The 57,671-nt window shown below is 70.8% G+C and carries 40 protein-coding genes, 1 pseudogene and 1 riboswitch (1 of these 42 running past the window's edge); of the genes and pseudogenes, 21 read left to right on the plus strand and 20 right to left on the minus strand.

Features of this window, described 5'->3' with window-relative positions; genetic code table 11:
• Positions 1-395 precede the first annotated feature (395 nt).
• A complete protein-coding gene (locus tag AB0927_RS26965; RefSeq protein WP_366670305.1) occupies positions 396-851 on the plus strand; it encodes a hypothetical protein in 456 nt (151 codons plus the stop codon).
• A gap of 356 nt (positions 852-1,207) precedes the next feature.
• Here the strand turns inward: AB0927_RS26965 and AB0927_RS26970 are convergent, their stop codons facing one another.
• Complete coding sequence (locus AB0927_RS26970) at positions 1,208-1,561, minus strand: DUF5959 family protein (RefSeq protein ID WP_366670306.1); 354 nt, start codon at positions 1,559-1,561, stop codon at positions 1,208-1,210.
• 98 nt (positions 1,562-1,659) lie between these two features.
• Here AB0927_RS26970 and AB0927_RS26975 point away from each other — a divergent pair, with 98 nt between their 5' ends.
• On the plus strand, positions 1,660-2,205 hold the full coding sequence (locus AB0927_RS26975) for a S1 RNA-binding domain-containing protein (protein ID WP_366670307.1): 546 nt from the start codon (positions 1,660-1,662) through the stop codon (positions 2,203-2,205).
• Between the two features lie 395 nt (positions 2,206-2,600).
• The gene (locus AB0927_RS26980; RefSeq protein WP_366670308.1) at positions 2,601-3,299 is read left to right on the plus strand and encodes an SDR family oxidoreductase; all 699 of its coding nucleotides are present in this window, start codon (positions 2,601-2,603) and stop codon (positions 3,297-3,299) included.
• A gap of 738 nt (positions 3,300-4,037) precedes the next feature.
• Here AB0927_RS26980 and AB0927_RS26985 read toward each other — a convergent pair.
• On the minus strand, positions 4,038-5,216 hold the full coding sequence (locus tag AB0927_RS26985; RefSeq protein WP_366670309.1) for an aminotransferase class I/II-fold pyridoxal phosphate-dependent enzyme: 1,179 nt from the start codon (positions 5,214-5,216) through the stop codon (positions 4,038-4,040).
• A 172-nt stretch (positions 5,217-5,388) separates the two neighbouring features.
• Between AB0927_RS26985 and AB0927_RS26990 the strand changes: the two genes are divergently transcribed.
• A complete protein-coding gene (locus AB0927_RS26990) occupies positions 5,389-6,219 on the plus strand; it encodes an SAM-dependent methyltransferase (RefSeq protein WP_366670310.1) in 831 nt (276 codons plus the stop codon).
• Between the two features lie 55 nt (positions 6,220-6,274).
• Here AB0927_RS26990 and AB0927_RS26995 read toward each other — a convergent pair whose 3' ends face one another.
• The 6 genes from AB0927_RS26995 to AB0927_RS27020 all read right to left on the minus strand — a co-directional run bounded on the left by AB0927_RS26995 (position 6,275) and on the right by AB0927_RS27020 (position 10,560).
• A complete protein-coding gene (locus AB0927_RS26995) occupies positions 6,275-6,460 on the minus strand; it encodes a hypothetical protein (protein WP_037652576.1) in 186 nt (61 codons plus the stop codon).
• A 205-nt stretch (positions 6,461-6,665) separates the two neighbouring features.
• Positions 6,666-7,364, minus strand: coding sequence for a L,D-transpeptidase (locus AB0927_RS27000; protein ID WP_366670311.1), 699 nt, complete (start codon positions 7,362-7,364; stop codon positions 6,666-6,668).
• A gap of 185 nt (positions 7,365-7,549) precedes the next feature.
• Entirely contained in the window at positions 7,550-8,344 is a 795-nt protein-coding gene (locus AB0927_RS27005; RefSeq protein WP_366670312.1) for an SDR family NAD(P)-dependent oxidoreductase, read from the minus strand.
• A 101-nt stretch (positions 8,345-8,445) separates the two neighbouring features.
• Positions 8,446-8,814 carry a DUF4180 domain-containing protein gene (locus tag AB0927_RS27010; protein ID WP_366670313.1) on the minus strand — a complete coding sequence of 123 codons (369 nt, stop codon included), beginning with the start codon at positions 8,812-8,814 and terminating at the stop codon, positions 8,446-8,448.
• A 28-nt stretch (positions 8,815-8,842) separates the two neighbouring features.
• Entirely contained in the window at positions 8,843-9,472 is a 630-nt protein-coding gene (locus tag AB0927_RS27015; RefSeq protein ID WP_366670314.1) for an MBL fold metallo-hydrolase, read from the minus strand.
• Entirely contained in the window at positions 9,472-10,560 is a 1,089-nt protein-coding gene (locus AB0927_RS27020) for an S-(hydroxymethyl)mycothiol dehydrogenase (protein ID WP_366670315.1), read from the minus strand. The genes AB0927_RS27015 and AB0927_RS27020 overlap by 1 nt, the downstream gene beginning before the upstream one ends.
• A 328-nt stretch (positions 10,561-10,888) precedes the next feature.
• Between AB0927_RS27020 and AB0927_RS27025 the strand changes: the two genes are divergently transcribed.
• Together AB0927_RS27025 and AB0927_RS27030 are read left to right on the plus strand one after the other, a co-directional pair.
• On the plus strand, positions 10,889-11,254 hold the full coding sequence (locus tag AB0927_RS27025; protein ID WP_366670316.1) for a nuclear transport factor 2 family protein: 366 nt from the start codon (positions 10,889-10,891) through the stop codon (positions 11,252-11,254).
• Positions 11,255-11,632: 378 nt separating this feature from the next.
• A riboswitch (ZMP/ZTP riboswitch) is annotated at positions 11,633-11,713 on the plus strand.
• A 25-nt stretch (positions 11,714-11,738) separates the two neighbouring features.
• On the plus strand, positions 11,739-12,599 hold the full coding sequence (locus AB0927_RS27030) for a bifunctional 5,10-methylenetetrahydrofolate dehydrogenase/5,10-methenyltetrahydrofolate cyclohydrolase (RefSeq protein WP_366670317.1): 861 nt from the start codon (positions 11,739-11,741) through the stop codon (positions 12,597-12,599).
• A gap of 95 nt (positions 12,600-12,694) precedes the next feature.
• On the opposite strand, the gene AB0927_RS27035 is transcribed toward AB0927_RS27030, so the two are convergent.
• Positions 12,695-13,720, minus strand: a complete 1,026-nt coding sequence (locus AB0927_RS27035; RefSeq protein ID WP_366670318.1) for an alcohol dehydrogenase catalytic domain-containing protein — start codon at positions 13,718-13,720, stop codon at positions 12,695-12,697.
• Positions 13,721-14,025: 305 nt separating this feature from the next.
• Here AB0927_RS27035 and AB0927_RS27040 point away from each other — a divergent pair, with 305 nt between their 5' ends.
• From AB0927_RS27040 to AB0927_RS27065, 6 genes are read left to right on the plus strand one after another with little or no spacing between them, the layout of a single operon-like run.
• Complete coding sequence (locus AB0927_RS27040; protein ID WP_366670319.1) at positions 14,026-14,508, plus strand: (2Fe-2S)-binding protein; 483 nt, start codon at positions 14,026-14,028, stop codon at positions 14,506-14,508.
• Positions 14,505-16,880 carry a xanthine dehydrogenase family protein molybdopterin-binding subunit gene (locus AB0927_RS27045; RefSeq protein WP_366670320.1) on the plus strand — a complete coding sequence of 792 codons (2,376 nt, stop codon included), beginning with the start codon at positions 14,505-14,507 and terminating at the stop codon, positions 16,878-16,880. Before AB0927_RS27040 ends, AB0927_RS27045 begins: the two co-directional genes overlap by 4 nt.
• The gene (locus AB0927_RS27050; RefSeq protein WP_366670321.1) at positions 16,877-17,731 is read left to right on the plus strand and encodes a xanthine dehydrogenase family protein subunit M; all 855 of its coding nucleotides are present in this window, start codon (positions 16,877-16,879) and stop codon (positions 17,729-17,731) included. The genes AB0927_RS27045 and AB0927_RS27050 overlap by 4 nt, the downstream gene beginning before the upstream one ends.
• A 15-nt stretch (positions 17,732-17,746) precedes the next feature.
• The gene (locus AB0927_RS27055; protein ID WP_366670322.1) at positions 17,747-18,622 is read left to right on the plus strand and encodes a MoxR family ATPase; all 876 of its coding nucleotides are present in this window, start codon (positions 17,747-17,749) and stop codon (positions 18,620-18,622) included.
• Positions 18,623-18,627: 5 nt separating this feature from the next.
• A complete protein-coding gene (locus AB0927_RS27060) occupies positions 18,628-19,830 on the plus strand; it encodes a VWA domain-containing protein (RefSeq protein ID WP_366670323.1) in 1,203 nt (400 codons plus the stop codon).
• Positions 19,831-19,854: 24 nt separating this feature from the next.
• Positions 19,855-20,517, plus strand: a complete 663-nt coding sequence (locus AB0927_RS27065; RefSeq protein ID WP_366670324.1) for an SRPBCC family protein — start codon at positions 19,855-19,857, stop codon at positions 20,515-20,517.
• A gap of 239 nt (positions 20,518-20,756) precedes the next feature.
• Here AB0927_RS27065 and AB0927_RS27070 read toward each other — a convergent pair whose 3' ends face one another.
• From AB0927_RS27070 to coaD, 7 genes are all read right to left on the minus strand, one after another.
• Complete coding sequence (locus tag AB0927_RS27070) at positions 20,757-21,257, minus strand: metallophosphoesterase (protein WP_366670325.1); 501 nt, start codon at positions 21,255-21,257, stop codon at positions 20,757-20,759.
• Between the two features lie 82 nt (positions 21,258-21,339).
• Positions 21,340-23,637, minus strand: a complete 2,298-nt coding sequence (locus AB0927_RS27075; protein ID WP_366670326.1) for a pyridoxal-phosphate dependent enzyme — start codon at positions 23,635-23,637, stop codon at positions 21,340-21,342.
• Between the two features lie 2 nt (positions 23,638-23,639).
• Positions 23,640-24,599, minus strand: a complete 960-nt coding sequence (locus tag AB0927_RS27080; protein ID WP_366670327.1) for a kinase — start codon at positions 24,597-24,599, stop codon at positions 23,640-23,642.
• Positions 24,571-26,034 carry a lyase family protein gene (locus AB0927_RS27085; protein WP_366670328.1) on the minus strand — a complete coding sequence of 488 codons (1,464 nt, stop codon included), beginning with the start codon at positions 26,032-26,034 and terminating at the stop codon, positions 24,571-24,573. The genes AB0927_RS27080 and AB0927_RS27085 overlap by 29 nt, the downstream gene beginning before the upstream one ends.
• Before the next feature lie 31 nt (positions 26,035-26,065).
• Positions 26,066-26,188, minus strand: a complete 123-nt coding sequence (locus tag AB0927_RS27090; protein WP_366670329.1) for a hypothetical protein — start codon at positions 26,186-26,188, stop codon at positions 26,066-26,068.
• Positions 26,189-26,282: 94 nt separating this feature from the next.
• Positions 26,283-27,209: an ornithine carbamoyltransferase gene (locus AB0927_RS27095; protein WP_366670330.1), complete on the minus strand. Its 927-nt coding sequence runs from the start codon at positions 27,207-27,209 to the stop codon at positions 26,283-26,285.
• Positions 27,210-27,260: 51 nt separating this feature from the next.
• Positions 27,261-27,731 carry a pantetheine-phosphate adenylyltransferase gene (gene coaD, locus AB0927_RS27100; RefSeq protein ID WP_366670331.1) on the minus strand — a complete coding sequence of 157 codons (471 nt, stop codon included), beginning with the start codon at positions 27,729-27,731 and terminating at the stop codon, positions 27,261-27,263.
• Between the two features lie 501 nt (positions 27,732-28,232).
• Between coaD and AB0927_RS27105 the strand changes: the two genes are divergently transcribed.
• From AB0927_RS27105 to AB0927_RS27135, 7 genes are all read left to right on the plus strand, one after another.
• Positions 28,233-38,405 carry an amino acid adenylation domain-containing protein gene (locus AB0927_RS27105; RefSeq protein WP_366670332.1) on the plus strand — a complete coding sequence of 3,391 codons (10,173 nt, stop codon included), beginning with the start codon at positions 28,233-28,235 and terminating at the stop codon, positions 38,403-38,405.
• Positions 38,389-38,607: an MbtH family NRPS accessory protein gene (locus tag AB0927_RS27110; protein WP_366670333.1), complete on the plus strand. Its 219-nt coding sequence runs from the start codon at positions 38,389-38,391 to the stop codon at positions 38,605-38,607. The genes AB0927_RS27105 and AB0927_RS27110 overlap by 17 nt, the downstream gene beginning before the upstream one ends.
• A gap of 47 nt (positions 38,608-38,654) precedes the next feature.
• On the plus strand, positions 38,655-39,875 hold the full coding sequence (gene txtE / locus AB0927_RS27115) for a 4-nitrotryptophan synthase (protein ID WP_366670334.1): 1,221 nt from the start codon (positions 38,655-38,657) through the stop codon (positions 39,873-39,875).
• Positions 39,876-39,893: 18 nt separating this feature from the next.
• Entirely contained in the window at positions 39,894-41,072 is a 1,179-nt protein-coding gene (locus tag AB0927_RS27120; protein ID WP_366670335.1) for a nitric oxide synthase oxygenase, read from the plus strand.
• 26 nt (positions 41,073-41,098) lie between these two features.
• A complete protein-coding gene (locus AB0927_RS27125) occupies positions 41,099-42,106 on the plus strand; it encodes a class I SAM-dependent methyltransferase (RefSeq protein ID WP_366670336.1) in 1,008 nt (335 codons plus the stop codon).
• Between the two features lie 127 nt (positions 42,107-42,233).
• Entirely contained in the window at positions 42,234-48,464 is a 6,231-nt protein-coding gene (locus AB0927_RS27130; protein ID WP_366670337.1) for an amino acid adenylation domain-containing protein, read from the plus strand.
• Positions 48,465-48,597: 133 nt separating this feature from the next.
• Complete coding sequence (locus AB0927_RS27135) at positions 48,598-49,827, plus strand: MFS transporter (RefSeq protein ID WP_366670338.1); 1,230 nt, start codon at positions 48,598-48,600, stop codon at positions 49,825-49,827.
• On the opposite strand, the gene AB0927_RS27140 is transcribed toward AB0927_RS27135, so the two are convergent.
• Complete coding sequence (locus AB0927_RS27140; RefSeq protein ID WP_366670339.1) at positions 49,824-50,345, minus strand: SgcJ/EcaC family oxidoreductase; 522 nt, start codon at positions 50,343-50,345, stop codon at positions 49,824-49,826. The genes AB0927_RS27135 and AB0927_RS27140 overlap by 4 nt on opposite strands.
• 191 nt (positions 50,346-50,536) lie before the next feature.
• Between AB0927_RS27140 and AB0927_RS27145 the strand changes: the two genes are divergently transcribed.
• Together AB0927_RS27145 and AB0927_RS27150 are read left to right on the plus strand one after the other, a co-directional pair.
• Positions 50,537-52,147: an MFS transporter gene (locus tag AB0927_RS27145; RefSeq protein WP_366670340.1), complete on the plus strand. Its 1,611-nt coding sequence runs from the start codon at positions 50,537-50,539 to the stop codon at positions 52,145-52,147.
• Complete coding sequence (locus tag AB0927_RS27150) at positions 52,144-52,740, plus strand: TetR family transcriptional regulator (protein ID WP_366670341.1); 597 nt, start codon at positions 52,144-52,146, stop codon at positions 52,738-52,740. Before AB0927_RS27145 ends, AB0927_RS27150 begins: the two co-directional genes overlap by 4 nt.
• A 22-nt stretch (positions 52,741-52,762) precedes the next feature.
• On the opposite strand, the gene AB0927_RS27155 is transcribed toward AB0927_RS27150, so the two are convergent.
• The 3 genes and pseudogenes from AB0927_RS27155 to AB0927_RS27165 all read right to left on the minus strand — a co-directional run.
• A complete protein-coding gene (locus AB0927_RS27155) occupies positions 52,763-53,791 on the minus strand; it encodes an SDR family oxidoreductase (RefSeq protein ID WP_366670342.1) in 1,029 nt (342 codons plus the stop codon).
• A gap of 28 nt (positions 53,792-53,819) precedes the next feature.
• A pseudogene (locus tag AB0927_RS27160) lies at positions 53,820-54,919 on the minus strand (enolase C-terminal domain-like protein).
• 10 nt (positions 54,920-54,929) lie between these two features.
• Positions 54,930-57,671 carry the 3' portion of an FAD-linked oxidase C-terminal domain-containing protein gene (locus tag AB0927_RS27165; RefSeq protein WP_366670391.1) on the minus strand. 285 nt of this gene lie beyond the right edge of the window, so 2,742 of the gene's 3,027 nt are visible here — the last part of the coding sequence; its start codon lies beyond the right edge, outside the window; the stop codon is at positions 54,930-54,932.

Below are 57,671 nucleotides of genomic sequence, written 5' to 3' on the forward strand. Positions count from 1 at the left end.
GGCTGCACACCTACAATCACCACCGCGGACACACCGCGCTGAAAGGCCAACCACCCGCCAGCCGCGTCCCCAACCTCACGGGTCAATACAACTAGCACTGTGGCGCGGACGTCGTCGCTGGGCCGGTACGGCGGCGGGATGTCACGGCAGGTCTCCGTTCTGCCCGCCTTGGGGAAACGCGGCCAGCACTTCGGCCGCCATGCCACGCGCCTACCGCGTGCGGTGTACCTGCCGGGCGGCTACCGCCGGGGTTGCAGGCGGAGTTCCAACCACCATCGGATGCGGCGCGGTCGGCGTCCCAGCACTCTTGACGGATCACCGCGCGCGGCTCGGCACGGGCGACTCGACGGGAGGAGCCCGAACGCGCCGGGGGGGGAAGAAAAAGGGGGAAGACCGTGAAGAGGACGCTACCGGTCCTGGCGGCGGGCGCGGCCCTGTTCCTGGGTCTCGCCACGCCTCTCCAGGCGCAGGCCGCCCAACCGCGAGCGGCGGCCGGCGCGATCATCAACTACAGCTGCGGGCCGGCCTACAAGGTGAAGACCGGACGCATGTGGTCCTCCGAGTCCACCAAGAAGATCGGCTCGGCGAAGGTGGGCCTGGAGTACCAGGAGCGCGGCTCGGACAACATCTGGTTCGCCGAGATCTGGAAGGCCAAAGCGGGGGACAAGGTCTGGCTGGACTGGGCGGACCACTCGAAGGCGCGGTACCACCTGTGCGGCCCCTACAAGGTCGCCTCGGGCAAGACCATGCGGTGGACGCGCGCCGTCAACCTCGTCGACAACCGGTACGTCCGAGCGTGCGGCCGGCACGGCGGCACGACGAAGTGCACCGGCTGGTTCCCGACGTACTGACCGTACGGACCACGGCCTCGGTACTGGCGAACTCGCCGGTACCGGGGCTCCCGACGGCGTCGACCCAGGCAAGGCAGCGCTGCAGATGAATGTCCGGGGCGAACGCGACGAACGTGCCGCCGGCGGCGGCGCACCCGATCTCGGCGGCGCAGCGCAGGCGCTTGGCGGGACTCCGGCGGCGCGACACACAGGATCACCGGCTCCGCACGTCCGGTCAAGGTGACGCGATAGACGCTGTCGTACATCCCCATGCCCAGCTCGACATCGGACACCGGCGCGGCGGTGCCGCCAAAGGCCCGTCGACGGACCTTGTCGATCTCCTCCGTGGTCAGTGACTGCTGGTCAAGACCTGTGGATCAAGCCCGTGGCGAGCCCGCGACCCAACGAGGTTGCATACGGTCATGTCCAGGTCCCCAGACCAAGTCCAGGCGCTGGTACGCGTCGTCGAACCAGGCGTCGGCCAACGGAACGGTGACCGTCACTGTCGTCAGGGACATGAAATGGTCCTTGATCGTGACCTGGCACCGGTCGCCTTCTTCGTCGAGTTCGATGAACAGCCACGGAGCGCGTTTTCCCTCGCGCCAAGCGATGTGTCGGCCCGTGTCGAGCGAGTCCAGAGCCTGCTGCCACTGCCGCAGATCCTCGGGGAAGATCCAGGTCTTGAGGGCGCCACGCACGAAGGGCAGAGCAACGAGGCGGGGCGCATTCACGGCCCGCCACCGCTGCTCGGCCGGGCCCCAACGTCTGCAGGCCATGACCGACGAACGGACCCACCCCGTATCAGGGCCGAACCTGCCATGATCCAGCTATGCCCGAATACCCTTGGCCCGGTTGGGAGAGCGACAAGGACTATGGAACCCTCGTCGTAGCCGCCTGGCCCGACACCGTTCGCGACCTCCCCCTCGGCACCGCGGTCACCGGCGAGGTCGTCGACCGCGCGCCATTCGGCGTCTTCCTCGCCATCGATCACCACCCCGAAGCCATCGGCTTGGCCGAGATCACCGCCATGCCCCGTTGCATGGAACTTCCGCACGTTGGAGAGCACGTTGCCGGACTCGTCCTGTGGCATGCCGATCACAACCACCAGGTCAAGATCAAGCTCACCGAGTGGGACGAACACGCAGATCTGCTGAGTTCATTCGCTGACACGATCGGCCAGACCGTCAGTGGCCAGGTCACCAAGCTCACGCCGATCGGCGCCTTCGTCCAAGTCGCCGACTGCGTCGAAGGGCTCATGCGACCAGAAGAATTCCCTGAGACGGCTGTCGCGGAAGGGCAGGAGCTGATGGTCACGATCCTCGACGTCGACCCCGAGCGACGTCGGATCCTCCTGGCCGCACCAAACGGACGTTGAGGCGAGGCGCCACATGGAGCCGAATCCCGACGTGAATTCCTGAAGTATCGAGAGCCTGGAGACCCGCATGGCCGGGCTTCAGCGTGGGAACTCCGCGAAGAACACGCGAGCCGTGATCAGCCGCCGCTGACATCTACAGCGTCAGCGCAGCCTGGGACCTGCGCGCCGAGCAGGTCCCAACAAGGCGGCCAGCAGCGCGGGTTCGGCCCCAGTCGTGCGCATCATGGCCGGTCAGCTATGGCGTACCGGCTTGGCGGGAAGAACGGCGGGTATAGTGCAGGCGTTTCGGGGGACCGGCGGCCTGGAGTCGGTCGACCTCACGCGCCACCTCGTGTTCATCGACATCCGGGGCCCTGGCGAAGCCCCGATGACCACATCGCCGAGGAGGCCGTCCCATGGAACCCGTCACGCTGATCACCGGCGGCTCGACCGGAATAGGCGCCGCCACCGCCCGCGCCCTGCTCAAGCAGGGCCACCACGTGGCCGTCACCGGACGTGACGCGGACAAGCTGGCCGCCTTCGCTGCTTCGGCCGCAGCGGGCGAGCGGCTGCTGACGATCACCGGCGACACCAGCGACGCGCACGACGTCGCCTCCGCCGTGCGCCGCGTGGTGGAGGCGTGGGGCCGACTGGACAACGTCATCGCCAATGCCGGTTTCTCACTGCCCGGCAACCTGGAGAGCCACGCCCCCGAGGACATGCGCGCCATGGTCCTCACCAACGTCCTGGGCCCGGCCCTGCTGGTGCGGGAGACCCTGCCACACCTGCGGGAGTCCAAGGGCCGGATCGTGATCATCGGTTCGGTCGCCGTGGTGCGCAACACGCCTGGCAACCTGTACTCGGTCACCAAGTGGGCCGCGCACGCACTGGCCGAGAACACCCGGCTGCTGGTCGGCAAGGACGGGGTCGGTGTGACGGTCGTCGCCCCCGGGGTGGTGGACACCCCGTTCTGGGACGAGCGCGGCGGCACCCCCGAGGCTGCGCCGGTGATGACCGCCGAGCAGGTCGCGGACACGATCGTCTTCGCCGCCAATCAGCCCGCGGGCGTGGACATCAACCACATCACCATGCGGCCGACCGGACAGGTCGGCTGACGCCGCGCTCCCAACGACCGTACGACAAGGCGCCTTCGGCCCCGCCGCGCACCACGCGGTGCAGGCCGAAGGCGGGCGAGCACGCCCTCAAGTGCCAGGGGCAGGGAGGACACTTCGCGCAGCCAGGAGAGATCCTCCCGGGTGATCGAGGCGGCGAACTGCTCCTTGGATTGCCGGGCGATGGCGGCTCCCCGTCCCGGCTGCCGTGCGTGGCGGCCATCACGTCGTGCGCCACGGTGCTCGGGCGCGTTCTCGCAGTTCTCTGGCCGCAGGGGCTGTCTCGTGGGCGAGGCGGCTGGTCAGGTCTCGGAGCGGGCCGGTGCTGCGGTGAGAGCTGATCCTTTCGGTAAGGTCCAGGGCTCGGTGGGCAGACGCGCACGCGCGCTCCACGTCGCCCAGGTCGAGTAGGGCATCGGCCTGTCGTGCGGTGTAGAGGGCGGTGGTGCGGGCGTGCCTGGAGTCGATGAGCGCGTGCGGTTGGGCGAACACGTTCGCGGCGGGCTCGGGTTGGGCCAGGTCGCGGTGGCTGGAGGCCCGGGCGCCCAGGACTTCCGCCTCGTCGGACCAGTAGGCCCAAGCACAACACTGTCGAGCGGTGCATCAACCGCTTGAAGCAGTGGCGCGGTATAGCCTCCCGCTACGAGAAGACCGCGACCATCCACCCGGCCGGACCGCACACCGCAGGCCTCTTCCTCTGCTCCGCCCGGTGATCCAAACGAAACCGCCCAGGAGCCCCGCTCACTTCAGGGCGGCGGCCATCCGGCGTACTCCCTCGGTGAGGATCTCCGGCGAGGTCGCGAGGTTGAGGCGTACGTGGCCGGCGCCGCCGGTGCCGAAGGGGAGACCGGCGGACAGCGCGACCCGGCCGCGGTCCAGGAAGACCTGGGCGGGGTCGTCGCCCAGGCCGAGGGCGCGGCAGTCGAGCCAGGCGAGGTAGGTGCCCTCGGCGGGGTGCACGCGGACCTCGGGCAGGTGCTCGGCGAGCAGGGCGTCGAGCAGGCGCCGGTTGGCCTGGATCCCGGCGAGCAGGGCGTCGAGCCAGCCGGTGGCCTCGCGCAGGGCGGCGGTGTGCGCGATGACCGCGAGGTGGCTGGCGCCGTCGCCCGCCACCTCGGGCAGCCGGGCCAGGTCGGCGGCGGCCTCGGGGCCCGCCAGGGCGAGGGCGGCCTTCAGACCCGCGAGGTTCCAGCCCTTGGAAGCCGACGTCAGCGACAGGCCCCGGGCGGCGGCGGGCACGCTGAGGTACGGCACGAAGGGGACGTCGGGGGCGGTGAGCGGCGCGTGTATCTCGTCCACGACGACCCGCACCCCATGGTGTTCGGCCAGCTCGGCGACGGCCGTCAGTTCGGCGGCGGTGTGCACGGTGCCGGTGGGGTTGTGCGGGCTGCACAGCAGGTAGGCGGCGCGGCCACCGCCCGCCGTGGCCCGCCGGAAGGCCTCCTCCAGTGCCGCCGGGTCGAGCCGCAGATCCGCGCCGAGCGGAGCCTCCACCACGCGGCGGTCCATATGGGTGACGAAGGCGAAGTACGGCGGGTACACCGGCGGGTTGACGATCACCGGATCGCCCGGTCCGGTGACCAGTCCGAGCATCTCGACCACTCCGCGCATCACGTCCGGAACGATCGCCGTACGCTCCACGGCGATCCCCTCCCAGTGCCAGCGCCGGGCGGCGAAGCCGGCGAGGGACTCGGCATAGGCGGTGCCGACCGGGTAGCCGGTGTCGCCCAGGGCGAGCGCGTCGGTGAGGGCGCTTACGACGGGCGGGGCGAGCGGGACGTCCATCTCGGCCACCCACAGCGGGAGGACGTCCTCGGGGTAGGTGCGCCACTTCATGCTCGTACGACGGCGCAGCCGCTCGATGCCGAGGGCGCGCAGCGGGTCCGGTTCGCCTGTGGTGTCACGCGGGAAGCTGGTCATGGGGCACAAGATAAGGGGCCGCGCGGTGAGCCGGAACGGGACGGAGGAGACGGGCGGGGCGAGGGGGATCCGGTCGCGGAATCGGGCGGACCGGCGGCGCGGGGCAACTCGGGGGATTAGATTGCGCCTTGAAGGTTGAAGTACTTCTCCAGGCACCCAGGAGCTGACGCACGTGACCGACAACCCCGCAGCCACCAACGACGTGGCGGTGTCGCTGCGCGCCCGTATCAACACCAGCCAGCCGCACACGGCGCGGATCTGGAACTACTGGCTCGGCGGCAAGGACAACTACGAGGTCGACCGGGCGGCCGGCGACCAGATCCGCCAACTGCACCCGGGCATCGGGGAGTACGCGCGCGCGGACCGGCTGTTCCTGGGCCGGGCCGTGCGGCATCTGGTCAAGGAAGCGGGCATCCGCCAGTTCCTGGACGTCGGCACCGGGCTGCCCACCGCCGACAACACGCACGAGGTCGCCCAGCGCATCGCGCCGGAGTCGCGGATCGTGTACGTCGACAACGACCCGCTGGTCCTGGCACACGCGCGCGCCCTGCTGACGAGCACGCCCGAGGGCCGTACCGACTACCTGGACGAGGATCTGCGCAACGTGGACGCGATCCTCGAACACGCCGCGAAGACGCTGGACTTCAGTGAGCCGGTCGCGCTGATACTGCTCGGCGTGGTCATCTTCATCGGCGAGGACGAGGAAGCGTACGGGCTCGTACGGCAGTTGATGGAGCGGCTTCCGGCGGGCAGCCACCTCGTGCTGTCGCACACGGTCACGCATCCCGAGATGCCGGACGTGGACGAGGCGGTGAAGTTCTGGAACGAGCACGGCACGCCGAAGCTGACCCAGCGCACCCCGGCGGACGTCGCCCGCTTCTTCGAGGGCCTGGAGCTGCTGGAGCCGGGTGTGGTCTCCTGCTCGCGCTGGCGCCCGGAGCACGACAACGGGGCCGAGCCGGAGGAGGTCGCCATGTTCGGCGGGGTGGCCCGCAAGGGCTGAGGACGGTCCGGGGACCCGCGACGCCCGATCGGGGTCGCGGGTTCGCGTCGCGAGGTCAGACCGCCCGGTACGGCCGTGGGGCCGCGGCGGCCCACTCCATCACGAGGCGCTGGTACTGCTTGCGCTGCTCGCTGGTCAGCGTCCCGCCCGATCGGCGCCACAGGGCCCGGATCTCCTCGTTGACCTCCGCGGCCGATCGCTCGGAGGCGGCTTCAAGAGTGGTGGACATGCTGTGAAGCATATGCCGATCGGGGTGAAGGCGCTGTGAGCAAGCACTCCCGATAGGGACATTTCGGACCGTGTCGCTCATCACGTCGATGTGTCAAGGCACGTGCGGGAGTTCACACCCGGCCCTCACCCGGCGGCCGCACAGGGACGCCGGACGAGGGTGAGCAAACACACAGCACCCGCTCGAAGCGGGCGCGGGCGAGCGGACGGCTGGACGCTCAGGTGCCCGGCTTGCGCCCGTACACGAAGACGTCATCGCCCGTCCGCAGCAGCGACCAGTACTTCTTGGCGTCCTTGGGGGTCATGTTGACGCAGCCGTGCGAGCCCGGCGGGTTCCACATGCTCAGGCCCACCGAGTGGAAGGCCTCGCCGCCGTTGAAGAACTGGCTGTAGGGCATCGACACGTCGTAGAGGCTCGACACGTGGTCGATGTCACGCCAGTAGACCGTCGTCAGGCCGGTACGGGTGACGTACCCCTTGCGGCCGGTGCGCACCGGCACCGGGCCGTAGACGAGCTTCTTGCCGTCCTGGATCCAGCTGAGCTGGTGCGTCAGGTCCACACAGGCGATCCGGCCCTTGTTGACCGGGCACTTCCCGCTCTTGTTCGGGTTGTTCCCCACGGCCTTCTGCTGATTCATCAGGTCCATCACGCCCCAGGTGACGGGCCCGGCGTAGCCGATGGTCGGGGTGATTCCGTGCTTGCTCTGGAACGCCTGGGTGGCCTTGCAGTCGGCGGCGGACTGCCGGCCGTCGACCGGCCGGCCGAGGAACTTCTCCACCTGCTTCTGGTACGGCCCCGTCGATGTGGTGCAGTTGCCCGCGGCCTGGGCCGGTGCCGCGGTGAGGGCGAGTGTGAGCGGCGCCACCAGGCCCGTGACGCCGAGTACGACGACACCTCGTCTGCGTATGTCCCCCATGAGGGCTTCTTCTCCTTCTTGCCGGTTCGCCCGGGGACTCCCCCGGGTGCTTTCCCGCGCGATTCCTACGATCTCGGACAAGTAGACCCGAGCGGGCCTGTCTGCGTTGTGGTTCTGCTCACGCTGTGACGAAACGGTGAACTTCCACACCGCGCCGCCGGCCGTACCGGAACATGCCGGGAAGGTCAGTCGCGCGGATGCCCCATGGCCGTGTGGAAGCCGGTGTGCACCGCGGTGAGGCCGCCGTCGACCACGAGGGTGGTACCGGTGATCCAGGCGGCGTCGCGGGAGGCGAGGAAGGCGACCGCGGCGGCGATGTCCTCGGGTTCGCCGATCCTGCCCAGCGGGTAGAGGGCGCGGACGGCTTCGAGGTCGTCGTCGCGCCCCTCCCACGCCGAGGTGCGCACCGTGCCCGGCGCCACGAGGTTCACCCGGACGCCCCGGGCCGCCGCGTGCCCGGCGAGGGTGCGGGTCAGGGAGCCGAGACCGGCCTTCGCGGCGCTGTAGGCGTGGTTGCCGAAGTCCTGGAGGCCGTTGACGGAACCGATGCTCACGATCGCCCCGCGTCCGGAGGCGGCCAGGTGCGGCAGGGCGGCGCGGCAGCAGCGGTGCACGCCGGTCAGGGTGATGTCGAGGTCGCGCGCCCACGTCTCGTCCGAGCCGTCCTCGAAGCGCGGCCCGTCCGGGGTGCAGTGGGCCGCGCAGTTGACCAGGACGTCCAGGGAGCCGAAGGCGTCGACGGCGCGGGCCACGGCCGCCTCCACGGCGTCGCGGTCGGCCACGTCGCACGCGAACGCCTCGGCGGCCAGGCCCTGTCGGCGCAGCCCGGCGGCGGTCCCCTCGGCCTCGGGCAGGTCCCGGTCGGTCACCAGGATCCGGCCGCCCTCCTCGGCGAGCCGCCGGGCGACGACGGCACCGATGCCGCGGGCCGCTCCGGTGACGAGAACTCCGTGTCCCGCGAAACGAGTGTGTTCGCTCATGGGGCGACGGTACGACCGTACGCGCGGTCTTTCACCGCCTTGCGCGGCATCGCCCCAACTTCCGTTCGCCCCGAGCCGGTTGTGGGCGCCCCCGCACGCCCCTACCGGGCCAGCCGCCCGGCGAGGGCGTCGGTGTCCGCCAGGAACCACAACTGGTCGCCCTGGTTGGACTCGTGCACGAAGTCGCGCAGGGCGTCGCTCGCGTCGAGGTGGGCCGAGATGTCGCCGACGACGGCGAGCCGTACCCGGTAGTTCACGAACTTCTGGACGACGGCGCCCGCGACGCCCGACCGCAGCCGGAAGAACTCCTCGGCGATCCGGGCCACGGGCACCTCGACCAGTTGGGCGTCCCCTCCGAAGGCGTCGCCGATCAGGTCCAGCGCCGCGCGCTCGCCGTCCAGGGGCGGGCCGTCGGGAGCGCAGCGCAGGACGCGGACGTCGTGCAGGGTCACGAGCGTGTTCGTGGTCATGGTCGTGACCCTATGCGCGGGGTGCGGCTCAGTGCCCGCGTTTGATCCACTCCTCCAGGTGGGGGGCCTCGTCGCCGATGGTGGTGGAGTCGCCGTGGCCGGTGAGGACCTTGGTCTCGGGCGGGAGGGTGAGCAGCTTGCCTCGGATGGAGTCGATGATCGTCGGGAAGTGGGAGAAGGAGCGGCCGGTGGCGCCGGGGCCGCCCTGGAAGAGGGTGTCGCCGGTGAAGACGACGCCCAGTCCGGGGTCGTGGAGGCAGACCGCGCCGGGGGCGTGCCCCGGAGTGTGCAGCACCGTGAGGTCCGCGCCGGCCGCCTCGATGACCTGGTCGTCCACGAGGAGCCGGTCGGGTTCGCGGTCGGGGTGGGTCATCCGCCACAGCGGCAGGTCGTCGGGGTGCAGCCAGATGACCGCGCCGGTGCGGTCGGCCAGTTCGGGCGCCGCGTCGATGTGGTCGTTGTGCGCGTGGGTGCACACGATGGCGGTGAGCCGGCGGTCGCCGACGGCGCGGGCGATGGCTTGGGCGTCATGGGCGGCGTCGATGACGATCGCCTCGTCGTCGTCGCCGATGATCCAGACGTTGTTCTCGACGTCCCAGCTACCGCCGTCGAGGGCGAACTTCCCTGCGGTGACGAGGCGTTCGATGCGGGCGGTCATCACAGCACCACCACCGAGCGCAGCACGTCGCCCTGGTGCATTCGCTCGAACGCCTTCTCCACCTCGTCCAGCTGGATGGTCTCGGTGACGAACGCGTCGAGCGGCAGCCGGCCTTGCAGGTGCAGGTCGATGAGCATCGGGAAGTCGCGGGAGGGCAGGCAGTCGCCGTACCAGCTGGACTTGAGGGCGCCGCCGCGGCCGAAGACGTCCAGCAGGGGCAGTTCGAGCTTCATCTCCGGGGTGGGCACGCCGACGAGGACGACGGTGCCGGCGAGGTCGCGGGCGTAGAAGGCCTGCTTGTACGTCTCCGGGCGGCCGACCGCCTCGATGACGACGTCGGCGCCGAAGCCGCCGGTCAGCTCGCGGATGGCCTCGACCGGGTCGGTCTGCTTGGAGTTGACGGTGTGGGTGGCGCCCAGGGCGCGGGCCTTCTCCAGCTTGCGGTCGTCGATGTCCACGGCGATGACCTTCGCCGCGCCGGCCAGGTTGGCCCCCGCGACGGCCGCGTCGCCGACGCCGCCGCAGCCGATGACGGCGACCGAGTCGCCCCGGCCGACATTGCCGGTGTTGATGGCGGCGCCGATGCCGGCCATCACACCGCAGCCGAGGAGGCCCGCGACCGCCGGGGAGACGGACGGGTCGACCTTGGTGCACTGGCCGGCCGCGACGAGGGTCTTCTCGGCGAACGCGCCGATGCCGAGGGCCGGGGACAGTTCCTGGCCGGTGGAGGCGAGGGTCATCTTCTGCTTCGCGTTGTGGGTGTTGAAGCAGTACCAGGGGCGGCCACGCAGACAGGCCCGGCAATTGCCGCACACCGCACGCCAGTTGAGGATGACGAAGTCGCCGGGCGCCACCTCGGTGACACCCTCGCCGACCGACTCCACGACACCGGCGGCCTCATGGCCGAGGAGGAAGGGGAAGTCGTCGGAGATGCCGCCCTGCTTGTAATGCAGATCGGTGTGGCAGACACCGCAGGCCTGGACGCGTACGACGGCCTCGCCCGGCCCCGGATCCGGCACCACGATCGTCTCGACTCGTACGGGCTCGTTCTTGCCCGGTGCGATCACGCCGCGTACTTCCTGCGCCATGGTCTGGTTCCTTCCATCGAGTGCTTACGATGCTGACCCTACGCGCGTCCCCACATGCGGCGGGACGGGCCACGGCGGTGATCGTGGATCTTTCCCTCCGACGGCCAGCCGCGACCCGCGTCCGTCCGGGGCCGCGCGTCGGGACCCCACGTCGGGACCGCACGTCGGGGCCCCACGTCGGGCCCCGCGTCGGTGACCTGGTGGAGTCCGCCGAGCCGGTCGCAGCGCGCCCCGCGCGCTTGCCGAGGCCGCCGGGCCGGAGGACGCTCGAAGACGGGGCCGTACGGTCCGCCGCACCGGGCCGCGAGCGCCTGAAGGAGGTCACCACATGGGCACCGCGACAGGCTCCGCCTTCGACACCGAGACACTGCGCCGGGGCATCGAGGGGAACACCGGGAACACGCTGCTGGCCCTGTACGCGGACGACGCGGAGATCCGCATCATCGACCGCAACACCCAGCCCAGCCATCCCAAGGTCCTGCACGGCCGCGGGCAGATCGCCGAGATGCTCGACGACGTCTACCGCCGCGACATGACCCACAAGCTGGACCGGTGCGTGGTGCAGGGCGACCACGCCGCGTTCACCGAGTCCTGCCAGTACGGGGACGGCACCCGTGTCCTCGCCGAATCCATGATCACGCTGCGGGACGGGAAGATCGCCGAACAGATTCTGATCCAGGCATGGGACGAGTAGGCAGGAGGTTCGCGAGGATCCAGGTCAGCTCCCGGCTGACCTGGACTTTCTCGGCTCGCGCGGTGGCGGGCCGGGCGCGGCCCCGGCGACGCGGGCCGGTGACCGCGGCGGGCGCCCCGGTGACCGCGGCCGTGCTGCGGTCGGTGCTGAAGGCGGTGCGGGTGCGCCCGCGTCCCGCGGTGCCGCGTGCACCGCGTGCACCGCGTGCACCGCGGCTCCGGCACGGCCGGTCTCGGTGAGGTCCCCGACTCCCCTGACGCTGCCAGGACTTGGGGCGGATCTCGGGGCCGCGACGGCCGGGGCATGAGCGTCGCGACGGTGGCGGCGCGAGCCTCCCGACGCCCTGCCCCCGGCCCCGTACGCGCCTCGGTTACGCTGTACGCGGGCCGTGACTGGCGCTGAGGTGGAGTACCACCGGGGAGCGGCCCGTGGTGGTTGCCGCGCGCCTGGGCGAGAGAATCGATCCAGCTCAGGAGTGTGCCGCATGACCCAGGCCCGTCTCATGGACGGAACCGCCCTCGCCCGTCGCATCGTCGAGGACACCGCGCGCAGGGCCACCGAACTCACCGCGCGCACCGGTGTCGCGCCCTGTCTCGCGACCGTGCTGGTCGGCGAGGACCCGGCGTCCGTGACCTACGTCCGGATGAAGCAGAACCGCTGCCGCAAGGCCGGTATCACCTCCCGGCACGTGGCCCTGCCCGCCGACACGAGCACCGCCGAACTGGTGGGCACGCTGCGGGAGTTGTCGGCCGATCCGGCGGTGCACGGGATCCTGCTCCAGCATCCGGTGGGCGACCACATCGACGAGCGGGCCGCGTTCGAGGCGATCGCCCCGCAGAAGGACGTCGACGGGGTCACCTTCGCCTCATTCGCCACCATGAGCTTCGGTCTGCCGGGCTTCGTCTCCTGCACACCCGGCGGCATCCTGCGGCTGCTGGACGAGTACGGCGTCGACCCGGCCGGGAAGCGGGCCGTGGTGGTGGGCCGCAGCGCCATCCTCGGCAAGCCGGTGGGCATGCTGCTCCTGGCCAGGGACGCGACGGTGACGTACTGCCACTCGCGCACCCGGGATCTGTCGGCGGCCGTCCGCGAGGCCGACATCGTGGTGGCCGCGGTCGGCCGGCCGCGGCTGATCCGGGGCCAGGACATCAAGCCCGGCGCGGTCGTGATCGACGCCGGCTACAACCCGGGGAACGTCGGCGACGTCGACTTCGACTCGGCCGTCGAACGGGCCTCGCTGATCACCCCGGTGCCGGGCGGTGTCGGCCCGATGACGATCGCCACGCTGCTGGAACAGACGGTGACGGCGGCGGAGGCCGCCGCCGGGGGGCTCGCGGCGGCCTGAGCGGGGGGGGGCGGGGCCGCGGCCGCAGTCCGAATCGGACGCGGTGGCCGGGCCCGGCCGCCCTTCGGGTACTCACCCGGTGGTCAGTCGGGCACTCACCCGGTGGTCAGCACCATCCGGAACCGCGCACGCCCCGCCATCATCTTCTGGAACGCCGCGTCCGCCTCCGCCAGCGGCACCTTCTCCGTCATCGGCCGGATGCCGTGCAGGACGCTGAACGCCATCGTGTCCTCCACGTCCCGCGAGGTCCCGGACGGGTGGCCCCTGAGCACGCGGCCGGCCATGAGGAGCTGGGCCGGGCTGACGTCGAGGGGCGTGGTGTCGGCGCCGATGGCCACCAGCTCGCCGCGGTGGGCCAGGCCGTCCACCGTGGCGGAGATGGCCTCGGAGTTGCCTGCGGTGGCCAGGACGACCTTGGCGCCGCCGAGGGACTGGAGCCCCTCGGCGACCGGGGTCGCGGCGGTGCTGTCGATGTAGTGGTGGGCGCCGAGCTGCTTGGCGAAGTCGGCCTTCTGGGGGCCCCGGGCGATCGCGACCGTCTCGAAGCCCATCGCGGTCGCGTACTGCACCCCGAGGTGCCCCAGTCCGCCGAGGCCGAGCACCGCGACCAGGTCACCGGGGCGCCCCGCGCTGCGCCGCAGCCCGTTGAACGTGGTCACACCCGCGCAGGCCAGCGGTCCCGCGTCGCTCGCGGCCAGCGCGTCCGGGATCCGGGCCAGGGCGTCGGCGGGCGCGATCACCTGCTCGCCGAAGCCGCCGTCGTAGGTCCAGCCCGGCACCTCCAGGTTCTGGCACACGATGAAGTCACCCTCACGGCAGGCCCGGCAGTGGCCGCAGCTGCCGCCGAACCAGCCCACGGCCACCCGGTCGCCGACCTGCCAGCCGCCCTCGCCCACCCCCTCGCCCAGCTCCTCGATCCGCCCGGCGATCTCGTGTCCGGGCACCTCGGGGAACGTCACGCCCGGCAGCGCGCCGGCGACGAACATCGCGTCGCTGTGGCAGACGCCGCACGCCTCGACGGCGATCCGCACCCGGCCCGGCCCCGGCCGCGGAACCTCGCGCTCGACCAGCTCGAACGTGCCGTTCGCCGCGGTCACTTGGGCGACTCGGTAGCTACTCATGCATCTCTCCGCAGATGGGTTCGCGAGCGACGAGGGGCGGGCGGTCCCGGTCAGCGGGTGCGACGGCCGCCACTCCCCCGGACGGTACGACGGCCCGTCCCTCCCCCAGCAGACCAGTTCCGGCGCGATCGCGCGCGCCGAGTGTGTCCGCCTCGCCGGTCGATCTCGTCGACGAAGATCAGCCTGGCGATGCGCGGCCGGCGCGGGGGCGCAGCGCTCGCCGGGCACACACCCCGGTCATAGAGTGACCTACATCACGCCGGACCGGCTGATAACGACTCCTGCCCGCACGGTCTGGAGGGCACATGACGCACATCAAGGTCAACGTCGACGGCACGACCTACGAGGACGACGTGGAGCCCCGGCTGCTCCTCGCCCACTACCTGCGTGACCGCCTCGGCCTGACCGGTACCCCGATCGGGTGCGACACCTCCAGCTGCGGGGCCTGCACGGTCGACCTGGACGGCGCGACCGCCAAGAGCTGCTCGGTGCTGGCCGTCCAGGCGGACGGCTGTGCGGTGACGACCGTGCAGGGCCTGGCGAAGGACGGGCAGTGGACGGCGCTCCAGCGCGCGTTCCACGAGCAGCACGGTCTCCAGTGCGGCTACTGCACCCCGGGCATGATCATGGCCGCGCGCGATCTGCTCCGGGAGAACCCGCGCCCCGCCTCCGAGGAGGTGCGCCACGCCCTGGAGGGCAACCTCTGCCGTTGCACCGGCTACCAGAACATCGTCCGCGCGGTGCTCGCCGCCTCCGGACAGCAGGTCAGCGAGGAGGTCACGGCATGACCGATCAGGCCGTAGCGGGCGAGACCGGTCGGGAGGTCGGCCGCTCCCGGCTGCGCAAGGAGGACGCCCGGCTGCTCACCGGCCAGACCAACTGGACCGACAACATCCAGGTCGCCGGCATGCTGCACCTGGCCATCCTGCGCAGCCCGATGGCGCACGCCCGCGTCACCCGCGTCGACGTCGCCCCGGCGCTCGAACGCCCCGGCGTCGTCGCGGCGTTCAGCGGCGCGGACCTCGCCGAGGGCCTCGGCTCGCTGCCCTGCGCGTGGCCGGTGACCGAGGACATCGTGCTGCCCGACCACCCGCCGATCGCGGTGCGGGAGGTCCGGTACGCGGGCGACCCGGTGGCGGTCGTGGTGGCGCGCGACCGGTACGCGGCGGCCGACGCGCTGGAGGCGATCGAGGTCGACTACGATCCGTTGCCCCCGGTCCTCGACCTGGAGGCGGCGCTGGCCGAGGGCGCCCCGCTGGTCCACTCCGACAAGGGCACCAACCGCTGCTACACCTGGCCGCTGGCCACCGGCGAGAGTTTCGGGGCCGTGCGCGAGCGCGCCGAGGTGACGGTGAGGCGGCGCTACCACCAGCAGCGGCTCATCCCCAACGCCATGGAGCCGCGCGCGGTCGTCGTCACCCCGCTCGCCGCCTCCGGCGAGTACACCGTGTACTCGGCCACCCAGATCCCGCACATCCTGCGGATCATGCTCGCGACGGTCACCGGCATCCCGGAGCACAAGCTGCGGGTGATCGCCCCGGACGTGGGCGGCGGCTTCGGCTCCAAGCTCCAGGTGTACGGCGAGGAGGCCGTGGCCCTCGCGGTCGCCCGCAGGCTGGGGCGGCCGGTGAAGTGGACCGAGTCCCGCTCCGAGGGCTATCTCGCCACCCACCACGGGCGCGGCATGATCCAGGACATCGAGGTCGCGGCCACCCGTGAGGGCCGGCTGCTCGGCCTGAAGGTGGACCTGATCGCGGACATGGGCGCCTACCTGATGCTGGTCACGCCGGGCGTCCCGATCCTGGGCGCGTTCATGTACCCGGCGATCTACAAGATGGACGCCTACGAGTTCACCTGCACCGGCGTCTTCACCACCCGTACCCCCACCGACGCCTACCGGGGCGCCGGCCGGCCCGAGGCCACGTTCGCCATCGAGCGGATCATGGACGAGCTGGCCGCCGAACTGGGCCTGGACCCGGTGGAGTTGCGGCGCCGCAACTGGATCCGGCACGAGGAGTTCCCGTACACCACGATCGCCGGACTGACCTACGACAGCGGCGACTACGAGGCGGCCACCGCGAAGGCGCTCGCCCTGTTCGGCTACGACGAGCTCCGCGCCGAGCAGCGCGGCCGCGCCGAGGCCGGCGACCCGGTGCGCCTCGGCATCGGCGTGTCGACGTTCACGGAGATGTGCGGCCTGGCGCCGAGCCGGGTGCTGCGCGACCTCCGGTACGGCGCGGGCGGCTGGGAGGCGGCGAGCGTGCGGATGCTGCCCACCGGGAAGGTCGAGGTGGTCACCGGCACCAGCCCGCACGGGCAGGGCCACGAGACCTGCTGGAGCCAGATCGCGGCGGACGTGCTCGGGGTGCCCTTCGAGGACGTCGAGGTGCTGCACGGCGACACCAGGTCGTCCCCGCAGGGCATGGACACCTACGGCTCGCGGTCGCTGGCCGTCGGCGGCGAGGCCGTGCACCGGGCGGCGAGCACGGTGGTCGACAAGGCCCGCAAGGTCGCCGCGCACCTGCTGGAGGCGAGCGAGCAGGACCTGGAGTTCCGGGACGGCGTCTTCTCCGTGAAGGGCTCCCCGGAGGCACGCAGGTCCATCCAGGAGATCGCCTTCGAGGCGTTCACCAACCACGACCTGCCCGACGGCGTGGAACCGTCCATCAACGCCGAACACGTGGTCGACCCGGAGAACTTCTCCTTCCCGCACGGCACCCATCTGTGCGCGGTCGAGGTCGACACGGAGACCGGATGGACGCGGATCAGGTCGTACGTCTGCGTGGACGACGTCGGCCATGTGGTCAACCCGATGATCGTGGAGGGGCAGGTGCACGGCGGGCTCGCGCAGGGCATCGGGCAGGCGCTGTACGAGGAGGCCGTCTACGACGACGAGGGCAACCTCGTCTCCGGCAGCATGGCCGACTACCTCGTGCCCTCGGCCGCCGACCTGCCGGAGTTCGTGACCGCCCGGACCGAGACCCCCGCGTCCTCCAACGCGCTCGGCGTCAAGGGGGTCGGCGAGGCCGGGACGATCGCCTCGACGCCCGCCGTGGTCAACGCCGTCGTGGACGCGCTGCGGCCGCTCGGCGTGCACGACGTACGGATGCCCTGCACCCCCGAACGGGTGTGGCGCGCGGTGAGGGAGGCGACGGCATGATTCCCCCGGCGTTCGAGTACGCCCGCCCCGGAACCGTCGAGGAGGCCGTAGGGCTGCTCGGTGAGGCGGGCGACGAGGCGAAGGTGCTGGCCGGCGGCCAGAGCCTGCTGCCGTTGCTGCGGCTGCGGCTGGCCTTCCCCGAACTCGTCGTGGACGTGGGCCGGATCCCCGGTCTGCGCGGGGTACGCGAGGACGGCGAGACGCTGGTCATCGGCGCGCTCACCCCCCACCACGACGTGATCCGCGACCCGCTGGTGCGCCGCCACGCCGGGCTGCTGGCCGCCGCCACGGCCACCGTCGCCGATCCGGCGGTACGGCATCGCGGCACGCTCGGCGGCTCGTTGGCGCACGCCGACCCGGCCGGCGACCTGCCCGCGGTCGTCCTGGCGCTCGACGGCGAACTGGTCGCCGTGGGCCCGAACGGCCGACGCACCGTCCCCGCCCGGGAGTTCTTCGTCGACTACCTCCAATCCGCCCTGGAGCCTGACGAGTTGCTGGTCGAAGTACGGCTGCCGAAGCGGGACGGGTGGGGCTTCCACTACGAGAAGTTCCACCGGGTGGCGCAGTCCTGGGCGATCGTCGGGGTCGCGGCGATGGTGCGGCGTCAGGACGGGCGCATCGCCGAGGCGCGGGTCGGCCTGACCAACATGGGCGCGACCCCGCTGCGGGCGGCCGCGACGGAGGCGGCGCTGGCCGGTGCCGACGGACCGGACGCGGTGGCGCTGGCCGCGCGGTCGGCGGCCGAGGGCGCGCGGCCGGGGCAGGACGCGTCGGCCTCGCCCGACTACCGGGCGCATCTGGCCCAGGTGCTGACCAAGCGGGCGGTGCTGACCGCCGCCGGGATGGGGTGAGCGCCGATCACCCGGATGGACGGCCCGGAAGAGGTGCGGGCCCGGCTGGAGGAGACGGGGTATCTCGTCGACGAAGGGCTGGCCGTCACCTGCTACCTGGCGCTGAGGCTGCACCGGCCGCTGTTCTGCGAGGGCGACGCGGGCGTCGGCAAGACCGCGCTTGCCTCCGCCCTCGCCGAGGCGCTGGACGCGCCGCTGATCCGGTTGCAGTGCCACGAGGGCATCGACGCCTCGCAGGCCCTGTACGACTGGGACTTCCCGCGGCAGCTGCTGCATCTGCGGGCGGCGGAGGCGGCCGGCGTCAAGGACGCGGACCGGCTGGAAGGCGAGCTGTACGACCGGCGGTTCCTCGTCGCCCGGCCGCTGCTCCAGGCGCTGGTGACCCAGCCGTCGGTGCTGCTGGTGGACGAGATCGACCGGGCCGACGACGAGTTCGAGGCGTTCCTGCTCGAACTCCTTTCCGAGTACGCGGTGACGATCCCGGAGCTGGGCACGCTGCGGGCCGAGGTGCCGCCGGTGGTCGTCCTCACCTCCAACCGGACCCGGGAAGTGCACGACGCGCTGAAGCGCCGTTGCCTGTACCACTGGTTCGACCATCCCGGCTTCACCCGTGAACTCGCCATCGTGCGCCGCCGGTTGCCGGGTGTGTCGGCGCGCCTGGCCGAACAGGTCACGGCCCTCGTGCAGGCGTTGCGCGGCGCGGACCTGGTGAAACCGCCGGGCGTCGCGGAGACCATCGACTGGGCCGAGGCGCTGGACGCCCTGGGCGCCACGGAGGTCGACGCGGAACTCGCCGTCTCCACCCTGGGTTCGGTCCTGAAGTACCGGGAGGACACGGACCGGGCCAGGGGGCTCGATCTGGCCGCGGTACTGGCTGCGCGGGGAGTGTGAGCGGCATGGGTGCGACCGGCGACGGGCTCGGGGAGACACGGGCCAGGGTTCCAGCCCCGGGACCCGCCGGGGCCGACGCCGTACTGCTCGGCTTCGTACGGGCGTTGCGTGCGGCGGGGGTCGACGCGAGCGCCGAGCGGATGTACGCCTTCCTGCGGGCCGTGTCCGTGCTGCGGCCCGGGGTGCGGGCGGATGTGCACGCGGCGGGGCGGGCGACCCTCTGCGGCGGGCCGGACGATCTGGAGCGGTACGAGAGGGTGTTCGCCGCCTACTTCGGTGCCACCGGGGGTGCCCCGGCGCGGCCGGCGGTGCGCACGCCTCCCCCGCCCCGGCCACGGCTGCGCGCGCGGGACGCGGCCGCCGACGGCCGTACCGCCGGCGAGCGCGATCCGCTGGGCCCGCCCGCCGCGGCGCTCGCCAGCTCGACCGAGGTGCTGCGGCACCGCGACGTCGCCGCGCTGGACGCCGGCGAACGCGCCCAACTCCACCGATTGCTGGCCGCGTTCGCGCTGCGCGGCGAGGCCCGGCGGTCAGCTCGGCGGCGGCCCGCGCGGCGCGGGGAGGTGGATCCGCGGCGTACCGTGCGCGAACTGCTGCGGCGCGGCGGCGAACCGGCCCGGCTGCGCCGGCACGCCCGCGTCGACCGGCCGCGCCGGGTGGTGCTGCTGGTGGACGTCAGCGGTTCGATGGCACCGTACGCGGACGCGCTGCTGCGCTTCGCCCACGCGGCCGCGCGGGGCGGCCGTACAGAGGTCTTCACGATCGGCACTCGCCTCACCCGGGTGACGCGGGAGCTGTCCCATCGCGATCCGGACCTGGCGATGGCGGCGGTCGCCGCGGCGGTGCCCGACTGGCGGGGCGGCACCCGGCTGGGCGAGCTGTTGCGCGAGTTCCTGAACCGCTGGGGGCAGCGTGGCATGGCCCGCGGCGCGGTCGTCGTGCTGCTCTCCGACGGCTGGGAGCGCGACGACCCCGCGCTGCTGGGCGCCCAGATGCGCCGGCTGCACGCGCTGGCGCACCGGGTCGTCTGGGCCAACCCCCGTAAGGCGCGCCCGGGTTACGCGCCGACGGCCGCGGGGATGGCGGCGGCGCTGCCGAGCGTGGACGAGTTCGTCGAGGGGCACAGCCTGGCGGCGCTGGAACGGCTCGCGGCGGTGGTACGCGGGGCGCGGAGCGGTGCGGTGCCGGGGATGGGGGCCTCGCGTTGATTCCCTACTCCCGAGGAGCATGTCATGGAGCTGCACCACGAGTTCACCGTCCCTGTCCCGGTCGGTCAGGCCTGGCCCGCGCTGCTCGACATCGAGCGGGTCGCGCCGTGTCTGCCGGGCGCGGTGGTGGAGGAGTACGACGGCAAGACGGTGACCGGCTCGGTGAAGGTCAAGGTCGGCCCGGTCACCGTGACATACCGCGGTACGGCGGTGTTCGAGGAGCAGGACGCGGTGGCGCACCGGATGGTGCTGATGGCGAACGGCCGGGAGACGCGCGGGCAGGGCACGGCCAGGGCGCGGGTCACCGGCACGCTGAGCGAGCGGGACGGCGAAACGGCGGTGTCGGTGCGCACCGACCTCACGGTGACGGGGCGGCCCGCGCAGTTCGGGCGCGGGGTGCTGGCCGAGGTGGGCGACCGGCTGGTGGGGCAGTTCGCCGACTGCCTGGCCTCCCGGCTGGCCGAACGCCCGCAGGCGGCCGCCGAGGACGCCGCCGCGGGCGGGGAAGGCGAGGCCGGGCGCCCGGTGCCCCGCGCCGAGCAGGAACCACCGCCGCTGGACCTCCTGCGCACCGCCGGTTTCCCGGTGGCCAAACGCGCGGCCCCGGTGGTGGCCGCCCTCGCCGCGCTGGCCGTGGTGGTCCTGCGCCTGCGGCGACGGGGGCGGAGGCGCGGGCGGCGCAGGTGAGCCGGTCGGGTGACCGGCGGGAGCGCCGCCTCGCCGCCCGCTGCTCGGGGTCTCCGGCCACCGTCGCGTGCAGATGCTGGTCGTGCCAGCCGTCGGCGTGTCTGGCTGCTGCCCGGGGCGCGCGGCGCCGGCCTCGCTGTCACCGCGACCCGGCGCGCCTCACCCGCTCGGCCATGCGGCCCGCGGAGACGACGTCGGGGATGCCTGAGCGGCCGCCGACAAGATCCGAAAGAAAGGCCCTATCGCTGCGGCAGCCGGTGCAGGGTCACCTCGGTGAGCGTCCCGTCGTGGGCCTCCGCCGTCAGGTAGGTGCAGTGGGGCTGGCCGCGGCGGTCGGTCGGCGACCCCGGGTTGAGCAGCCGCAACCCGCCGGGGGCGGTGCTGTCCCAGGGGATGTGGCTGTGCCCGAAGACCAGGACGTCGAGGTCGGGGAAGCGCGCGGCACAACGGGCCTCGCGGCCCTGCGCGGGCCCGGTCTCGTGCACGACGCCGAAGCGCAGGCCGCCGAGTTCGGCGTACGCCACCTCGGGCAGGCGGGCCCGCAGCTCCGGGCCGTCGTTGTTGCCGTACACCCCGACCAGCCGGCGACCACGGCTCTCCAGCAGATCGAGGGTGGCGGTGTCCACCCAGTCCCCGGCGTGCAACACCACGTCCGCGCGCGGCAGTTCGGCCAGCAGCTCCTCCGGGAGCCGCTTGGCACGCTTGGGGAGATGGGTGTCGGACATGAGCAGAAGGCGCACGACTTCAGCCTAACCGACCCGGTCGCGCCCGCTCCCGGTTTACGGCCTACCAGGTGCACCGCGCGCGAGCGGAGTCAAGGGGTCACCGCACGGTTCGATCACCGTGGCTCTCGCCGTGGAGCGACTCGTCGTCGACGCAGACGCGCATATGGTCCAGCGCGGCGTCGAGCGTCCGGGTGACCATCGCGGGGGTGTCGCCGGCGGCGATGATGTAACCGATGCGCCCGTAGGCGTTCTCGGCCCGTCTCACGGGGGTACCCGGGCGTGCCGTCACGGTGACTCGGGTGACGCCGGGCGTGGCCGACGCCGCCTCGACGCCCTCCACGCCGCTCAGCACGCCCGCGCGGTCCGCCAGCAGGAACCGGATCGCGGCGTGCCCACGGCGGGTGGCCGTGAGGTCCACCGGCAGGCCCGTCGCGGCGCGCAGTTGCTGCTCCAGCAGATCGGAGCCGATCGCCTGCCGTATCAGCTCCGGGATCATGCCACCTGCCAGCCGGGGGTTCATCTCCAGCACGCGTGGACCGGACGCGGTGAGCTTGACTTCGGTGTGGACGGCGCCCGAACGCCAGCCCACCGCCTTGACCGCGGCGATCACGGTCTCGGCCAACTCGCTCGCGTCACCGGCGGGCAGCGGCGCGGGGAAGACGTGACCGGTCTCGACGAAGTACGGTCCGGCCGTGACGGACTTGGCGGTCACACCGACGCAGGTGGTGACGCCGTCGTGGGTGAAGGTCTCCACGCTGTACTCGTCGCCCTGGACGAACTCCTCCACCAAGACGGTGCGGGCGGTCGGTTGGCCTCGGACGTTCGTGCGCACCGCGAGAATGCGCGCGGCCGTTTCCCTGGCCTCGTCCACGTCGTCGCAGAGCCTGACGTTGTTCGAGCCCGAGTCGTCGGACGGCTTGACCACGCAGGGCAGGCCGATCTCGGCGACGGCCTTGGCGATTTCGTCGACGTCCGTGACCACGGCGTAGTGGGGCTGACCGATTCCCGCCGCCCAGAGGACACCACGGGTCACGTCCTTGTTCCGGCAGGCGGCGACCGCGTCGGGCGAGTTGCCGGGCAGGTCGAGCCACTCGGTCAACTCGGCGGTGGTGGGCACGTAGAAGTCGCTCGTGGTGGTCAGTCCGGCGATGTCCTGGCGGGGGAAGCGTTCCTGGATCACGGTGCGCAGCTCCGCGGGCGAGTTCGTGTCGCAGACGACGATCTCGCTTCCGGTCTCATCGAGGCCGGTGTACCGCTCGGGCTTACCGGTGATCAGCACCGGACGCAGGCCCAGTTCGCGCGCGGTGCGCAGCGCCTCCATTCCCGTGCCGGTCGTGTTGGACTCGATGAAGAGCAGGAATTTGGCCGCCTTGCCGGTCCGCGGAAGAGCGGCATACGACCACTGGGTCACCGCGGTGCCGTATTCGACCAGCTCGGGCTCGGCGGCCAGGGGGAGGTCGGTGACACGGTGTTCGTCCCAGTACTCGTCGCTGTAGACGGTGTCGATGTAGCGGTCGCCCCGGTCGGGGAAGATCCCGACGATCCGGCTGCCCGGCGTCGCTCGCGCGGCGACCTCGGTGAGCACGCGATACACCGAGCCGGACGTGTTGCCCGCGAAGATGCCCTGCTCCCGCACCAGGGCCCTGGTCGCGGCGAACGCCTCGTGATCGTTGAGCCAGTGCACCTCGTCGATGACGTCGCGGTCCAGGTTGTTCGGTGACAGGCTGTTGCCCAGGCCGCTCTGGAGCCGGCCGGGACGGTCCGGCTGGTCGAACAGCGCGCTGCCGACGCAGTCCACGCCGATGGATCGCAGGCTCGGGAAGGTCTTGCGCAACTCGCGGGTCGAACCGCACAGGGAGCCGCCTGAACCGACCGCGCCCACCAGGACGTCGACCGTCCCGAGGTCGTCGATCAGTTCCTCCGCAAGCGGCCGATAGGCGCGCGGGTTGTCGGGATTGGTGTACTGACGCGGCCAGAACGCCCCCGGCAGGTCCCGCATCAACTCCGCGAGACGCTCCAGCCTGGCGGACTGCCAGCCCTGTCCGGTCATCGACCGCACCATGTGGACGTGCGCGTCCAGGCAGCGCAGTTTCGTCAGGGTGATGGGGTCGATCCTGGGGTCGGTCACGATGTGGACCGGATGTCCCAGGGTCCGCCCCACCAAGGCCACACCGAGGGCCAGCGTCCCGGACGAGCTTTCCACGATGGGCGCCCCCGGCTTGAGCGCTCCGATGCGGCGTGCCTCCTCCACCATGCTCTTGGCCACCCGGTCCTTCATGGCGAACGGGTTGGCGAGTTCCAGCTTCGCGTACACCTCGGTGCCCTCGGGTACGTCGAGCGCGAGGCGCACGAGCGGGGTGTGCCCGATCATGTCGCGAGCGGACTGAAAGAGCATCGTCACATCCTCCGGTGATGGGTCGGCTGGAGAGCACCCAGGCGACTCCAGTCGTCGTCCTCATGCCCGAGCGATCGGTAGACGGCGGTCGTGCCCGGCAGTGCGGCACAGCCGGCCAGGGCCGCTTCGGTCTTGGCCGCCGCGGCGGGGTCGGCGTGGTCGATCAGGATGCCGAGCACCGTCCCGCTGTGTGCGCACACCACGCCCAGTGCGCCGATCTCCCCACAAAGTCGCCGCAGTTGGGCCAGGAAGCGGCGTGGGTTCTGGCGGGCGTTGAGCTCGGCGCTGCGGGTGGCGACTCGCCCGACCTCCGCCAGATCACCGGCACGTACCGCGGTACCGAGTGCTGTCCGCAGGCGGGCGTACTCGCGGCGTTCCTCGTCGGTGTGGGCTCTCGCGGCCCCGTTGTAGCGCACCGTGTCGACCTGGCCGCCTTCGTCGTGCGCGACGATGATCATGGACGGCAGGGCGCCCAGTCTTTCCCGCACGCGCACGTTGCGGTGGTCGAAGTCGACGATCTCGTCGTACATCACTCCGTCGGACGGTTCGATCTCCCGCATCAGCGACTCGATGTCCTCGGCGCGGAAACGCGTTCCGACCGCGGCCGCGACGGCGCGGGCCGTGGCGACCAGGTCCGCCGACGAGCTGGCCAGCCCCTTCCCCTCCGGCAGCTCACTGTGGAGAGTCAGGTGACCGCCGCCGCCCACGCCCGCGAGACGCAGCGCCGACATCGCGAGGCGGGCGGCCTTCCACTTGTGGGCGGGGTGCACGTCGACACTCGTGGCGTCGGGCGCGTGCCGGAAGGTCGCGGTGCTCCACGCCGCCACAGGGCAGGTCACCATGAAGTGCTGTCCCGAGTGGACCGTGCCTTGCAGCAGCTCCCCGAATGTGCCGAACGACCGGCCGGTGCCCTGGGCCACACCGGCGGACCGCTCAATCCCCCTCGTGTCCGAACTGGACAACTCCGTTGCCTCCCCCTTGGCTTCGCGCCCTCCGACGACCCCACTCCCGCGCGAGTCGTTCGAGTTCCCGCTCTTGATCCGCGAGCACCTCGGCGACGGCCTGCGGATGGGTCGATCCCGCCGAGTTCATCGACCACAGAGCTCCCGCCACGTCGAAGACGCCATGGAGCAGTGCGTGCGGGTCGGTCAGACCGCGTCCGCTCTCCGCCGCGGCTCTGGTCAGCAGATCAGGATCCACCTGCGCCGGCGTGAGGCCCGCGTCCATGGCCATCACGATGTACCGACCCGCGATCACCTGCGCGAGCCGCCACGGCACCCCCTCGTCGAGGGTGAGGCGGTTCGCCAGCGCGAAGCCGCCCAGGAACTCCTTCTCACACGCGCGAGCCATCCGGTCGACGTCGAATCGCGCGTTGTCCAGCACCACCGTGAAGAGCCGCAGTGCGCTTTCGAACGCGTCGTAGGCTCGCGGCAGTTCCGTACCGGCCTCCTTGGAGACCTCGACGGAGTTGGAGAACGCGGTGTTGCGCTGTCCGAGCACCGTGTCGAGGTGTGTCGAGGACAGATGCGCCAGGCGTCCCCGAATACGCTCCAGAACGGGGAAGTTCTTCTTCTGCGGCATGGCGGAGGAGATTCCGGACAGCTCGTCCGGCAGATCCAGGAACCCGTAGGCACTGCTGCCCCACGCCATCAGGTCGGTGACGAACCGGCTCAACTGCACGCCGAGGATCTCGAACTCGCCGGTGATCTCGACGGTCCAGCCCCGATACGCGACGGAGGTCAGCGCGAGCGGCTGCACCCGCTGGAACCCCAGTGATCGTGCGAGGCGCTGGCGGTCCCACGGCAACGTCTGGCCTGACATCGCCCCCGCTCCCAGAGGGCATGCGTCGATGCTGTCATAGGTGAACAGGAGTCGGCGCGACGCGTGTTGCGCCTGTTCGGACAAGGCGGCGAGGTAGAAGCCGGGAGAGATGATCTGTGCTGCTTGCAGATGCGTGTAGCCGGGCATCGGGTGTTCGGTGTGACGCCCGGCGAGCCGGTGCGCGGCACGGCCGAACTCCAGCAGCGTGGCGGCGGCGTCGAGCAGTCGGGAACGCCCGAAGAGCAACTGCGCGCACGCCTGGTAGTCGTTGCGGCTGCGGTCGACGTGCCAGGCCGGAACCGGCGCGCTGAGGCCGTCCTCGACCTGCCGTTCCAGGGTGAAGGCCATGTCGCTCATGCTGGCCGCGCTCCGCTCGGTCATCGATTCGCGATCGACCGAGTCCAGGAGCGTGTTGATCTCGTGAGCACTTCCCTCGGTGAGAAGTCCCATGCGGACGTACTCCGAGACCAAGGCTTTCTCGATCGCCACGTAGTGCGGCAGCAGATTGTGCACCTCTGCGTCGAACTGCGGATCCAGCACCTCTGTTCGCAGCAGATGGCTCGGCCCGGCGCTCACTCGCCCACTCAGTGGGGTCGGCCGTGCTTTTTCAACAGGCATCGCGGTCCATTCCTGTTTCGATCTCGATGGCCGTGATCGCGAGGAGCCGGCCGATGGCCGAGTCCCTCGACGCCATGTCGGCGATCTCGATCTCGGGTACGTCCGCGTTCAATTTCCCCCCTTGCCTGCACAGCGCCCGGGGCCGCACTGGTCGTCCTCGTCGGCACCGGCCCCCTGCTCACTCCTTGATGGTGATTCGAGCGGATTCAGCGAACTTCGCTCGTCATGCACCATTCCAGTACGGCCATGGCCGCGGTCATCTTGTGATACGCCTGGCGCCACGCCCGGCTCTGCGCTCCGTCGAGGACGTCGTCGGTGACTTCCTGGCCGCGCACGGCGGGCAGGTCGTGAAGGAAGACGGTGTGCCGTGCGCCGACCCGGTCCAGGAATTCACCGTCGATGCTGAACCCCTCGAATGCGGTGAGCCAGTTCGCGTCCTCTTTGGCCACCCCCATGGTCTGCCAGCGGCTGGTGTAGACGGCGTCGACAGGCCCCTTCACTTCCGCCGGGCTGGTGATCTGTTCGACCTGGGCGCGTCCGCCGGAAAGACGGTCGACGGTGGCGAGAACCTCGTCCGGCACCTCGTATCCGGCAGGGCACAGCAATGTGAGCCGCAACCCCGGGGTGAGAGCGGCGGCGAGCGCGAGGGCGGCGCCGGAGCTGTTCCCTTCGCCGACACACAGGACATGTCGCCCGTCCAGGCTGCCGAATTCCTCGGTGAGGGTGGCGAGGTCGGCGATGGCCTGGGTGGGGTGCTCCTCGATGCTGAGCGCGTTGACGACGGCGAGACGGCTGCTCGAACCGAGTCTGCGCATCTCCTCGGCCGGCCCGTTGGTACGGACGACCAGGGCGTCCAAGTACTGGCCGAGCACCCTCGACGTGTCCTCAAGGGTCTCCCCGGTGACGAGTTGGAGGTCGTTCGGGCCGTAGGTGATGGTGTCCGCGCCGAGGCGGGTCGCCGCCGACCAGAAGGACGTCCGGGTACGGGTCGACGACTTGCTGAAGTAGATGCCGACCGCGCGCCCGGCGAGAGTCCGCTCCCGGACACCATCGCGACCGAATCGCACAGCGCGTCCGACGATGCGCGCCAGGTCGTCCGGGGTGAGATCAGACAGAGAGATCAGATTGCGCATGACGGTGTTTCGTCCCCCTAGAGAAATGTCGTGCTACACGTCCACCCTGTCTCAGGTGACGTTGCGCTTCATTCTGCCCAGCAACGCCGGCGGTATCAGATGAGACACATCGCCGCCCAGTTCGAGGATTTCCCTGACCAGACTGGATGAGACGCTGTATTTCTGGTTCATCATGAAGAACGCGGTTTCTACCTTGGCGAGACTGTAATTCATCTGCGCCATCTGCATTTCGCCCTGGAAGTCGTTGATCGTGCGCAGCCCCCTGACGACCAGCGCGAAGTTCTCCCTTTTGCAGTAGTCCACGAGCAGTCCGTCAAATGAGTCCACGCTCACGTTGTCCATGTCCGCGGTCACTTCACGGAGCATGTCCAAACGTTCTTCCGAGGTAAACCGGCACTTCTTGTTGATGTTGACCAGCACGCTCACCACCACGTGGTCGTACACGGCGGCGGCACGTCCGATTATGTCGATATGTCCATTTGTGACTGGATCGAAAGAGCCCGGGTAGACCACACGTTTCATGGTGTCGGACCGTATCAAAGGCGGCGCCACTATGGACCGTGAAGCCCGCCGTGATCAAGAGTGACCCACGTCATACGGGATACCTACTTGCGGTCGCTGTCGATCTCGATATAGGAAGATCCCGCTTGCTTTGGCTTATGTTCTGAGAGGAACACGGGGGGCGTCATGGGGGCGGCTGCTGCTTGCGGTCGAAAGTTTTACTGTGGGCACACAGTTCTTCACGTGCGCGGCGGATTACCGCGATACCGGACTATTCAAAGAACCTCGTCGGCGACGGCCTGATCGAAGCACGGCCGGGGAACGCTTCGGCGGTATGCAGCATTCTGCGGCGTTCTCGACGGGCGCTGTCCCTTTCTGCCTGGACAAGGCGCCGGCCTCCGATCACGACGCACCGCGATTCGTCTGACTTCACTCGGGACCGACACTGGCGCAACGGTGTGCGTGAGCACGCCGGGTGCGGCCGTGACTGGGCCGATCATCTGGGGGGTTGTTGTGTTCCCGTTGTCCTTCGCTCAGCGGCGGCTGTGGTTTCTCGGCCAGTTGGAGGGGCCTGGGGCGACGTACAACGTGCCGTTCGGGTTGCGTCTTGTCGGGGACCTGGACCTGCCGGCTTTGCGGGCGGCGCTGAATGACGTGGTGGAGCGGCACGAGGCGCTGCGATGTGTCTTCCCGGAGCGGGACGGGGTGCCGCGGCAGGAGGTGTTGCGGCCGGACCAGGCGCAAGTCGAGCTGCGGCTGAGCGACGTGACCGCTGATGAGCTGCCGCGGCTGATGAGCGAGGTGGCGGCGCTTCCTTTTGATCTGGCGCGCGACATTCCGACGCGGGCGTGGCTGTTCCGGCTGGCGCCCCAGGAGCATGTGCTGGTCCTGCTGCTGCATCACATCGCCTGTGACGGCTGGTCGTTGGCGCCGCTGACGCGGGACCTGGGGCAGGCGTACCAGGCGCGACGCCGGCGGACGGCGCCGGAGTGGGTGCCGTTGCCGGTGCAGTACAGCGATTACACGGCGTGGCACGAGGAGTTGGTGGCGCAGGTCGGGCCGGAACAACTGGCGTACTGGCGCCGGACGCTGGCGGGGGCGCCACCGGAGTTGACGTTGCCGGTCGACAGGCCCCACCCGGCCGATCCGACGCACCACGGCGGGCTGGCCTCCTTCACCCTCGACGCCGAGCTGCACCGGGCGTTGACGCGGCTGGGCCAAGCGCAGGGCGCCAGCCTGTTCATGGTGCTGCAGGCCGGGCTGGCGGTCTGGTTGCAGCGGCATGGCGCGGGCGACGACATCGTGGTCGGCACCGCGGTGGCGGGGCGTACCGATGAGGCGCTGGAGGACCTGGTCGGGTTCTTCGTGAACACGCTGGTGCTGCGGACCGATCTGTCGGGGGATCCGTCCTTCGCGGAGTTGCTGCGCCGGGTCCGTGAGACGGATCTGGGCGCCTACCGCAATCAGGATGTCCCGTTCGACCTGGTGGTGGAGGATCTGGCTCCGCACCGGTCGGCGGCCCGGCAGCCGTTGTTCCAGGTGATGCTGGTGCTGCAGTCCGACACCATCGACTGGCCGCAGTCCGCTGATCTGGTCGTCTCCCGGGAACAGATCCGCACAGAGGTCGCGAAGTTCGACCTCGTGGTCAGCTTCACCGAGGTGTTCGACGCCACCGGCGCGCCCGCGGGGATCAACGGCCAGATCGAGTACGCGACCGACATCTTCGATCAGACCACCGCGGACTCACTCGCGGACCACCTGGCACGTGTCCTGCGGTTGGTGGTGGCCGAGCCGCAGTCCCGGATCGCCGGGATCGACCTGCTTTCCGACCACGAACGGCACACGACCCTCGTCGAGTGGAACGACGCCACGGTCGAGGTACCACGGCAGCGCGTCCACGAACTGTTCGAAGCCCAGGTGCGCCGCTCCCCCACGGCCACCGCCGTGGTCTTCGAAGACACCGAGATCTCCTACGAGGAACTCGACACCCGCGCCAACCGCCTGGCGCACCACCTCATCGACCAAGGAGTGCGCGCCGACGACGTGGTCGGCGTCCACCTGAATCGCGGGGTGGAGATGGTGGTCGCGGTGCTGGCCGTGCTCAAGGCCGGTGGCGCCTACACGATGCTGGACATCGGCTTCCCCGTCGACCGGCTGCTTTCGGTGGTCGAGGATGCCGGCGCCCGTGTGGTGGTCGCCGATTCGGCAGTGGCCGGTCGGGATTCCTGGCCGGGTGTGAGCTTTGTGCGGGTGGACTCCGCGGCGGAGCGGATCAGGCAGCAGGCGGACTCCGACCCCGCGGTGGCCGGGGATCCGGAGTCCGCGGCGTGTGTGATGTTCACGTCGGGCTCGACAGGCCGGCCCAAGGGAGTGCTCACTCCCCACCGGGCTTTGGTGGGGACGTTCATCGGTCAGGACTATGTGGACTACGGGCCTGATCAGGTGTGGCTGCAGACCTCGCCGGTGTCGTGGGACGGTTTCGCCGTAGAGCTGCTCGGGCCGCTGCTCGCCGGTGCCACGGTCGTGCTCTACCCGGAACCGAAGTTGGACGTCCCCGGCATCGTCCACGCGATCAACAGGCATGGCGTGACCGCCTTGCAGGTGTCGGCCAGTCTCTTCAACCTTCTGGTCGAACATCAGCCAGAAGTCCTCCACAAGATCAGTTACATCATGACGGCCGGCGAAGCGGCGTCGGTGGCACATGTGGCCGCTGCCCTGCGGGAATCCGCGGGACTTCAGGTTCTCAACGGCTACGGCCCCGTCGAGAACATGGGACTCTCCACGACCCACCTGGCCACGAGTCGTGATGTCGAGCGCGGGGTCGTTCCGGTGGGGCGGCCGTTGGTGAACAAGCAGGTGTTCGTGCTGAACGAACACCTGCTACCGGTGCCGGTGGGCGTGGTGGGAGAGCTGTACGTGGCCGGCTCGGGCCTTGCCCGCGGCTACCTCAACCGGCCCGGCCTGACCGCCGAACGGTTCGTCGCCAACCCCTGGGCCGACGGGGAGCGCATGTACCGCACCGGTGACCTGGTCCGGTGGAACCGTGACGGGCAGCTGGTGTTCGCGGGTCGTGCCGATGACCAGGTGAAGGTACGGGGTTTCCGCATCGAGCCGGGCGAGGTCGAAGCCGCGCTGGCAGCGCATCCGGAGGTGGGCCAGGTCGCCGTGCTGGTCCGCGAGGACCGGCCGGGTGACAGGCGTCTCGTCGCCTACGTGACCCCGCAGAAGGATCACCAGCCGGACCCGGCCGACCTGCGCGACTTCACGGCCCGGCGCCTGCCGGAACACATGGTCCCCTCGGCACTCGTGGTGCTCGACGCGCTCCCGTTGACACGGAACGGAAAGGTCGACCGGCGAGCACTGCCCGCGCCGGAGTACGGCGCCGACGGCACCTACCGGGCCCCGCGCACCCCCCAGGAAGAGATCCTCTGCGGCCTGTTCGCCGACGTACTCGGCGTCGACGACGTCGGAATCGACGACAACTTCTTCGACCTCGGCGGACACTCACTCCTCGCCATCCGGCTGATCAGCCGCATCCGCGCCGTACTCGGCGCCGAACTCGGCATCCGCAACCTGTTCCAGGCCCCCACCATCGCCGGCATCACCGACAACCTCCACACCGGCCGAACCCGGCCGGTACTCGGATCACGCCCTCGCCCCGCCCTGCTGCCCCTGTCCGCCGCACAGCGCAGGCTGTGGTTCCTGGCCCAGATGGAGGGACCGAGCGCGACGTACAACGCGCCGCTGAGCCTGCGGTTGCGGGGCGCGGTGGACACAGCCGCGCTGCGGGCGGCGCTGTCCGATGTGGTGGACCGGCACGAGGCCCTGCGCACCGTGTTTCCCCAGCAGGACGGCGAACCCTTCCAGCAGGTGGTCCTCGGTGAGCGGGCCGTCCCCGTGTTGCACGTGCGGGACTGTGCCGACGAGGACGCGTTGGCCGCGGCGGTGAAACAGGCCGAGCACTGCGTTTTCGATCTGTCGGCCGAGCTGCCGATCCGCGCGTTCTTGTTCGGTGTCGGCGCGCGGGAGCACGTACTCGTACTGGTGGTCCACCACATCGCCACCGACGGCTGGTCCTTGGCTCCGCTGATGCGTGACCTGGCGACCGCCTACGAGGCCCGGTGCGCAGGTGGTGAGCCGCAGTGGTCTGCGCTGCCGGTGCAGTACGCCGACTACACCTTGTGGCAGCAGGAACTGCTGGGTTCCGCCGAGGATCCGGGCAGTCGGCTCGCCGAGCAGGTGAACTACTGGGCCGACGCGCTGGCGGGAGTGCCGGACCAGCTGGAGCTGCGTTTCGACCGGCCGCGACCGGCCGAGGCCGGCTACCGGGGCGGTCGCGTGGAATGGAGGGTCGAGCCGGCACTCCACGCGAAACTGAAAGAGCTGGCCGCGACCCATCACGTCACGCTGTTCATGGTGCTGCAGGCCGGGTTGGCCGCGCTGCTGAGCAAGCTGGGTGCGGGCACGGATGTTCCGATCGGAACCTCGATCGCCGGCCGCACCGATGTAGCCCTCGACGACCTGGTGGGATTCTTCGTCAACACCCTGGTGCTGCGCACCGACACCTCGGGCGACCCGACCTTCGCCGAACTCCTGGACCGGGTCCGCGAGACGGACCTGGCCGCGTTCGCCCACCAGGACGTCCCCTTCGAACAACTGGTTGAGGTCCTCAACCCGGCCAGGTCCACCGCCCACCACCCGCTGTTCCAGATCATGCTGGTGGTGCAGAACAACGACGAGGCCACCCTCGAACTACCCGGCCTGGAGGTGACCGCGGAACCTCCCACCTACAGCGCCGAGAAGTTCGACCTCACCGCCGCCTTCGCCGAGACCCACGACGCCTCCGGTGCCCCCGCCGGGCTCAGCGCGGTCTTCAGCTACGCCACGGACCTGTTCGACCAGGCCACGATCGAGGCGATGGCCGGCCGGCTGGTCCGCCTGCTGGACGCCGTGACCGCCGATCCGAACCAGGTTCCCGGCCACCTCGACGTGCTCTCCGACGAGGAACGGCACAGGATCCTGGTCGAGTGGAACGACACCGCGGTCGAGATTCCACGGCAGTACGCCCACGAACTGTTCGAGGCCCAGGTGCGCCGCACCCCCACGGCCACCGCCGTGGTCTGCGAAGGCACCGAGATCTCCTACGAGGAGCTCGACACCCGCGCCAACCGCCTGGCGCACCACCTCATCGGCCACGGAGTGCGCGCGGAAGCCCTCGTGGCCCTGGCGCTCCCGCGCTCCGTCGACCTCGTCGTCGCGGTTCTCGCGGTGCTGAAGGCCGGCGGTGCCTACCTGCCCATCGAGCTCGACCACCCGCAGGACCGCATCAACGACGTGATCGACGATGCGCGCCCGGTACTCACCCTCCACGAGCTGCCGGACCTGACCGCCTACCCGGCGACCAACCCGGGGACACCCACCTCACCAGCCGACCCGGCATACGTCATCTACACCTCCGGCTCCACCGGAAAGCCCAAGGGCGTGGTGATCGAACACGCCGCTCTGGGTGCCTATCTGCTCCGCGCGCGAGAGGTGTACCCCGACGCCGCCGGTACCGCGTTGGTGAACTCGTCCATCGCGTTCGACCTGACGGTCACGGCGCTCTACACACCCCTGGTGAGCGGAGGGCGGGTGATCCTGGCCGAACTGGACGAACACGCCGGGACGGCCGGCCGGCCTTCGTTCATGAAGGTCACACCGTCCCACCTCGCGATACTCGAGAACCTCCCGGAGGACGTCTCCCCCTCCGGAACCCTGGTCCTCGGTGGGGAACCGCTGACCGGCCACGCACTGCGGAGGATGCGCGCGACGCATCCGGGCCTCACCGTGATCAACGCCTACGGTGCCACCGAGACCACGGTGAACAGCACCGAGTTCCGCATCGCCCCGGGGCAGTCCCTCGATCCGGGCGCGCTGCCGGTCGGTCGTCCGTTCTGGAACACGCGCGTCTATGTTCTGGATCAGTCGTTGCGGCCGGTGCCACCCGGCGTGGTGGGAGAGCTGTACGTGGCGGGTTCGGGCCTTGCCCGCGGCTATCTCAACCGGGCCGGCCTGACCGCCGAACGGTTCGTCGCCAACCCCTGGGGCGACGGGGAGCGCATGTACCGCACCGGCGACCTGGGGCTGTGGAACCATGACGGGCAGCTGGCCTGCGTCGGCCGTGCCGACAACCAGGTGAAGGTACGGGGTTTCCGCATCGAGTTGGGCGAGGTCGAAGCCGCGCTGGCAGCGCATCCGGAGGTGGGCCAGGTCGCCGTGCTGGTCCGCGAGGACCGGCCGGGTGACAAACGCCTGGTCGCCTACGTGACGCCACAGAAGGATCACCAGCCGGACCCGGCCGACCTGCGCGACTTCACGGCCCGGCGCCTGCCGGAACACATGGTCCCCTCGGCCCTCGTGGTGCTCGACGCGCTGCCGTTGACACGGAACGGAAAGGTCGACCGGCGAGCACTGCCCGCGCCGGAGTACGGCGCCGACGGCACCTACCGGGCACCACGCACCCCCCAGGAAGAGATCCTCTGCGGCCTGTTCGCCGACGTACTCGGCGTCGACGACGTCGGAATCGACGACAACTTCTTCGACCTCGGCGGACACTCACTCCTCGCCATCCGGCTGATCAGCCGCATCCGCGCCGTACTCGGCGCCGAACTCGGCATCCGCAACCTGTTCCAGGCCCCCACCATCGCCGGCATCACCGACAACCTCCACACCGGCCGAACCCGGCCGGTACTCGGATCACGGCCTCGCCCCGCCCTGCTGCCGCTGTCCGCCGCACAGCGCAGGCTGTGGTTCCTGGCCCAGATGGAGGGGCCCTCCTACAACTCCCCGTTGGCCCTGCGTCTTTCGGGGCGGGTGAACGTTCCCGCGCTGCGGGCGGCGCTGTCCGATGTGGTGGACCGGCACGAGGCCCTGCGCACCGTGTTTCCCGAGCAGGACGGCGAACCCTTCCAGCGGGTGCTCCCCGCTGCCGAGGCCGTACCGGAGTTTGAGGTCATCGCCGCCGACGAGCAGGGCCTGGCCCGTGCCCTGGAGGCGGCGGCCGGCCACCACTTCGACCTGGCCTCCGATCTGTTGGTGCGGGCGTGGCTGTTCACCCTGGCCGAGGACGAGTCCGTGCTGCTGCTCCTGAAGCACCACATGGTCAGTGACGGCTGGTCGAACGGGCTGCTGATGCGAGACCTGTCGACGGCCTATGCCGCCCGCTGCCAGGACCAGGCGCCCGTGTGGGAGCAACTCCCGGTCCACTACGCCGATTACGCGCTGTGGCAGCGCGATCTGCTCGGCGAGGAGGGCGACCCGGACAGCGTGCTGAACCGGCAGTCCGCTTTCTGGCGCCAAGCCCTGGCCGGGGCACCGGAACTGCTGGAGCTGCCCACCGACCGGCCCCGCCCGGCGGTGTCCGGATATGGCGGTGCGTCCGTCCCCTTCACCCTCGACGCCGGACTGCACACACGGCTGATGGAGGTGGCCAGGGCCCGCGGCTGCACCCTGTACATGGTCTTGCAGGCCGCGTTCGCCGCGCTGCTGACCCGCCTCGGCGCGGGCACGGACATACCGATCGGATCAGCGGTGGCCGGGCGCGGGGACGACGTCCTCAACGACCTGGTCGGCTTCTTCGTCAACACCCTCGTCCTGCGCACGGACACCTCCGGGGACCCCACCTTCGCCGAGCTCCTGGACCGGGTCCGCGAGACCGACCTGGCCGCCTACGCCCACCAGGACCTCCCCTTCGAACGGCTCGTCGAAATCCTCAACCCGCCCCGGAGCCTGTCCCACCACCCCCTTTTCCAGGTCACGCTCGTTCTCCAGAACAACGACGAGCACGCCGGCTCCCTCCACGATCTGGACGTCCACGAGTGGCCGATCGCCCAGTCCGGCGCCAAGATCGATCTCGCTCTGACCGTGGGAGAGACGAGGGGTGGCGGACTGTCCGGCGCGCTGGAGTACGCCACTGAACTGTTCGACCAGGCCACCGCGGAGAGCGTCTGCCAGTGGCTGACCCGCATGCTCACCGTCCTCGCCCACGACCCCGAGAGCCGCATCGGCGAGGCCGACATCCTCACCCCGCGGGAGCGGCGGCGGATGCTGGTGGAGTGGAACGACACCGGCCGTGACGTCCCCGCGGCCACGTTGCCGGCACTCTTCGAGGCCAGGGCGGCGGCGGTACCGGACCGCGTGGCGGTGGTCCACGAGGACACCGAGCTGACCTACGCCGAACTGAACGCCTGGGCCAACCGCCTCGCCCACGACCTGATCAGCCGCGGCATCGGCCCCGAGGACGTGGTCGGGCTGGCGATGCCGCGGTCGGCGCGGATGATCGTGGCGCTGCTGGCCGTGCTCAAGGCCGGTGCGGCGTACCTGCCGATCGACACCGAGTATCCGCCCGAGCGGATCTCGTTCATGCTCGATGACGCCGCCCCCGTGTGTGTGATCGCCACCGCCGGTACGGCGCCCGGCTTGCCCGCCGGCACCAAGGTGCTGGCACTGGACGATCCCGCTGTCGAGACGGCCCTCACCGCCCGGCCGGACACCGATCCCGGCGACCGGGACCGTCGCGCACCGCTGACCCTGGCCCATCCCGCCTACGTCATCTACACCTCCGGCTCCACCGGACGCCCCAAGGGCGTCACCGTCACCCACCAGGGGATCGCGAGCCTCGCCGCCAACCAGGCCGACCGCTACGACATCGACCCGGACAGCAGGGTCCTCCAGTTCGCCTCCCTCAGCTTCGACGTGACCGTTTCCGAATACTGCCTCTCCCTGCTGTCCGGGGCACGGCTGGTACTTCCTCCGGCGACGATGTACGGAGACTCCCTCAGCGACTTCATGCGCGAGAACGAAGTCACGCACGCCCATATCCCTCCCGCGGTGCTGAGCAGCCTTCCCCACATGCGTCTGCCGGACCTGAGGGTGCTGATCACGGGCAGCGAGGCGTTGTCGGCCGAGCTGGTGGCGCGCTGGGCGCCGGGCCGGAGGATGGTCAACGCGTACGGCCCTACGGAAGCGACCGTCGACGTGGCGTCCTGGATTTTCGAGGGCCTCACCGAGGGCGAGCAGGTGGACGACATTCCCATCGGCCGCCCTGTGTGCAACACGCGGGTGTTCGTGCTGGACGAGAGGTTGCGGCCGGTTCCGGTGGGAGTCGCGGGTGAGTTGTACGTCGCGGGAGCGGGGCTGGCTCGTGGGTACCTGAACCGGCCGGGGCTGACCGCGGGCCGGTTCGTGGCGAATCCCTTCGGTCCTGCGGGGTCGCGGATGTACCGCACCGGCGATCTGGTGCGGTGGCACGCGCAGGGGTATCTGGCGTTCCTGGGGCGGGTGGACGACCAGGTGAAGGTGCGCGGGTTCCGCATCGAGCTGGGTGAGATCGAGTCGGTGCTGCTGAAGGACGCGGAGGTCGGCCAGTCGGTCGTGGTGGTGCGGGAGGACCGCCCCGGCGACAAGCGGATCGTCGCGTACGTGGTCGCGGCCGCAGGCACGGCGGTGGATCCGGCCGGGGTGCGCGAGCGTGCCGCGGCGATGCTGCCGGAGTACATGGTGCCCTCGGCGGTGGTGGTCCTGGAGGCGCTGCCGCTGACCGCGAACAGGAAGCTCGACCGCCGGCGGTTGCCCGCGCCGGACTACTCCACCGCGCACGGGCGGGCTCCGCGCACGGAACACGAGAAGGTGCTGTGCGCACTGTTCGCCGAGGTCCTCGGTCTTGACGAGGTGTCCGTCGACGACGGGTTCTTCGACCTGGGCGGCCACTCACTGCTCGCGACTCGTCTGCTCAGCCGCATCCGCGCGCTGCTGAACACCGAGATCTCCGTGCGCACGCTCTTCCAGGCTCCCACGGTGGCCGCCCTGAGCCGGCAACTGCACCTGCCGGCCTCGGGTGACGCACTCAGCCCCGTTCTCCCTCTCCGCTCCACCGGAAGGCGCCGCCCGATCTTCTGCGTGCACCCGGTCGGCGGCACCAGTTGGTGTTATTCCGGATTGCTGCGGCATTTCGGACCGGACTATCCGCTGTACGGAATCCAGGCCCGCGGGCTGAACGAGGACGGCCCGCTTCCGCAGTCCATCGAGGAAATGGCCCGCAATTATGTTGACGAAATCCTGGAGATTCAGAAGGATGGTCCTTACCGCCTGGTCGGCTGGTCTCTCGGTGGAACCACAGCCCATGCGATGGCGGTAGAGCTGCAAAACCGCGGCTATGCCGTCGAGTTTCTCGCCATGTTCGACTCCTCCCCGCATCCTGCTCCGCTGCGGGAGGAATCCGACCGCCCTGAAGTAGTGCTCAAGGGAATCATGGAGGCCTTCGGGGCGGAGGCCGGGAGCGTGGGTGAATCCCCCAGCATGGACCAGGCCGTCGCGGTCATGCAGGAAAAGATGAGCACGCTGGGGTCCTTGGCGAAGGAACAGGTGCAGAGAGTTCTCGAGGTAGCCGTGAACTCGGCTCGGGTCGGCAGCCTTCCTCGTTCGGTCGGCCGCCTGTCCGGGGACCTGCACTTCTATTCCGCCGCCGGCGACAATGAGCGCGGTTCAGCAGACGCCGCGGCACTGTGGGCACGGTATTGCACGGGACAGGTGCACGTACACGAAATCGACTGCGCACACGGGGAAATGATGTCTCCCGAGCCGTTGTCGATCATCGCCGAAACTTTGGTGGCCAGCGTGTGTGAACTGGAGGGAAACGGGCATGAAGAATCCGTTTGAGCGGGACGACATCGAATACTACGCTCTCGTCAATTCAGAGGGTCAGTACTCGCTGTGGCCCACCACGATCGAGGTTCCCGCAGGATGGACCGTGACGCGCGGTCCATCGGACAGGCAGTCGGTCGTGAAATTCATCGAAGAGACGTGGACCGACATGCGACCCAAGAGTCTGGTCGACGCCATGGACAACCCGGCCCGGTAGCCAAAAGCCGAATTCAGCCGTTCGTTTCGAATCACAGGGAGCATTCCGTGGGAAATCTGTCACCGCTGTCGGATCCTGAGATCATCCCGAACCCCTACCCGGTCTACGCGGACCTCGCGGAGCGGGAGCCGGTCCACTGGTGTGAGGGTCTGAACGCATGGGCCATATTGAGGCACGAGGACTGCGCGAGCGTGCTGCAGGACCCCCGGTTCAAGGCCGAACGCATGGAAGAGATCCTCAGCGGCAAGTTCGACGGCCGGACGCTGCCGGCCGACAACATCTATCACCGGTTCACCAGCAACGTCATGATGTACACGGACGCTCCGCGTCACGGCGCGCTGAGGAAGTCCACGCTCACCGGCTTCACGCGGGCGGCCCACGAGCATTACAGCCAGGTCATCAAGCGTGTCGCCTACGAGCTGGTAGCCGGCGTCCCGGACGACGCGAAGGTCATCGACGCCGTCACCGAGCTGGCCGAGAAGCTCCCCGTGAACGCCGCTGTGCACGCCTTCGGAGTTCCCGAAGAGGACCTCGACACCGTGGTGCCGAGCGTGAACAAGGTGATGACCTACTGGTCGGGGCCCCAGGAACAGCCGGTGGAGCTCGACGACCTGCTCGAACACCTCGCGGACCTGCACACCTACGCGCTCGAACTCGTCCAGGGGAAGCGGGGCAAGGTCGTCGCGGACACGGTCATCGCCCGTCTCGCGGCAGGCCTCGCGGACCAGACCGAGGTCACGCCGGAGCAGACCGTGCATCAGCTTGTCCTCTTGCTGATCGCGCTGTTCGCGCCCACGACGCCGGGATCCCTCGGCAGCGGCACGCTCGCGTTCGCGACGAACCCCGAGCAGATCACGCGTTTCCTGGAGAACCCCGCGTGCGTCGACAACGTGGCGAACGAGGTGGTGCGTTACAACGCGTCGAACCAGTTCACCTGGCGCGTCGCGGGCACGGACGTGGAACTGCGTGATGTCCGCATCAAGGAGGGACAGCGGGTCGCCCTGTTCCTGGGGGCGGCGAACCGGGATCCGGGCGTTTTCGAGAACCCGGACGCGTTCGACCTCGACCGGAAGAACAGCGGTAAGAACCTGTCGTTCGGCTTCGGTCCGCACGCATGTCTCGGCCGGCAGATCGCCAGCCTCGAAATCAAGTGGTTCTTCGTTGCCCTGTTCGAGCGTTTCCCGATGATCCGGCTGGCGGGCAAGCCCGACTGGAACAGCAACCTCGAGTTCCGGTCGCTGCGGTCCCTTCCGTTGAGCCTGGGCTGACGAGCCCCGAGGAAGCCCATGGATACCGAACCGCTCCTGGCCGGCAGTCCTGACCGGCACACGCCGTCCGTCGCGAGTAGCAGTACCGCCGACTTCGGCGAAGCGGAGGAGTTCCTACGCCAGTTCCACGCTGAGCAGCCTCGGCAACCTGTCCCGTTCGCGGAGCGGCTGGGACAGGTCGTCGCCGAGATCGATACCACGGGCACCTACCGGCACACCTCCGAGGAGCTGGCCTTCGGCGCCCGGGTGGCCTGGCGCAACTCCAGCCGCTGCATCGGCCGGGCCTACTGGAACAGCCTTCGTGTGGTGGACCGACGGGACGCGACAACGCCCGAGGAGATTCACCGGCACCTGTGTGACCACCTGCGTCAGGCGACGAACGGCGGACGCATCCGCCCGGTCATCTCGGTCTTCGCCCCCGACACCCCCAAGCGGCCTGCCGCAAGAGTGTGGAACGACCAGCTCGTCAGGTACGCGGGCTACCGTCAGCAGGACGGGACCGTCGTCGGTGACGCGGCGTACGTCGACTTCACCGACGTCGTCCGCGAGCTGGGCTGGCAGGCTCCTCAAGGGCCCTTCGACGTACTGCCGTTGGTCATCGAGGCCGCCGGCGACAAGCCACGGATCTTCGAGCTGCCGTCCGACCTGATCCGTCAGGTGCCCATCACCCACCCGGACCATCCGCAGATCGCGCATCTGGCGTTGCGCTGGTACGCCGTGCCGGCGATCTCGAACATGCGCCTGCGCATCGGAGGGATCGACTATCCCCTGGCCCCGTTCAACGGCTGGTACATGGGCACGGAGATCGGCGCGCGCAACCTGGTCGACGAGGACCGGTTCAACCTGTTGCCGACCATCGCCGAATGCCTCGGTCTGGACACCAGCAGTGAGACCACCCTGTGGCGTGATCGCGCGCTGGTCGAGCTCAACGTCGCCGTGCTGCATTCCTTCACCACCGCCGGTGTCACGATCAGCGACCACCACACCGAATCCCGCCTCTTCCTCAACCACTTGGCCCGGGAGGAACGCAACGGCCGCACGGTGTCGGTGGACTGGAGCTGGATCGTTCCCCCGATCTCCGGCGGCATCACGCCCGTCTTCCATCGCTACTACGACGAAATCGAGCAGCGCCCCAATTTCCACCTCGACGACGAGGCCCGGGCTCGCAGTCGGGGGCAATGCCCGCACGCGCACTGACCACCACGGCAATCAGGAGAACAGCAATGATCGACGCGGAGCAGGCCCGCTCGTGGAAGGCAGCGGCACAGCTCTACAACTCGGCCGTCGCCGCATCGGCCATCGCGGCCGCTTGGGAGTTGGGCGCGCTGGACGAGCTGCACGACAAGGGGGTGCTGGACGCCGACGAGTTCGCGGCCCGCAACGACCTGGACCCGGCGTCGACCCTCGCGATGTTCAGGGCGCTGGCCGCGGTGAAGATCGTGGAGAGGGACGGCACGAGGGTGACCCCCGCGGCGGACTTCGCCGAAATCCAGCAGACACGGTCGTTCTTCCACTGGCTCACCAGGGGAAGTGGGGAGTTGTTCCGCCGCATGCCGCTGGTCCTGCAGAACCAGAACCGCGGTGGCGAGCTCGATCCACGGGATCCGGCGGCGGTCACCTACGCGTGCCGCGAGATCAACGCGCTCACCTACGATCCCTGGTTCTGGTCGGCCGTCGACGGGATCGACTTCGATTTCACCATGGTCGCCGACCTGGGATGCGGTAACGGCGATCGGCTCATCAAGATCCTGCGACGCCATCCGAAGGCCGGCGGGATCGGCATCGACATCGCCGCCGACTCCCTGAAGGTGGCCGAGGCGGACGCCGTCGGTGCCGGGCTTTCCGACCGGCTGACGTTCGTCACCGCCGACGTGCGGACAATGGACCGGCGCCCCGAGTTCACCGACGTCGAATTGCTGACGTGCTTCATGATGGGACACGATTTCTGGCCGAGGGAACGCTGCGTCACCACCCTCGCCCGCATTCGCGACATGTTCCCCAACGTCAAGCGCTTCCTGCTCGGCGACGCGACGAGGACGGTCGGCACCCCCGACGACGAACTGCCCGTCTTCACCCTCGGCTTCGAGGTGGCCCACGACATGATGGGCACCTTCCTCCCCACCGTCGCCGACTGGGAGTCCGCGTTCGCGGAAAGCGGTTGGCGGATACGGCACAAGCATGTGATCGACATGACGGTCGGAGAGGTCATCTTCGAACTCGAACCCGCGTGACCTGACTCCCGCAGCCAGTTCGCCGCACGCCCCGCACCGTCAGACAACCACGCTCCGAGAAGGTGGCAAGATGCCAGACCCGCACGACGCAAGGCCCCTGCCGGTGACGGCTGCCCAAGAGGGTCTGTTGTTTCATGCGGAAGTCGAGCGGGACCTGCGTGGCCTGGACACCACGCAGGTCGTGCTCACGGTGGACGGTCACCTCGACCTGGAGGAACTCCGCACCCGCGCTGGCCGGATCACCAGGGCGCGTCCCGGACTGCTCGCCCGCTTCGACCGCGACGCCCTGGGCGGCTCGGTGCGTGTCGCCCGCCCCGAGGCCCGCCTGCCCCTGGTCCAGCGACACGTAGCGGTGGGCGCCGAGGGCGACGCGACGGTCCAGCGGGTGGCGGACGAGGAATGGGAACGCGACTTCGACCCCACGGGTGACGAACCTCTGCTGCGACTGGTCGTCCTGACGACCGGGCAAGGCACGCGTCACCACCTCGTCCTCACCGGCCATCGCGCGGTGCTCACCCTCCAGGCCGCCCACGACACCCTCGCCGCCCTGCTCGGCGGTGACCCGCGGGGCGGGACGCGCGGAACGTCGCCGGAGACCGCGAAGGCGCGGGCAGGGCGGCCGGCGGAGGCCGACACACACCTCGCCTGGCGGGAAACGCTGCGCGACCTCGACGAACCCTGCCTGCTCGGCCACTCGGCCGCGACCGTCTCGAACCAGGAGCCGCGGCCACGATCCGAGTCGCTGTCCGTGCCCGTCCCACCCGGTCTCGGCTCGCTTCCGGGCCGTCTCGACGTCGCACCCGAAGCGCTCTACCAGACCCTCTGGGCTGTGGTGTGCATGAAGCTGAAGAACCGCTGGGAAGCGGTTCTCGGCGACGCCGACGAGCTTCCCGTCCGGATCGCGGCCGCGCCACACGACACGTTCGCCGACGTGGTCCGGCGCACCGACGCGCGCAACGCGCTGCTGGCCGACCACCGCCATGCGGCTGCCGCGACACTCAAGGAGGCGTCGGGGCTCGCGGGCGCCGTCTTCGACACCGCGGTCGTCGTCGACACCCGTCGCTGGGATCCCGCTTCGCTCGGCCTCGGCGAACCGGGGGACGACGAGCCCGCCGGCCCGGCCGTGGTCGGCGTACGGCCGCGCGACACCACGCACCACGCCGCCACACTCGTCGTGCGGACCGCCCGCGACGGCGGGTCGCCCAGCGTCGAACTGGTCCACCGGGCCGACCGGCTGGCAGCCGGCACGGCCCGAACCACCGCCGACCTGCTCACCCGCGCCCTGGCCGCGGTGGCCACCGACCCAGAAGTGCGCGTCGGCGCCATCGACTGGCTCGGCGAATCCCTGCGCCACCGCCTGCTCGTCGACTACAACGACACCGCCGAGCCGCTTCCGCGGGCGCCGCTGCACGACCTGTTCACCGAGCAGAGAGCCCGGACGCCCGACGCCGTCGCCGTCGTCTGCGAGGGACGTACTCTCACCTACGCCGGCCTGGACGCGGCCGCCAACCGGCTCGCCCACCTCATCATCGGCCTCGGAGTGAGACCGGGTGACAACGTGGCCCTCTATCTGGGCCGCTCCGCCGAACTGATCATCGCCGAACTGGCCGTACTCAAGGCAGGCGCGGCATACGTGCCGCTCGACCCGCGCCAGCCCGCGCAGCGACTCGCCTGGATCCTCGTGGACGCCGGAGCGACACTGCTGCTCACCGACCGGCAGCCGGCCGAACTGCCGTTCACCTGCGACATCCCACTGGCCGACGTTCCGGCGGGCGACGACGCGGCCGTCGCGGGAGACCCCGGCGCACCGGACGTCGACGTGCACCCGGACCAGTTGGCGTACGTGATGTACACCTCGGGCTCCACCGGTACGCCCAAGGGCGTCGCCAACACGCACCGCAACGTGGCCGAACTCGCCCTCGATCCCTGCTGGGACGCGGCCCGGCACCACCGGGTGCTCGCCTACTCGCCGCCCGCCTTCGACTCCTCGACCTACGAGATGTGGGTACCGCTGCTGCACGGCGGTGGCCTGACGGTCCTGACCGGCGACAAGATCGACCTCGGCGACCTGGCGGGAGCGGTGGCGGAGCACGGCATCACCGCCCTCTATCTGACCACCGCCCTGTTCGACGCCATGGCACAGGAGCACGTCGAGGCCCTCGCCGCGGTGCATGAGATCTGGACCGGCGGCGACGTGCTGTCGACCGCGGCGCTGCGCCGCGTCCTCGGCTCCTGCCCGGACACCACCGTCGTCCACGTCTACGGTCCGACGGAGACGACGGTCTTCTGCAGCTACCAGATCTTCGAACCTCGGGAACGCCCGGTCGCGGCGCTCCACCTGGGCCGTCCCATGGCCAACACCGCGCTCTACGTCCTCGACGAGTCCCTCGCCCCTGCTGCCCCCGGCCTCGTCGGTGAGCTGTATGTGGCGGGGTCGCATCTGGCGAGGGGGTACGTGGGCCGTGCGGGTCTGACGGCGGAGCGGTTCGTCGCCGACCCGTTCGGTACGGCGGGGCAGCGCATGTACCGCACGGGTGACCTGGCGCGGTGGACCCGCGACGGACGGATCGAGTTCATGGGCCGGGCCGACGCGCAGGTGAAACTGCGCGGCTTCCGGATCGAACCCGCCGAGGTCGAGGCGGTACTGCTGCGCAAGAAGACGGTCGCCCAGGCCGTGGTCGTGGTACGCGAGGACCGGCCGGGGGACAAACGCCTGGTGGCCTACCTGGTACCCGGTGAGAACACCGACGTGGACGTGGAAGCCCTGCGCCGTGCGGTCGCCGCGGTGCTGCCGGAGTTCATGGTGCCCTCCGCGTTCGTCGTGCTCGACGCCCTGCCGCTCACCGTCAACGGCAAGGTCGACCGGGCGGCACTGCCCGCACCCGAATTCGGCGGCGGAGCCGGCCGCGCCCCACGCGACCCCGTGGAGGAGATCCTGTGCGGCCTCTTCGCGGACGTACTCGACCTCGAACGCGTCGGCATCGACGACGACTTCTTCGAACTCGGCGGCCACTCCCTGACCGCCACCCGACTGGTCAGCCGGATACGGGCGGCGTTCGGCGTCGATGTGACGGTGCGGGAGGTCTTCAGTCGCCCGTCGGTCGCCGGGATGGCGGCTCTGGTCGCGGTGGGCGAGGGGGCCGTACGGCCGGTCCTGGAGCCGGTGGTACCTCGTCCGGACCCCCTGCCGTTGTCGTTCGCGCAGCAGCGGTTGTGGTTCCTGGCGCAGTTGGAGGGTGGCTCGACCTACAACATCCCGTTGGCGATCCGGTTGCGCGGGGAAGTGGACCGGACGGCGCTGGCGGCCGCGCTGGTCGATCTCGTGGGGCGCCACGAGAGTCTGCGGACTGTGTTTCCCGAGACCGAACACGGCCCGGTCCAGCGGGTGTTGATGCCTGCCGAGGTGGAGCTGGATCTGCGTGTCGTGGTGACGTCCGAGGCCGAGTCGGGGGCGGTGCTGCGGGATTCGGCGCGGCACGTGTTCGACCTGGCGCGGGAGGTGCCGGTGCGGGCCACGTTGGTGGAGACGGGCCCGGACGAGTGTGTGTTGTCGTTGGTGGTGCATCACATCGCCTCTGACGGGTGGTCGAACACGCCGTTGCTGCGGGATCTGGCGGCGGCGTACGCGGCACGGTTGGCAGGGCGGGCGCCGGGGTGGGCGCCGCTGCCGGTGCAGTACGCCGACTACACGTTGTGGCAACGGGACCTGCTCGGCGACGCCGGAGATCCCGGCAGTCCGATGTCACGTCAGATCGGTTACTGGCGGGACGCGCTGACCGGTCTGCCGCCGGAGGCGACCCTGCCGGCCGACCGGCCCCGGCCTCCGGTGGCGACCTACCGGGGCGGCCGCGTCGAACTGCACATCGACGCCGCCGTGCACGAGCGGCTGGTGCGGTTGTGCCGCACATGCGACGCCTCGTTGTTCATGGCCGTCCAGGCGGCCACCGCCGCGGTGCTCACTCTCAGCGGCGCCGGAACCGACATCCCGCTCGGCTCACCGGTCGCCGGCCGGCACGACGTCGTCCTGGACGAGCTGGTCGGGTTCTTCGTCAACACCCTGGTCCTGCGCGCCGACACCAGCGGTGATCCCAGCTTCCGGCAGCTGCTGGCCCGGGTCCGGGAAGCCGACCTGGCCGCCTGGGCCCACCAGGACCTGCCGTTCGAACGCCTCGTCGAAGAACTGAGCCCCGAACGCTCTGCCTCCCGCCACCCCCTCTTCCAGACGATGCTCACCCTCGCCGACGCGGTCATCCCCGGGCCGGAGATGCCAGGTCTGACCTCGGACGCGGAGGAGACCCCCGCCGGCGTGGCCCGGTTCGATCTGACCGTCAACTTCCGGGAGCACCGGCTGGAGGCGGCCCGGCCCGGTGGTCTGGATCTGGGCATCGACTACGCCACCGACATCTTCGACGAGACCACCGTTCGCGCGTTCGGTGAGCGGATCGTGCGGTTCATGGCCGGTGTGGTGGAGACGCCGGACCGGTCGATCGGCGACATCGACGTGCTCTCATCCGGCGAGCGGCAGTGGCTGTCGGGAGCGGGCCGTGGTGAGCTGCCGGCCCGGACGGGGTCTTTGCCGGAGGTCGTTCGGGCGCACGCCGTCGAGCGGCCCCACGCGCCCGCCGTCGTGTGCGGTGAGCGCACCGTGACGTTCGCGGAGTTCGAGGAGCAGGCGAATCGGCTGGCCCGGCGGCTCGTCACGGCGGGGGTCGGATCCGAGACCCGGGTCGCCCTGTTGCAGGACCGAGGTGTCGAGGCGCTGGTGTCGATGCTCGCGGTGCTGAAGGCCGGTGGGGCCTACGTCCCCCTGGACACCCGGTATCCCAGGGCCCGGATCGAGGACATCCTGCGGCAGGCGTCGGCGGCGCTGGTGCTGACCGATCGTGATGTGTCGGGCTCCGAACTGCCGGACTGGGTACCGGTGTTGCGGGTAACGCCGCTGGAGCGGTGGCGGCCGGGTGACTCCGTGACGCCACCGCCGGACGTGCGGGTGCATCCCGATCAGCTCGCCTACGTGATGTTCACGTCCGGGTCGACGGGAGTGCCGAAGGGATCGGGCAACACGCACCGCAACATCGCGGAGTTGGTGCGTGACGAGACGTTCAGCCACGGCGTGGCCGAACGCATGCTCCAGTATTCGTCGTTGGCCTTCGACGCGTCGACCATCGAGATATGGGGTCCGCTGTTGCAGGGCGGGTGCGTGGAGGTGGCGCCACCCGGGATGCTGGATTCGTCCGCGCTGGGCCGGTTGCTGACCGATCGCAAGGTGCCGGCGCTGTTCTTGACCGCGGGTCTGTTCCACGTGCTCGCCGAGGAGAACCCGCAGGGCTTCCGCGAGGTTCGGGAGGTGTGGGCGGGCGGGGACGTCGTCTCTCCGGAGGCGGTGCGCCGGGTGCTCGCGCACTGCCCGGACATCACTGTCCACAATGGTTACGGCCCGACCGAGACGACGGTCTTCGCCCTGGTGCACCGGGTGGACAGGACGATGGGGCGTCCGAGGGCACTGCCCATCGGCACCCCGTTGGCCAACACCGGTGTCTACATCCTGGACGAGGCTCTGCGCCTCGTCCCGCCGGGTGCCGTCGGTGAGCTGTATGTGGCGGGGTCGCATCTGGCGAGGGGGTACGTGGGCCGTGCGGGTCTGACGGCGGAGCGGTTCGTCGCCGACCCGTTCGGTACGGCGGGGCAGCGCATGTACCGCACCGGTGACCTGGCGCGGTGGACCCACGACGGACGGATCGAGTTCATGGGCCGGGCCGACGCACAGGTGAAACTGCGCGGCTTCCGGATCGAACCCGCCGAGGTCGAGGCGGTACTGCTGCGCGAGAAGACGGTCGCCCAGGCCGTGGTCCTGGTACGCGAGGACCGGCCCGGAGACAAACGCCTGGTGGCCTACCTGGTACCGGGCGAGAACACCGACGTGGACGTGGAAGCCCTGCGCCGTGCGGTCGCCGCGGTGCTGCCGGAGTTCATGGTGCCCTCCGCGTTCGTCGTGCTCGACGCCCTGCCGCTCACCGTCAACGGCAAGGTCGACCGGGCGGCACTGCCCGCACCCGAATTCGGCGGCGGAGCCGGCCGCGCCCCACGCGACCCCGTGGAGGAGATCCTGTGCGGCCTCTTCGCGGACGTACTGGAGCTCGAACGCGTCGGCATCGACGACGACTTCTTCGAACTCGGCGGCCACTCCCTGACCGCCACCCGACTGGTCAGCCGGATACGGACAGCCTTGAACGTCGACCTTTCCCTCGCGGATCTGTTCGAAGGGCCGACGGTGATCCGGCTGGCCGGCCGGCTCGACGAGACGAGGCGCGCGACCGCCACCGCTCGGCCCAGGCTGCGGCCCCGCGGGCAGGGATGAGCCGGCCGTCCGGGTCGGTGACGACCCCCACCCGAGGCAGGCCGAGAACGGCGGCACAGGTAACCAACAGGGCTCATGGAGCGGCAGGTTGAGACTCGACGTCCGAAGCGGACCACTTGGTACGGTGCCCCTCATGGGGGGATCACTCGCGCCGTTGGCGCATCCGGCTTTCCGTTGGCTGCTCAGTGCCCGCGTGACGACCATGGTCGGCAACGCGATGGCGCAGATCGCGCTCGTGTTCGCCGTACGGGACGTGACCCGGTCGGTCACGGCGCTCGGTGTCGTCGTGGCGGCGCGTTCCATCGCGAACCTGTTGTTCCTGCTGTGGGGCGGTGTCGTGGCGGACCGGCTGCCCCGACAGTTCGTGCTCGTGGGGTCGTCCGCGGTGTCGGCGGTCAGCCAGGGGCTGCTGACCGTCCTGGTGCTGACCGGGACGGTGTCCGTGCCGGCGTTCGTCGTACTGGCGGCCGTGAACGGCATGTCGAGCGCCTTCGCGTTCCCCGCCTCCTCGGCGCTCACGCCGCAGACGGTGCCCGCCGAACAGCGGCAGCGCGCCAACGCGTTGCTGCGCCTCGGGCAGAACTCGTCGACGATCGCCGGCGCGTCGCTCGGCGGCCTGCTGATCGCGTTCATCGGCCCTGGCTGGGGCCTGGGGGTGGACGCGCTGTCGTTCGCGGTGTCGGGCCTGTGCTTCGCGTTCGTGCGGGTACCGGCGGCCGGGGTCGCCGCCGAGCACCGGCCGGGGGTGCTGTCCGAACTGCGGATCGGCTGGACCGAGTTCGTCTCGCGAAGCTGGGTCTGGGGCGTGGTCGTGGCGTTCGTCTTCGTCAACGCGGCCCACGCGGGCGGCACGATGGTCCTCGGCCCGGTCCTCGCGGACACCGTGATCGGACGTGAGACGTGGGGCTTCGTGCTGGCCGCGCAGACCGTGGGCATGGTCGCCGGCGCCTTCGTCGCGCTGCGGATCAGGGTGCGCAGGCTGCTGTTGCTCGGCGTGGCGTGCGTGGCGGCGTTCGCGGGCCTGCCGCTGGCGCTCGCCTTGCACCCGAAGCCGTGGCTGCTCATGACCACCGCCTTCGTGGCCGGGCTGTGCCTGGAGCAGTTCGGCGTGGCGTGGGAGACGTCGTTGCAGCACCATGTGCCGGCGGAGCGGCTCGCGCGGGTCTACTCCTACGACATGCTCGGGTCGATCGCGGCGGTTCCGCTGGCCCAGCTCGTGGTCGGCCCGGTGTCGCAGGCCGCGGGGATCACCGCGACCCTGGTCGGTTGCGCGACGATACACGTGGTCGCGACGGCCGCGATGGTCGCTTCGCGGTCGGTGCGCGCGGTGGAGAACGTTCCCGCGGTACAGCCGGCCGGCTAGGCGCTGGGAACCACCGAGGAATGGTGGTTGAGGATGAGCCACCTGCCCGAGCGCAGTTCGTAGACGAAGGTGTAGCGGGCGTCGAGCGTGGTCTTGCTGCCGTTCTTGTCGGTCAGGGTGAAGCGGTACAGGCCGGTGTTCACGGCACTGGTCGGGCCCAGGATGTCGATGATCTGCCGCTGGATCACGGCGACCGGCTTGCGCTCCAGGAAATGCTCGAAGTAGTCGACGATCCCGGCCCGCGTGGTGCGGATGTACGGGGAAGCGGTCGGGAGCAGCACGGCGTCGGGAGCGTAGAGGTCCGCGACGCGATGCGCGTCACCGGTGGCCAATGCCGCGTTCCACTGACGGAACAGAGCCGCGATCTGCCCTTTCGTGGGAGAGGTGGCCGCGTTGGCCGGCGCGGGGGAATGCGCGGAGGGCGGAGCGTGCGTCTCGGCGGTGTACGCGGCTCCGGTTCCGCTGACCAGCAGGGCGGCGGCGAAAAGAGCGACCCCGGTGGCACGCGTGCGCTTCATCGAGAACCTCCAGCGTGGTGGACGAACAGACCGGCGTGCCCAGCCTTCCTCCGTGTGGGAGAAGCGGCATCTTGACGTGGCATGCGAGTGAAATTCGTCGCGCGGGCCCAGGCCCGGAAAGCTCGCCCTCGCCCAGGGGAGTATCTTTGTCATCGCTTGATGACATCATCCGATGACAAGATTGGCCGCCTGTGCGTTCCCCATCCCACCGCGCCCCCTCCCCCCGGCGGCAGCGCGCCCTGATCCCCGTGCTGCTCTCGCTCGGGATGCTCGTGGCGATCATCAGCAGCCTCGGGGCCCCGCTCGTGCCCACGATCGCGGAGGCGGACGGCGTCTCCGTGGCCGGCGCCCAGTGGTCGCTCACGGTGACGATGCTGGTCGGAGCGGTGGCCACACCGGCGATGGGGCGCCTCGGTGACGGGCCCCACCGGCGCAGGGTGATCCTCGTCGGACTCGCCGTCGTCCTCGTCGGCAGCGTCCTCGCCGCGCTGCCGCTGGGCTTCGCCTGGCTGATCGTCGGCCGTGCGATGCAGGGCGCCGGCATCGGGCTCACCCCGCTGGCCATGGCGACCGTACGGGACGCCCTGCCGGCCGAGAAGGCGCGGCCCGCGGTGGCCACCCTGTCGCTGACCTCCGCCGTGGGAGTGGGCCTCGGCTACCCGGTGACCGGCATGTTCGCGACCTATCTGGGGCTGCACTCCGGCTTCTGGTTCGCGGCGATCGCCGCCGCGGCGACCCTCATCGCCTGCGCCCTCGTCCTGCCGCCGTCGCCGCCGCGCCCGTCCCACCGCCTGGACACGCCGGGCGCGCTGCTCCTCGGGATCGGCCTGGCCGGTCTGCTGTTCGCGCTGAGCCAGACCGAGAGCTGGGGCTGGGGCTCGCCCCGGCTGCTGGTCACCGGCCTGGTCGCGATCCTGCTCCTGGTCTGGTGGGTCCTGCACGAGCTGCGCACGGACCACCCGCTGGTGGACGTACGCCTCGTCAAGGAGCGGACGATCCTCGCCACCGACGTCACCGCCGTACTCTCCGGGGTCGGCCTGTACATGATGCTGTCGATGGTCACCCGGTACGTGCAGGCCCCCGCGTCGGCCGGCTACGGCTTCGGCGCTTCGGTCGTCGTCACCGGGCTGACCCTGGTGCCGTTCTCGCTGGCGAGCCTGGTCTCCGGCCGCGTCGTACGGGTCCTGGTCCGGCGGGTGCCGCTCGCCTCGCTGCTGCCGCTGGGCTGCGTGGTCTCCCTCGTGGGTACGATCGTCTTCGTGTGCGCGAGGAACAGCCTGTGGGAGATGTTCGTCCTCATGGGCGTGATCGGGCTCGGCGTCGGCTTCACCGTGTCGGTCATGCCGGCCCTGATCGTGAGCGCGGTGCCGGCGCACGAGACCGGCAGCGCCATGAGCTTCAACCAGGTCGTGAAGTACATCGGCTACTCGACCGGCAGCGCGCTGAGCGCCGTGGTGGTGACCTCGGGGACCGGCTCGTCGTCCCTGCCGCCCAACCGCGACTACGGCACGGCCGGCCTGCTGGACGGCGGCGTCTGGGTGCTCACCGCCCTGGTCGCCTGGCTGCTGGTGCGCGCCCGCCGCACGGCCGGCCGTACGGTGCCCGCCGCTCGGGGCGGGCAGGCCAGGGAGGCGGCCATCGTCGCCGCGGAGCCCGTACAGGCGGCCGAGACCGACACCGCCGAACCGCCGCTCCCGGCCGACGCCGACCAGTTCGTCCCCGAGGCCGGACGGGACAGCGCCGGTGCCGGGCGGAGCGCCGCCCAGCAGGACGCCGCCGGCCGCCCGGGAACCCACCGGTGACCGCCGAGACGTCCGGGGCCGCCGGGCGGCGGCGCGACGCCGGGCGCACGCGGGAGGCACTGCTGCGGGCGGCGACCGACCTGTTCTCCGAGCGGGGCTTCGACCGGACCACCATCCGGGACATCGGCGAGCGGGCCGGTGTGGACCCCGCGCTGATCGCCCGCTACTTCGGCAGCAAGACCCGGCTCTACCTCCACGCCCTGGAGGCGGAGCGGGGCGAGGCGGTCGGGGACGTGCTGGATCCGGAGCGCCTGCTCGACATCCTGGAACGCGTGGAACGCCGCGGTCCGGTGCCGCTGCTCCAGGTGGCCTTCGAGCCGCTGCGGGACGAGGCCGCGCAGCAGGCCACCAAGGACGCCCTGCACGCCCGGCTGGTGGAGCCGCTGACCAGGCGTTTCGCCCAGGAGGGAGTGGACCGGCCGCGGCTGCGGGCCGAGCTGGTGGTGGCCGCGGTGGTCGGCGTCGCCCTCGGCCACCGCTCCGGCGCCTTCGACGAGCTCGGCGGCGCCGACGCGGCGGACGTGGCCGGGCTGCTGCTCGACACGCTGACCGGGCGTTCCGGGCCGCGCGAGAAGCCGGCCGAGCCCGGGTGAGCGGGCGCCCTCGCCCCCGCGCTCACCGTGAACCGACGACCGCCGCGCCGAAGCGCCGCACCCGGCGGATGCCGGTGACGGCGGCGAGGGTGGCGGCTCCGGCGCCGACGGCCGTGGTGACGGGGTGGCGCAGCACGGCCTCCTGCAGGGAGTGGGCGTGGGCGCTGTCGTCGAAGGCGCCGTGGGCCCCCCGGTCATCGGCCCGGTCGCGGTCGAGCGGGGCGAAGAGGTTGTCCTCGCCGGTGGCCGGGACGCGGTTGGTCTGCTGTGAGTCGTAGCCGGTGCGGGCCAGGTAGCGGTCGAGCAGGGCCGGGAAGAGGCGGTTGGCCCAGATGGTGGCGACGGTGGAGGCACCGATGTAGTACTGCTTGCGGCGGGGGTGGTCGGCGGCGTACACGACTCCGCGGGCGGCGACTTCCGGCTGGTAGATCGGCGGGACCGGCATCGGGTGCCGGTCCAGCCGGGAGCGGACCCAGTCGAACTGCGGGGTGTTGACGGCGGGCATCTGGGCGAGCGTGATGCGCACCCGGCTGCCGCGGTGCAGGAGTTCGGTGCGCACGGACGAGGTGAAACCGTTGATGGCGTGCTTGGCGCCGCAGTACGCCGACTGGAGCGGGATCGAGCGTTCCCCGAGCGCGGAGCCGACCTGCACGATGGTGCCCCGGTCGCGCGGCAGCATCCGGGCGAGCGCGGCGCGGGTGCCGTTGACGAAGCCGAGGTAGGTCACCTCGGTGATGCGCCGGTACTCGTCCGGGGTGATCTGGTCGAAGGGCGCGAACACGGAGGCGAAGGCGCAGTTGATCCAGACGTCGATCGGCCCGAACTCCCGCTCGGCCGCCTCCGCGACGGCCTCCGCCTGGGCCGGGTCGGCCATGTCGGCGGGCCGCACCAGGGCGCGGCCGCCGAGCGCCGCGACCTCGTCGGCGGCCGCCCGAAGGCCGCCCTCGCCGCGCGCGACCAGGACGACATGGGCCCCGCGCCGGCCGTAACGGCGGGCGGTGGCGCGGCCGATCCCGGCACCGGCCCCGGTGATGACGACGGTCGTAGGCATGATCGACTCCCTTTCCCTTCCGATGGGTTCACTCCACTCGGTACGGCTCCGCCCGCTCCTTCGCGAGGGTGAGGCCCAGTCCGGGTGCCCCGTCGGCGCCCGGGGAAATGCTGCCGCCGCCCGGGTCGAGGACCCCGTCGAAGAGCAGCCGCTCGATGCGGACATGGTCGTGGAACCACTCCAGGTGGCGCAGGTTGGGCACCGCGGCGGCCGCGTGGGCGTGGGCGCCCGGCGCGCAGTGGCCGGAGATGTCGATGCCGTGCGCGTGGGCGAGCGCGGCGGCGCGCAGCCAGACGGTGATGCCGCCGCACCGGGTGACGTCGGCCTGGAGGCAGTCGACGGCCCCGGCGGCGATCAGGTGCGCGAAGTACGGGAGCGTGTAACCGTATTCACCGGCCGTGACGTCCATCGGGAGCCGGTGGCGCAGGTCGGCGAGGGTGGTGAGGTGGTCGGAGGAGACGGGTTCCTCGAACCACGTCACCCCCGAGTCGGCGAGCGGGGCGGCGATACGACGGGCCTGGCCGCCGGTGTAGGCGCCGTTGGCGTCCACGTACAGCTCCGCGCCGGCGCCGATGCTCGCCCGTGCGCGGGCGACGCGTGCGAGGTCGCGGTCGATGCGGTGCCCCCAGGACTCCCCGATCTTGATCTTCACGCGGGGGATGCCCGACTCCTGTGTCCACGCGCGCAGTTGGCGGTCCTGCCGCTCGGCGTCGTAGGTGGTGAAGCCGCCGCTGCCGTAGACCGGTACCTCGTCGCGGGCGGCGCCGAGCAGCCGGACGAGGGGCAGGCCGAGGAGGCGGGACTTGAGGTCCCACAGGGCGAGGTCGACGGCGGAGATCGCCTGGGCGGCCACGCCGGGCAGTCCGGCGTTGCGCACGGCCCGGAGCATCTCCTCGTTTACGCGCGGCACGTCGAGGGCCGGGCGGCCGGTGACGGTGCCGGTGAGCAGTTCGCGGACCAGGTGGGCGGTGGCGGGGTGTAGCCGAGCCCGGTGGTGGTGCCGCAGCGGGCGGTGACCAGGACGAGGGTGGTGCTGTCCCAGGCGAGGGTGCCGTCCGCCTCGGGGGTGTCGGTGGGCACGGTGTAGACGGCGGTGTCGAGCGCGTCGATGGCCGGCAGGTCGCTCATGCGGGGCTCCTCAGGCGCGGCGCCGCAGCAGGCGCAGGCCGAGCGCGGCGCCCGCGGGCAGGGCGGCGGCCGTCGCCCAGCGGGCCGCGCGGGATGGCGGGGAGGGGCGGTCGGCCAGGCGCTCGGGGTGGTCGCTGGGCAGGTTGCCGTCGAGGGCGAACGCCAGGACCTCGGCGAGGTGCAGCGCGCGGCGGCCGGTGCCGCCCTCCTCGATCTGGGTACGGCAGCTGAAGCCGTCGGCGAGGACGAGGCTGTCGGGGGCGGCGCCCCGCACGGCGGGCAGGACGCCCTGTTCGGCGACGGCCATCGAGACCTCGTGGTGGCCGCGTTCGAAGCCGAAGTTCCCGGCGAGCCCGCAGCAGCCCTCGTCGAGGACGTCGGCGTCGAGGTGGGCCCGGCTCATGAGGGTGCGGTCGGCGTCGTACTTCATGATGGCGTGCTGGTGGCAGTGGGTCTGTACGACGGCCTGCCGGGCGAGCCCGGGCGGTCGCCAGTCGTCCGGGGCGTGGTGGACGAGCTGTTCGGCGAAGGTGCGGAACTGCCCGGCGAGGCGCTCGACGTCCTGGTCGCCGGGGAGCAGTTCGGGGGCGTCGGCGCGGAAGACGGCGGTGCAGGAGGGTTCGAGCCCGATCACCGGGGTGCCGGCCTCCAGGTAGGGCGCGAGCACGTCGAGGGTGCGGCGCAACACCCGTTTGGCGGTGGCTAGTTGACCGGTGGAGATCCAGGTCAGGCCGCAGCACACCGGCTCGGTGGGGACGGCGACCCGGAAGCCGGCGTCCTCCAGGACGCGGACCGCCGCACGCGCGATCGCGGGGTGGAAGTAGCTGGTGAAGGTGTCCGGCCACAGCAGGACCGTGCGCGGGTCGGCGGAGTCCGGCCGCTCGCCGGCACGGGCCCGCCACCACTGCACGAAGGACTCCTCGGCGAACACGGGCGCCTGGCGGGCCCCGTCCACCCCGGCCAGCAGCTTGCCCGCGCGGGCCAGACCGGGCGCGTGCAGCACGGAGTTGACCAGCGACGGCGCGACGCGGGACAGCCGGGCCCAGAGCGGGAGCCAGCCCAGGGCGTAGTGCGCGGCGGGCCGGAGGCGGCCGGCGTAGTGGTGGGCGAGGAACTCGGCCTTGAGGGTGGCCATGTCGACGCCGGTCGGGCAGTCGGACTTGCAGCCCTTGCAGGCCAGGCACAGGTCGAGGGCGTCGTGTACGGCGGTGGAGCGCCAGCCGTCCTGGACGGCGGAGTCGGCGTGCCCGTTGAGCATCTCGAACAGCAGCCGGGCCCGGCCGCGCGTGGAGTGCTCCTCCTCCCGGGTGGCCCGGTACGAGGGGCACATCACCCCGCCCGAGTGGCTGCGGCAGTTGCCGATGCCGACGCAGCGCAGCACCGCGCGGTTGAAGGAGTGTTCGTCCTCGGGGAAGCCGAAGTGGGTGTCGGGGGTGTCCGGCCGCCAGCCGGTGCCGAGGCGCAACTGCCCGTCGACCGGCTGGGGTCGGACGATCTTGCCCGGGTTCATCCGGTCGTCCGGATCGAAGAGGGCCTTCAGCTCGCCGAAGGCGGTGACCAGGCGTTCGCCGAACATCCGGGTCAGCAGCTCGCCCCGGGCCTGCCCGTCGCCGTGCTCGCCGGACAGCGAACCGCCGTAGGAGGCCACGAGGTCGGCGGCACGCTCCACGAAGCGGCGGAAGTCGGCCACCCCCTCGGCGGTCCTGAGGCCGAAGGGGATGCGGGTGTGCACACAGCCCTGTCCGAAGTGGCCGTACAGGGACGGGTGGTCGTAGTCGAACTCCTCGAACAGCCCCTTGAGGTCGCGCAGATAGTCGCCGAGGCGCTCGGGCGGTACCGCGGAGTCCTCCCAGCCCTCCCAGGTCTCCCGGTCGTCCGGCGGGCGCGCGGTGACGCCGAGTCCGGCCTCGCGGGCCTTGAGCATCTTCTGCTCGCGCTCGGGGTCGTCGGAGAAGGCGACGTCCCCGGCCTTCTCGTCGCGGCCGACGGCGCGCAGCAGGGCGTGCGCCTGCTCGTCGACGTCCTCCTGGCTGTGGCCGCTGTACTGCACCATCAGCCAGCTGTCGCCCTCGGGAAGGACGTTGAGGGAGTCGAGGTAGGCGCCCTCCTCGCGCATCAGCTGGGCCATGCGCCCGTCCAGGGCCTCCAGTTGGCTGGGCGAGCAGTGCTCCAGGAGGCGGGGGACGTCGTCGGCGGCGGCGCAGATGTCCTCGTAGCCGAGGACGAGCAGCGACTGGTACGGCGGCACGGGCACGAGGTCGAGTTCGGCGCGCAGTACGGTCACCAGGGTGCCCTCGCTGCCGACGAGCGCCTTGGCCACGTCGAAGCCGTTCTCGGGCAGCAGGGAGTCGAGGTTGTAGCCGGAGACGCGGCGCGGGATCTTCGGGTAGCCGCGGCGGATGTCGGCCAGGTAGTCGGTGGCGATGCGGTCGAGGCCGGCGTAGATGTCGGCGAGCCGGCCGCCGCCGGCGATGATCCGGTCCCGCTCGGCGGGCGGGGTGGGGCCGACCCAGGCGCGCTGGCCGTCGTAGGTGAGGATCTCCAGGCGCCGGACGTTGTCGACGGTCTTGCCGTAGGCCTGTGCGGAGGCCCCGCAGGAGTTGTTGCCGATCATGCCGCCGAGGGCGCAGTGGCTGTGGGTGGACGGCTTGGGGCCGAACTGGAGGTGGTGGCGGGCGAGTTGCCCGTTGAGTTCGTCCAGGACGATCCCGGGCTCCACCACACAGGTGCGCCGCTCGGCGTCCACGGTGAT

Origin of the sequence: Streptomyces sp. NPDC048106 (assembly GCF_040706415.1) — a bacterium.
GTDB lineage: Bacteria > Actinomycetota > Actinomycetes > Streptomycetales > Streptomycetaceae > Streptomyces.

What these genes read in the sequence shown, in the direction of transcription:
- AB0927_RS26985 (WP_366670309.1), bottom strand. Translation starts at nt 5,216, where the DNA reads ATGACCAGCTTCCCGCGTGACACCACAGGCGAACCGGACCCGCTGCGC.
- AB0927_RS26995 (WP_037652576.1), bottom strand. Translation starts at nt 6,460, where the DNA reads ATGCTTCACAGCATGTCCACCACTCTTGAAGCCGCCTCCGAGCGATCG.
- AB0927_RS27045 (WP_366670320.1), top strand. Translation starts at nt 14,505, where the DNA reads ATGACCGATCAGGCCGTAGCGGGCGAGACCGGTCGGGAGGTCGGCCGC.
- AB0927_RS27120 (WP_366670335.1), top strand. Translation starts at nt 39,894, where the DNA reads ATGGATACCGAACCGCTCCTGGCCGGCAGTCCTGACCGGCACACGCCG.
- AB0927_RS27155 (WP_366670342.1), bottom strand. Translation starts at nt 53,791, where the DNA reads ATGCCTACGACCGTCGTCATCACCGGGGCCGGTGCCGGGATCGGCCGC.
- AB0927_RS27095 (WP_366670330.1), bottom strand. Translation starts at nt 27,209, where the DNA reads ATGCGCAATCTGATCTCTCTGTCTGATCTCACCCCGGACGACCTGGCG.
- AB0927_RS27000 (WP_366670311.1), bottom strand. Translation starts at nt 7,364, where the DNA reads ATGGGGGACATACGCAGACGAGGTGTCGTCGTACTCGGCGTCACGGGC.
- AB0927_RS27035 (WP_366670318.1), bottom strand. Translation starts at nt 13,720, where the DNA reads ATGAGTAGCTACCGAGTCGCCCAAGTGACCGCGGCGAACGGCACGTTC.
- AB0927_RS27055 (WP_366670322.1), top strand. Translation starts at nt 17,747, where the DNA reads ATGGACGGCCCGGAAGAGGTGCGGGCCCGGCTGGAGGAGACGGGGTAT.
- AB0927_RS27040 (WP_366670319.1), top strand. Translation starts at nt 14,026, where the DNA reads ATGACGCACATCAAGGTCAACGTCGACGGCACGACCTACGAGGACGAC.
- AB0927_RS26975 (WP_366670307.1), top strand. Translation starts at nt 1,660, where the DNA reads ATGCCCGAATACCCTTGGCCCGGTTGGGAGAGCGACAAGGACTATGGA.
- AB0927_RS27025 (WP_366670316.1), top strand. Translation starts at nt 10,889, where the DNA reads ATGGGCACCGCGACAGGCTCCGCCTTCGACACCGAGACACTGCGCCGG.
- AB0927_RS27065 (WP_366670324.1), top strand. Translation starts at nt 19,855, where the DNA reads ATGGAGCTGCACCACGAGTTCACCGTCCCTGTCCCGGTCGGTCAGGCC.
- AB0927_RS27005 (WP_366670312.1), bottom strand. Translation starts at nt 8,344, where the DNA reads ATGAGCGAACACACTCGTTTCGCGGGACACGGAGTTCTCGTCACCGGA.
- AB0927_RS27050 (WP_366670321.1), top strand. Translation starts at nt 16,877, where the DNA reads ATGATTCCCCCGGCGTTCGAGTACGCCCGCCCCGGAACCGTCGAGGAG.
- AB0927_RS27015 (WP_366670314.1), bottom strand. Translation starts at nt 9,472, where the DNA reads ATGACCGCCCGCATCGAACGCCTCGTCACCGCAGGGAAGTTCGCCCTC.
- AB0927_RS27135 (WP_366670338.1), top strand. Translation starts at nt 48,598, where the DNA reads ATGGGGGGATCACTCGCGCCGTTGGCGCATCCGGCTTTCCGTTGGCTG.
- AB0927_RS27110 (WP_366670333.1), top strand. Translation starts at nt 38,389, where the DNA reads ATGAAGAATCCGTTTGAGCGGGACGACATCGAATACTACGCTCTCGTC.
- AB0927_RS27020 (WP_366670315.1), bottom strand. Translation starts at nt 10,560, where the DNA reads ATGGCGCAGGAAGTACGCGGCGTGATCGCACCGGGCAAGAACGAGCCC.
- AB0927_RS27010 (WP_366670313.1), bottom strand. Translation starts at nt 8,814, where the DNA reads ATGACCACGAACACGCTCGTGACCCTGCACGACGTCCGCGTCCTGCGC.
- AB0927_RS27030 (WP_366670317.1), top strand. Translation starts at nt 11,739, where the DNA reads ATGACCCAGGCCCGTCTCATGGACGGAACCGCCCTCGCCCGTCGCATC.
- AB0927_RS27075 (WP_366670326.1), bottom strand. Translation starts at nt 23,637, where the DNA reads ATGCTCTTTCAGTCCGCTCGCGACATGATCGGGCACACCCCGCTCGTG.
- AB0927_RS26980 (WP_366670308.1), top strand. Translation starts at nt 2,601, where the DNA reads ATGGAACCCGTCACGCTGATCACCGGCGGCTCGACCGGAATAGGCGCC.
- AB0927_RS27125 (WP_366670336.1), top strand. Translation starts at nt 41,099, where the DNA reads ATGATCGACGCGGAGCAGGCCCGCTCGTGGAAGGCAGCGGCACAGCTC.
- AB0927_RS27140 (WP_366670339.1), bottom strand. Translation starts at nt 50,345, where the DNA reads ATGAAGCGCACGCGTGCCACCGGGGTCGCTCTTTTCGCCGCCGCCCTG.
- AB0927_RS27060 (WP_366670323.1), top strand. Translation starts at nt 18,628, where the DNA reads ATGGGTGCGACCGGCGACGGGCTCGGGGAGACACGGGCCAGGGTTCCA.
- coaD (WP_366670331.1), bottom strand. Translation starts at nt 27,731, where the DNA reads ATGAAACGTGTGGTCTACCCGGGCTCTTTCGATCCAGTCACAAATGGA.